General features: G+C 43.2%; 53 protein-coding genes (2 of these 53 cut by a window edge). 19 read left to right on the top strand and 34 right to left on the bottom strand.

Annotation, left to right across the window (positions count from 1 at the left end):
- The 6 genes from AB1Y31_01745 to amoC form a co-directional block, all read right to left on the bottom strand.
- A protein-coding gene (locus AB1Y31_01745; protein ID MEW4981888.1) for a cupredoxin domain-containing protein crosses the window boundary here: on the bottom strand, positions 1-302 show its start. The gene continues 325 nt to the left of window position 1, outside the view; 302 of the gene's 627 nt are visible here — the first part of the coding sequence; it begins with the start codon at positions 300-302; the stop codon falls past the left edge of the window.
- A complete protein-coding gene (locus AB1Y31_01740) occupies positions 299-2,014 on the bottom strand; it encodes a multicopper oxidase domain-containing protein (protein ID MEW4981887.1) in 1,716 nt (571 codons plus the stop codon). Before AB1Y31_01740 ends, AB1Y31_01745 begins: the two co-directional genes overlap by 4 nt.
- Before the next feature lie 12 nt (positions 2,015-2,026).
- Positions 2,027-2,623, bottom strand: coding sequence for a hypothetical protein (locus tag AB1Y31_01735; GenBank protein MEW4981886.1), 597 nt, complete (start codon positions 2,621-2,623; stop codon positions 2,027-2,029).
- 129 nt (positions 2,624-2,752) lie between these two features.
- On the bottom strand, positions 2,753-3,988 hold the full coding sequence (amoB, locus tag AB1Y31_01730; GenBank protein MEW4981885.1) for a bacterial ammonia monooxygenase, subunit AmoB: 1,236 nt from the start codon (positions 3,986-3,988) through the stop codon (positions 2,753-2,755).
- A gap of 92 nt (positions 3,989-4,080) precedes the next feature.
- Entirely contained in the window at positions 4,081-4,824 is a 744-nt protein-coding gene (gene amoA / locus AB1Y31_01725) for a bacterial ammonia monooxygenase, subunit AmoA (GenBank protein ID MEW4981884.1), read from the bottom strand.
- A 347-nt stretch (positions 4,825-5,171) separates the two neighbouring features.
- Positions 5,172-5,948 (bottom strand): bacterial ammonia monooxygenase, subunit AmoC, encoded by a 777-nt coding sequence (gene amoC / locus AB1Y31_01720; protein MEW4981883.1) that lies wholly within the window; start codon positions 5,946-5,948, stop codon positions 5,172-5,174.
- Positions 5,949-6,461: 513 nt separating this feature from the next.
- On the opposite strand from amoC, the gene AB1Y31_01715 reads away from it, so the two are divergent.
- A complete protein-coding gene (locus AB1Y31_01715; GenBank protein ID MEW4981882.1) occupies positions 6,462-7,466 on the top strand; it encodes a transporter in 1,005 nt (334 codons plus the stop codon).
- Between the two features lie 251 nt (positions 7,467-7,717).
- Here AB1Y31_01715 and arsJ read toward each other — a convergent pair whose 3' ends face one another.
- The 4 genes from arsJ to AB1Y31_01695 all read right to left on the bottom strand — a co-directional run bounded on the left by arsJ (position 7,718) and on the right by AB1Y31_01695 (position 11,521).
- Positions 7,718-8,956, bottom strand: coding sequence for an organoarsenical effux MFS transporter ArsJ (gene arsJ / locus AB1Y31_01710; GenBank protein ID MEW4981881.1), 1,239 nt, complete (start codon positions 8,954-8,956; stop codon positions 7,718-7,720).
- Between the two features lies 1 nt (position 8,957).
- A complete protein-coding gene (locus AB1Y31_01705; protein MEW4981880.1) occupies positions 8,958-9,974 on the bottom strand; it encodes an ArsJ-associated glyceraldehyde-3-phosphate dehydrogenase in 1,017 nt (338 codons plus the stop codon).
- Positions 9,975-10,109: 135 nt separating this feature from the next.
- Positions 10,110-10,454, bottom strand: a complete 345-nt coding sequence (locus tag AB1Y31_01700; protein ID MEW4981879.1) for a metalloregulator ArsR/SmtB family transcription factor — start codon at positions 10,452-10,454, stop codon at positions 10,110-10,112.
- A 164-nt stretch (positions 10,455-10,618) separates the two neighbouring features.
- Positions 10,619-11,521: a LysR family transcriptional regulator gene (locus AB1Y31_01695; protein MEW4981878.1), complete on the bottom strand. Its 903-nt coding sequence runs from the start codon at positions 11,519-11,521 to the stop codon at positions 10,619-10,621.
- Between the two features lie 111 nt (positions 11,522-11,632).
- Between AB1Y31_01695 and AB1Y31_01690 the strand changes: the two genes are divergently transcribed.
- The 4 genes from AB1Y31_01690 to AB1Y31_01675 all read left to right on the top strand — a co-directional run bounded on the left by AB1Y31_01690 (position 11,633) and on the right by AB1Y31_01675 (position 16,236).
- Positions 11,633-12,922 (top strand): outer membrane protein transport protein, encoded by a 1,290-nt coding sequence (locus AB1Y31_01690; protein MEW4981877.1) that lies wholly within the window; start codon positions 11,633-11,635, stop codon positions 12,920-12,922.
- A gap of 30 nt (positions 12,923-12,952) precedes the next feature.
- The gene (locus AB1Y31_01685; GenBank protein MEW4981876.1) at positions 12,953-14,026 is read left to right on the top strand and encodes an alkene reductase; all 1,074 of its coding nucleotides are present in this window, start codon (positions 12,953-12,955) and stop codon (positions 14,024-14,026) included.
- 104 nt (positions 14,027-14,130) lie between these two features.
- Entirely contained in the window at positions 14,131-15,456 is a 1,326-nt protein-coding gene (locus AB1Y31_01680; GenBank protein MEW4981875.1) for a porin, read from the top strand.
- A 3-nt stretch (positions 15,457-15,459) separates the two neighbouring features.
- On the top strand, positions 15,460-16,236 hold the full coding sequence (locus AB1Y31_01675) for an alpha/beta hydrolase (GenBank protein MEW4981874.1): 777 nt from the start codon (positions 15,460-15,462) through the stop codon (positions 16,234-16,236).
- Between the two features lie 333 nt (positions 16,237-16,569).
- Here the strand turns inward: AB1Y31_01675 and AB1Y31_01670 are convergent, their stop codons facing one another.
- Together AB1Y31_01670 and AB1Y31_01665 are read right to left on the bottom strand one after the other, a co-directional pair.
- On the bottom strand, positions 16,570-20,052 hold the full coding sequence (locus AB1Y31_01670) for an indolepyruvate ferredoxin oxidoreductase family protein (protein MEW4981873.1): 3,483 nt from the start codon (positions 20,050-20,052) through the stop codon (positions 16,570-16,572).
- Between the two features lie 10 nt (positions 20,053-20,062).
- The gene (locus AB1Y31_01665) at positions 20,063-20,521 is read right to left on the bottom strand and encodes a MaoC family dehydratase (GenBank protein ID MEW4981872.1); all 459 of its coding nucleotides are present in this window, start codon (positions 20,519-20,521) and stop codon (positions 20,063-20,065) included.
- A 252-nt stretch (positions 20,522-20,773) separates the two neighbouring features.
- Here AB1Y31_01665 and AB1Y31_01660 point away from each other — a divergent pair, with 252 nt between their 5' ends.
- Positions 20,774-22,102, top strand: coding sequence for an MATE family efflux transporter (locus AB1Y31_01660; GenBank protein MEW4981871.1), 1,329 nt, complete (start codon positions 20,774-20,776; stop codon positions 22,100-22,102).
- Here AB1Y31_01660 and AB1Y31_01655 read toward each other — a convergent pair.
- Positions 22,094-22,777, bottom strand: a complete 684-nt coding sequence (locus AB1Y31_01655; protein MEW4981870.1) for a glycerophosphodiester phosphodiesterase family protein — start codon at positions 22,775-22,777, stop codon at positions 22,094-22,096. The two genes, AB1Y31_01660 and AB1Y31_01655, sit on opposite strands and share 9 nt — an antisense overlap.
- A 98-nt stretch (positions 22,778-22,875) precedes the next feature.
- Here AB1Y31_01655 and AB1Y31_01650 point away from each other — a divergent pair, with 98 nt between their 5' ends.
- The 3 genes from AB1Y31_01650 (at position 22,876) to AB1Y31_01640 (ending at position 27,903) form a co-directional block, all read left to right on the top strand.
- Complete coding sequence (locus AB1Y31_01650; protein MEW4981869.1) at positions 22,876-24,015, top strand: aminotransferase class V-fold PLP-dependent enzyme; 1,140 nt, start codon at positions 22,876-22,878, stop codon at positions 24,013-24,015.
- Positions 24,016-24,166: 151 nt separating this feature from the next.
- Complete coding sequence (ispG, locus tag AB1Y31_01645) at positions 24,167-25,369, top strand: flavodoxin-dependent (E)-4-hydroxy-3-methylbut-2-enyl-diphosphate synthase (GenBank protein MEW4981868.1); 1,203 nt, start codon at positions 24,167-24,169, stop codon at positions 25,367-25,369.
- Positions 25,370-25,845: 476 nt separating this feature from the next.
- A complete protein-coding gene (locus AB1Y31_01640; GenBank protein MEW4981867.1) occupies positions 25,846-27,903 on the top strand; it encodes a 4Fe-4S binding protein in 2,058 nt (685 codons plus the stop codon).
- Between the two features lie 7 nt (positions 27,904-27,910).
- On the opposite strand, the gene AB1Y31_01635 is transcribed toward AB1Y31_01640, so the two are convergent.
- From AB1Y31_01635 to AB1Y31_01555, 17 genes are all read right to left on the bottom strand, one after another.
- Positions 27,911-28,243 carry a hypothetical protein gene (locus AB1Y31_01635; protein ID MEW4981866.1) on the bottom strand — a complete coding sequence of 111 codons (333 nt, stop codon included), beginning with the start codon at positions 28,241-28,243 and terminating at the stop codon, positions 27,911-27,913.
- A gap of 5 nt (positions 28,244-28,248) precedes the next feature.
- Entirely contained in the window at positions 28,249-29,790 is a 1,542-nt protein-coding gene (locus AB1Y31_01630; protein MEW4981865.1) for a long-chain fatty acid--CoA ligase, read from the bottom strand.
- Positions 29,780-30,481 carry a DUF523 domain-containing protein gene (locus AB1Y31_01625; GenBank protein MEW4981864.1) on the bottom strand — a complete coding sequence of 234 codons (702 nt, stop codon included), beginning with the start codon at positions 30,479-30,481 and terminating at the stop codon, positions 29,780-29,782. The genes AB1Y31_01630 and AB1Y31_01625 overlap by 11 nt, the downstream gene beginning before the upstream one ends.
- A 25-nt stretch (positions 30,482-30,506) precedes the next feature.
- A complete protein-coding gene (locus AB1Y31_01620; protein MEW4981863.1) occupies positions 30,507-30,887 on the bottom strand; it encodes a hypothetical protein in 381 nt (126 codons plus the stop codon).
- Positions 30,888-30,979: 92 nt separating this feature from the next.
- Positions 30,980-31,369, bottom strand: a complete 390-nt coding sequence (locus tag AB1Y31_01615; GenBank protein ID MEW4981862.1) for a ClpXP protease specificity-enhancing factor — start codon at positions 31,367-31,369, stop codon at positions 30,980-30,982.
- A 6-nt stretch (positions 31,370-31,375) separates the two neighbouring features.
- Positions 31,376-32,023, bottom strand: a complete 648-nt coding sequence (locus AB1Y31_01610) for a glutathione S-transferase N-terminal domain-containing protein (protein ID MEW4981861.1) — start codon at positions 32,021-32,023, stop codon at positions 31,376-31,378.
- 81 nt (positions 32,024-32,104) lie between these two features.
- The gene (locus tag AB1Y31_01605; GenBank protein ID MEW4981860.1) at positions 32,105-32,842 is read right to left on the bottom strand and encodes a cytochrome c1; all 738 of its coding nucleotides are present in this window, start codon (positions 32,840-32,842) and stop codon (positions 32,105-32,107) included.
- On the bottom strand, positions 32,839-34,065 hold the full coding sequence (locus AB1Y31_01600) for a cytochrome bc complex cytochrome b subunit (protein ID MEW4981859.1): 1,227 nt from the start codon (positions 34,063-34,065) through the stop codon (positions 32,839-32,841). The genes AB1Y31_01605 and AB1Y31_01600 overlap by 4 nt, the downstream gene beginning before the upstream one ends.
- Positions 34,065-34,658 (bottom strand): ubiquinol-cytochrome c reductase iron-sulfur subunit, encoded by a 594-nt coding sequence (gene petA, locus AB1Y31_01595; protein ID MEW4981858.1) that lies wholly within the window; start codon positions 34,656-34,658, stop codon positions 34,065-34,067. The genes AB1Y31_01600 and petA overlap by 1 nt, the downstream gene beginning before the upstream one ends.
- 149 nt (positions 34,659-34,807) lie before the next feature.
- A complete protein-coding gene (gene hisC / locus AB1Y31_01590) occupies positions 34,808-35,872 on the bottom strand; it encodes a histidinol-phosphate transaminase (protein ID MEW4981857.1) in 1,065 nt (354 codons plus the stop codon).
- Positions 35,873-35,889: 17 nt separating this feature from the next.
- Positions 35,890-37,188: a histidinol dehydrogenase gene (gene hisD, locus AB1Y31_01585; protein MEW4981856.1), complete on the bottom strand. Its 1,299-nt coding sequence runs from the start codon at positions 37,186-37,188 to the stop codon at positions 35,890-35,892.
- 3 nt (positions 37,189-37,191) lie between these two features.
- The gene (gene hisG / locus AB1Y31_01580; protein MEW4981855.1) at positions 37,192-37,821 is read right to left on the bottom strand and encodes an ATP phosphoribosyltransferase; all 630 of its coding nucleotides are present in this window, start codon (positions 37,819-37,821) and stop codon (positions 37,192-37,194) included.
- Positions 37,822-37,827: 6 nt separating this feature from the next.
- A complete protein-coding gene (murA, locus tag AB1Y31_01575; GenBank protein ID MEW4981854.1) occupies positions 37,828-39,093 on the bottom strand; it encodes a UDP-N-acetylglucosamine 1-carboxyvinyltransferase in 1,266 nt (421 codons plus the stop codon).
- Positions 39,094-39,130: 37 nt separating this feature from the next.
- Complete coding sequence (locus AB1Y31_01570) at positions 39,131-39,430, bottom strand: STAS domain-containing protein (GenBank protein MEW4981853.1); 300 nt, start codon at positions 39,428-39,430, stop codon at positions 39,131-39,133.
- Positions 39,431-39,463: 33 nt separating this feature from the next.
- Complete coding sequence (gene mlaD / locus AB1Y31_01565; protein MEW4981852.1) at positions 39,464-39,931, bottom strand: outer membrane lipid asymmetry maintenance protein MlaD; 468 nt, start codon at positions 39,929-39,931, stop codon at positions 39,464-39,466.
- Position 39,932: 1 nt separating this feature from the next.
- Entirely contained in the window at positions 39,933-40,715 is a 783-nt protein-coding gene (gene mlaE / locus AB1Y31_01560) for a lipid asymmetry maintenance ABC transporter permease subunit MlaE (protein MEW4981851.1), read from the bottom strand.
- A 19-nt stretch (positions 40,716-40,734) separates the two neighbouring features.
- Positions 40,735-41,535: an ATP-binding cassette domain-containing protein gene (locus AB1Y31_01555; protein ID MEW4981850.1), complete on the bottom strand. Its 801-nt coding sequence runs from the start codon at positions 41,533-41,535 to the stop codon at positions 40,735-40,737.
- A gap of 246 nt (positions 41,536-41,781) precedes the next feature.
- Between AB1Y31_01555 and AB1Y31_01550 the strand changes: the two genes are divergently transcribed.
- The 10 genes from AB1Y31_01550 to mgtE all read left to right on the top strand — a co-directional run bounded on the left by AB1Y31_01550 (position 41,782) and on the right by mgtE (position 50,309).
- Positions 41,782-42,759 carry a calcium/sodium antiporter gene (locus AB1Y31_01550; GenBank protein MEW4981849.1) on the top strand — a complete coding sequence of 326 codons (978 nt, stop codon included), beginning with the start codon at positions 41,782-41,784 and terminating at the stop codon, positions 42,757-42,759.
- Between the two features lie 21 nt (positions 42,760-42,780).
- Entirely contained in the window at positions 42,781-43,764 is a 984-nt protein-coding gene (locus tag AB1Y31_01545) for a KpsF/GutQ family sugar-phosphate isomerase (GenBank protein MEW4981848.1), read from the top strand.
- The gene (locus AB1Y31_01540) at positions 43,761-44,300 is read left to right on the top strand and encodes an HAD-IIIA family hydrolase (GenBank protein ID MEW4981847.1); all 540 of its coding nucleotides are present in this window, start codon (positions 43,761-43,763) and stop codon (positions 44,298-44,300) included. The genes AB1Y31_01545 and AB1Y31_01540 overlap by 4 nt, the downstream gene beginning before the upstream one ends.
- An 11-nt stretch (positions 44,301-44,311) precedes the next feature.
- Positions 44,312-44,869, top strand: a complete 558-nt coding sequence (lptC, locus tag AB1Y31_01535; GenBank protein ID MEW4981846.1) for an LPS export ABC transporter periplasmic protein LptC — start codon at positions 44,312-44,314, stop codon at positions 44,867-44,869.
- Entirely contained in the window at positions 44,856-45,359 is a 504-nt protein-coding gene (lptA, locus tag AB1Y31_01530) for a lipopolysaccharide transport periplasmic protein LptA (GenBank protein MEW4981845.1), read from the top strand. The genes lptC and lptA overlap by 14 nt, the downstream gene beginning before the upstream one ends.
- The gene (gene lptB / locus AB1Y31_01525; protein MEW4981844.1) at positions 45,359-46,084 is read left to right on the top strand and encodes an LPS export ABC transporter ATP-binding protein; all 726 of its coding nucleotides are present in this window, start codon (positions 45,359-45,361) and stop codon (positions 46,082-46,084) included. Before lptA ends, lptB begins: the two co-directional genes overlap by 1 nt.
- 100 nt (positions 46,085-46,184) lie before the next feature.
- The gene (locus AB1Y31_01520) at positions 46,185-47,633 is read left to right on the top strand and encodes an RNA polymerase factor sigma-54 (GenBank protein MEW4981843.1); all 1,449 of its coding nucleotides are present in this window, start codon (positions 46,185-46,187) and stop codon (positions 47,631-47,633) included.
- 30 nt (positions 47,634-47,663) lie between these two features.
- Entirely contained in the window at positions 47,664-47,954 is a 291-nt protein-coding gene (raiA, locus tag AB1Y31_01515) for a ribosome-associated translation inhibitor RaiA (protein ID MEW4981842.1), read from the top strand.
- 42 nt (positions 47,955-47,996) lie between these two features.
- A complete protein-coding gene (rapZ, locus tag AB1Y31_01510) occupies positions 47,997-48,854 on the top strand; it encodes an RNase adapter RapZ (GenBank protein MEW4981841.1) in 858 nt (285 codons plus the stop codon).
- Between the two features lie 96 nt (positions 48,855-48,950).
- Positions 48,951-50,309 carry a magnesium transporter gene (gene mgtE, locus AB1Y31_01505; protein ID MEW4981840.1) on the top strand — a complete coding sequence of 453 codons (1,359 nt, stop codon included), beginning with the start codon at positions 48,951-48,953 and terminating at the stop codon, positions 50,307-50,309.
- A 16-nt stretch (positions 50,310-50,325) separates the two neighbouring features.
- On the opposite strand, the gene pmbA is transcribed toward mgtE, so the two are convergent.
- The 4 genes in view from pmbA to AB1Y31_01485 are tightly spaced (each overlapping or abutting the next) and all read right to left on the bottom strand, a layout consistent with a single transcriptional unit that may run on beyond the window.
- Positions 50,326-51,681, bottom strand: a complete 1,356-nt coding sequence (pmbA, locus tag AB1Y31_01500; GenBank protein MEW4981839.1) for a metalloprotease PmbA — start codon at positions 51,679-51,681, stop codon at positions 50,326-50,328.
- Positions 51,674-53,116 (bottom strand): metalloprotease TldD, encoded by a 1,443-nt coding sequence (gene tldD / locus AB1Y31_01495; protein MEW4981838.1) that lies wholly within the window; start codon positions 53,114-53,116, stop codon positions 51,674-51,676. Before tldD ends, pmbA begins: the two co-directional genes overlap by 8 nt.
- Positions 53,116-53,952 carry a carbon-nitrogen hydrolase family protein gene (locus AB1Y31_01490; protein MEW4981837.1) on the bottom strand — a complete coding sequence of 279 codons (837 nt, stop codon included), beginning with the start codon at positions 53,950-53,952 and terminating at the stop codon, positions 53,116-53,118. The genes tldD and AB1Y31_01490 overlap by 1 nt, the downstream gene beginning before the upstream one ends.
- Positions 53,945-57,671: the 3' portion of a YhdP family protein gene (locus AB1Y31_01485; GenBank protein MEW4981836.1), read on the bottom strand. The gene runs 173 nt beyond the window's last position; only the last 3,727 of its 3,900 coding nucleotides appear in the window; its start codon lies off the right edge, out of view; the stop codon is at positions 53,945-53,947. Before AB1Y31_01485 ends, AB1Y31_01490 begins: the two co-directional genes overlap by 8 nt.

Below are 57,671 nucleotides of genomic sequence, written 5' to 3'. Positions count from 1 at the left end.
AGGCCATGAACCATAAACTGGTGACGAATGTCGTCTTCATTGATAAACGTTACGTTTATGCGTGTGCACTTAGGTAGGCTAAATTCGTGCTGACTATAACCAAAAATAGTCCCTGGAAACTCTTTAGCATACTCCCGTCCCGCCTTGATTGTAATATCTTCTTCGCCTGCAACACTTTCACACCCTTGAGGAAGCTCTTCATGGTTCTCATTCATCACCATGCCCCAATCTCCCATACGCATTGCAGCTGATGCACTCATACTGAACAACATGATTATTAACGCTATGAGAGTTAGCCTCATGATGAGCTCCCGTCTTTTAACTTAATGGAAATATCATGAAAAAAACTATACAGCGCATTAAACAGTAAAAATAAAACGCCTAATAATAAGCCTAGTACGATAAAGAGTATTACGTCTTTATACGACTCAACATTTCTGCCACCAGCATCATCAAAGAAGCCAAAAGCATCAGCTTGGGTCCACGACGGAATGTCTCCTGCATAGTAGTCTGGGCTGAAGTAAGCGCTTACATCTTCACCTTGCCCGTTTGGTAACGCGTGTTTATTTAAATACTTTCGATAGACGATTGAAGAGACATTACCACCAGGTGCAATCCCATTACTTGTAATGGCTCTTTCAGCATGATCATGAAAAAGCCAAATCCCCTCACCATAGCTGTGAAGTCCGTCGTCTTTCGTATATAAATCCAAATCTACGCGTTGAGCAGCCGACAGCGCATAAACATCGCGTGTTATCTGGTTTAACGGATTTACATCCACACCATCGTACGCAGTAATTGTCGCCTTGTGCCCGTGTGTGTGTAGCGACAAAGTATCTGGCGTACCATTTAAAACACGTAATTTTGTATGTTGATCCGGATCAACCGTAATGAGCGATTCCCTTAATGTATAAGGGAAGGAGCGACCATTGAGCATGAAGTAATCGTCCGTACCGTCTGTAATATCATATAAACGGTTCATTCTCTTCGCCAATTGACGAGGGTCATTTGATGTCTGAATCAGATTATTTAGCTCTGTATCAATGGCTTGATAATGCAAATCATACTCTTGGGCATAATCCTCTAGCACTCCGACAGACGGTTTTCTTACCTTGCCAGCCCCAACGTTGAATGTTTGCACCCAATTATTCGGCTTGTTTTCCTCAACGATAAATAAGCCCTGTAAACCCATCATAAGGTGGACTTGGACTTGAACATGGCAGTGATACATCATCGTACCGGCGTGACGAGGTTTGATTTTGTATATATGTTGCTCGCCCGGCATGGTCATTTTTTCACTCGTCTGAGGGACACCATCGTTATTTTCATAGCTATGGTCTACCCCGTGCAAATGAATCGTATGAGGGAAATAATGTGTGTTTTCTAATATTAAAGTGACATTATCACCTGCTTCCACACGAATAGGTGCTGAAGGCAAACGCAGCAGATGATTAGCCGTTAAATCCACGCGATTAACTGTAGACATTCCACGACTTTTTGGTGCGAACACCCAAGCGCCCGGTCTAATACCTGGAGCTATTTCAAAACCAGGGACAAACTCTAATTCATCTGGTGAACGCCCATTAAGCTCGGCCACCTCGATACGAATAACAATGTCATCAGGGTCACCATCACCATCAATGTCATTAGTCTTGACGACTGCATCATCAGATAACAGTGTTTTCATTAACACCGGCATAATGACATTATTTGTACCTCTGACAAATGCAGCCACTTCAAATGGATTATCTGGATTACATGCATCTGAAGCTTGTATATCAACTCCACCGATTTTGTAACTTTTACGCCATTCAGGATACTGCTCGTCGCAAACAGTTACTTGCCCAATATCTGGCTTAGGGCTTGAATTCGGAGGTGCTTGATATGTTGGCACCCCTGTATATTCAAAGAATCTCGAATACAGTAAATAAGGGTCATAAAGAAAAAGTGCAATAACACTCAGTACTATTGCGCTTATTATTAATCCAATAATTGAGAATCTTCTCATTTTCATAACTGACGATAGTTAATCTTCTTTTTTCTCATTCAAAACCACCGGCTTTCTACGTGCAAACCAAATCATAATGATTACTACCACTAAGAACACCGCAATCGGCACTCTTAATGCTGCAGGAATACCCTGTTTTGGATAGCCAACTGAAAAAGGAAATCTAGATATAAACTTCTCATTTTCACCTTCAACTACAACATAACCGACAAAATGTCCTTTCTCTATAAAATTCTGAGTTATAGTCATTGTTCCAGATGGGTAACGCTTAGCTGGTATTTCAAAGAATGGTATTTGGGCTAATTCAGCATCATCAACCACACCGTCTTTTTCATTACCCAAGGCTGCAGCGTCAGACTTAATAACCCTAAAGTTAACCGTCATATCCCGCAACTTATTATCGATAAAGTCTAAAACAATGATTGATTTACCTATTGTAGGCATATCATCACAAAACTGTTTGGAAACATTATTTTCTGGTTGGTATCCAGAGAAATTCATCACGTAGGGACCGACACGCAACTTACATTCATTACCTTCATTCATAACACCACCATGTCCCCATGCCAGTGTACTCATTAAAACTAATACTAACGCATTGATACCTCTAAACATTAATCTTCTCCTCGTTATACCTTTTAAAATTCTTATGACACATTATATGTTATTTAGTTCTGAACTAATAAGCATTAACAAAAAAAGCCCCGATACACGGGGCTTTTTCCTAACTTAAATCACTTGCCTCTAGATAAACACAGGAAGTAATGGTCCACCAATAGCAACTACTGAACGGTTTCCTTCTTCGTCAAAGAAGAATACTAGACCACCGAAACGACTATCTGGATCGTAAATCAGTTTAGCTAAACGATATGTCTCCCAAGCCGCATCTGTACACGTTACTTTAAGAAGTTTCGTTTCACCTGGCATTACCGCACCGCCTTCATACTTCAGACCATTAACAGCCACGGGGTCATGACTATCAGCAGGCTCTGCCGTTGAAACCTCAGGATTCATCCATCTAATATTAGCTGATGTAAATTCGCCAATTTTGATTGCTGAATTCGTGTTATTGGTTACTTTAAGCGTATATTCCAATGCTCGACCAGGAACACGGTATTTAGCATCAACCATTTCAGCATTAACACCGCGAGCAGCATCTGGTAACGCAGGTATAGTAATTTGCCCACTTTGTAATGGAATGGTTACTGGGTATTGCGAGTGCGCATTATAATAACTCCAAGTAACAACGCCCATCGTACCAATCAACAACACAAGGCCTAACGTACGTTGAAATGTCGTGACCATATCATCAGCGTCATCACCTAAGATTTTCACTGTTTTATAGCGTGGAATTAAGATCGGTCCTTGGAAAATCCAATATAACAACCAAGCTGCAGCAATCACGCCCCAAAATACGTGCCATTTAATGGCATTTGCCAAACCGTAAGTTTCAAGATCAATAGTTTCACCCGTTAATGTCGTTACTTCGTTTGTAAAGTCAGCCATATCACCTGTTACTTCAACCCAGCGACCTGGTCCAATTAACGGACCCGCCTCAGAAACGTTCATCAACGCATGCATATGAACCCTAGCTGCACGACGTGCTCTCAAGATGACTTTAAATTCATATGTTTCGCCAACTTCAAAACGTGTAGAGTTAGTTCCACTCACGCCATTAATATAGGACGCCTTTCTAACGAATACAGGCCCTGGAATCCCAATATTTAAGAACGCCAACTCAGGTCTTGCAATATTTGCTGGCCAATCATAGAACCAATAAAACTTGCCCGTCATTGTCATTTCTTCGTTCACTTTCAGCTTCGTTGTAGATACCTCTATGTCATACCATAACAAGGTACGCATTCTCAAATAAGCTGCCTGTGACTTTTCACCATGTGCCAGCGCAGGGGCCGCATACAAGGCGATAAAGCCTGACGCGATTGCTATTAGCACAGCAATTGTTTTTTTAATATTTAACATAATCTTCCTCAATCTTTTAATTATATTTATGTAATGAACCTAAATTTAAGCATTAACGTTAGTGTTACCACTTACATTAATTAGCTTAAATTCTACAGACGTTTCACCCATTTAGTACTAGATAGGACTTTGCCAAAACCAATCCAAGTAAAGTACGCAAACACCGAGATAAAGCCAGCAAAGAAAGCTGATACGGGCGTGACGTCTTCACCGAAAGTACGTAGCGTACCTTCTTCGATAATACGGATATATTCTGGAGTACCTGTTCTTACATAGTTATAACCAATCAAATCGGCTACTGACATCATAGTGCCGTTGTATTCAATAGGCACATGGAAAGGCGCGATCAATGCCCAGTTTGCTGGGTAAAAAATAATGCCCCATACCATTGATCCTATAATCCCTGTTACTGTCAAACTTCTACTAATAATTAGTATCGCATCCAGTATAAGCGCCATCGGAATGATTTCAGCTGGTACAACCATGTTAAGTGGGAAATATGCCCAACCAACAAAGTTAAACACCCTATTCATCCATTCACCAACTAACAAACCAGCGCAACTTAATGTCGCCCCAATAGGCAATCTAAAGTTAGTCCATAGTAAGTAATGAAGTGCTGCGGGAAAGAAAATAAGCGTAATAGGTGTAACCGTTACCCACCAACGCCTATCTTTCCAATCAATCCAAAAATCCCAATCTCCAGCTGTTAACATAAAGTGGATATGGAATGCTCCAATTATAACTAAAGTAACAATTGGAATGACTATCAAATCAAAAGCTTTATATATTCTGTGCTGCTGCTCAGCAGTGGTAATAGCAGATTGTACTGCACTCATCTCGACCTCCTAATTATTATAAAAATTATTATACCGCTCATGCCATAGCCTATATTAACCAAGCAATTTGCTGTCTTGATAGTAAACCCATGCTTCAAACAAAGCAACATATCCTAATATCAATATGTTACTCATTAATTCTTTCAAAGCGCCTACAGTCGTTATCAAGCGTATTATCTACACACCTTTCTAACCATTTACTCCTTCCTTATTGCGTTGTTTTTAAACCGGCATTTCATTAATTTTTTCTCGCAATCAGATTCATCATTCAATGATAAATAAAAGTAACAGGACAAAAAAAAGGGTGCTGAAGCACCCTTTTTTAAATTCTAATGAATAACTAAATTTTAGTCATTCATGTCTTCAGTAACCAACACTTCATCATCAAGTTTAGTCAATTGAATAAAACGCAATACGATTTGAATCAATAACCCGCCTAATGCTAGTGCCGTCCAACCTAGGACAACAAAACCCCAATGTAAAGAGGCTGAGAATAACTCTTCCATAAACCAGAAGGTATGACCCCATTCATTCAAACCAACATTTGGAAGAATCATGAAAGGCCCAACCACTGCAATAACGAAAGGAATAGAGATTCTTTCTGCAAACTGAGGCAAACGCGTACGAGCATATAAGAATGCACCCACACCCGCTAGAATGTAACAAGGCATCGTGCCGTAAAACAACACTATATGACTCGGAGTGAAGTCAGTATCACGCACAGTGACTTGATGCCATGATGCGTCTTGTTCTGCAAAGAAGCTAGCAGCCCAGTACACAATCCAAACATAGCAAAACAACCAAGCCAATAATGTGAAGTACCGTTTTAACTCTTCTTTTGGAGTGATGTTAAATACGTTTTTATCACGTGTTTTAAGCAAGTAACCCCAAAGAACCGCCGCTATTGTAAATTCAGCAATCCACTGTGCGTACAAAAGGTTCATCCAATAAATTTGGAATTCTGGCTCAAACGAATCCATGCCTTTATCCCAAGCAAATAACTGCTGGTAAATTCGCCAAGTGATCATGACTGCTAAAACTGAAAAGAAAATGATAGCAATTCTCTTTCCGCCAATTAGGCCTTTAGAGACATCACCACCCATTTCTACTGAAGGTGTACTCATAATATTTTCCTCTTTTATTATTTAATAATTAACTTTTTTGCAAAAAAGTGTTGTTTCCAACGATTCGGATAATAACACCGTTCCGTTAAGTCCAACAAGTTCTACTCATTGCACAAAACACTGAGCGTACCGATTAGTCATTTGTTCTATTATATAGTTCAATATATTCGTCTATTTTCGCCTGTAAAAATGAAATACAGCCTAATCACATGCTTATAGGCATCCTACCTATCTTCCGTATTGGCCATTAACCGTCTTGCCTCATTCTAATAATGCCGTCACTAGTCTACAACAAGCACATTCGTGCCACTGTCCAGATCAGCTGTGTCGACAATAATTCACTGAAAATATTGCGCACCTTGATTTAATGACACGATATTTTTACTCCGATTAAGCTCAGTCATTGCCAGACAAACAACCCAATACCCATACCTGCGACAATTTGTCGCAGGTATGGGTATTACGATATGTCATAAAATAACATCTCAATATAACTAGAAACCATAATACAGAATGAAACACCTACTCAGAATACTTCCTATTGCACTCATCAGCATAAGCAGCGTTGCTGTTGCGGACCACCCAACCGTAGCATTCGGGTTAGAGTCAGCAGGTCCAATCAATACAATTTCCAGCACAACTGCGCCCAAGGGGGCCTTAGCATTTGGCCTTAGGACCGAAATTATTAATAACGACCGATTCACCACAGGAGAGCTTGAGAATTTTGGCGCAATTGGTGAAGAAGGTGTGCACAGTGTTGATGAAATTAGAAGCACATCATTATCTGCCGCTTACGGATTAACTGAAGACCTAACCATTAGCGCGCGCCTTCCTTATATAGAAAGAAAAAACATTCGTGAAAGCGAGGAGGAAGAAGAAGGCGTTGGTGAAGCTCATTCACACGGTGATTCATCTGGCTTTGGTGACATTTTATTGATGGGCAATTATCGTTTTTTTAAAACTGATCAATTAGACGCCTCTATTCTATTTGGCGTGAAAGCACCAACTGGCGAAACACACGATAAAGATGATCATGGAGAACGTTTTGAAGCTGAATTTCAATCAGGAACCGGTTCTTGGGACTACTTATTGGGCGCCGCCATTAGTCAATCAAACGGCCGTGTTGGTTACCACGCCAATATTCTTTATAACAAAACAACTGAAGGCTCACAACACACAGAAGTTGGTGATGCACTGTCTTACAATGTTGCGCTAACTTACCGATTAGCAAGTCATGACCACGCCGGCCATGGACATCATCACACACACAAGTCTAATGAAATTAAGTGGGACATTTCACTTGAAGCTAATGGTGAAACACGCCGTGAAAACAAGGTGTCTGGTCACATAGAAGAGAACTCTGGTGGCACAACCGTTTACTTATCGCCAGGGATTAAAGTATCTGCTGGTGGTTTTGGCGGCTTTATTTCTATCGGTGTGCCGATCATTGAAAACCAAAAAGGCATTCAGACAGATGTAGACACTCGAATTGTCGCTGGGCTTTCGTTCGCACTATAAGGTGCGTAGAGACCACCAAAAGCACTGAACGACAAACCTCTAATACTTGTAAATTACCCATCAATGCTAGAGAAAACCACTTAACAAACGGTTTTTTCTAGCGTTAATGGCTTTTAAAATATTTATTATCAAGGCGCATTTAAAGCCAGCACCTAATCAACAATTGCCAAACATATCCCTTTGAAAAGCTTCATCACTTCTCTATAGAAGTCTTTATTTCACCGTACGGCCTACTCACCACAATGGCTATATTAGGCACTTAATGGTACCGGTACACTCGTAGACTTGTCTGGCAAAGCTTTTGCGATGATGGCTGACATAAAAATAAATAGCGCCGATACCCATAAACATATTTCAAAATTATAGTTTTGATATAACCAGCCCGACAAGACAGTCCCTAGCAATCTACCGGCTGCATTTGCCATGTAATAAAAACCAACGTCTAGTGACACAGCATCCCTGTGGGCATAACTTACTATCAAATAACTATGCAATGACGAGTTAATCGCAAACAACACACCAAACACCACTAGCCCTGCTAACAATACAGCGCCTTCTTGAACGTCAGAATACAGGGCCACTGCCATCAGCGCCGGTACGGCTGACAGAGTAACAGCCCATTTAAACAAACGGTAACCATCTTGCGATTCAGCCTTTCGATGGCCCGATAGTGTTGGGGCGAGCGATTGAACAACACCATATCCAATCACCCATAAAGCAAGTACTCCACCAACATGTGAATAATCCCAACCAAGTTGACTCGTTAAATACACCGGCAACGCCACAACAAACCAAACATCTCTAGCCGCAAATAAAAACAATCGCGCACTGGATAGGCAGTTAATGGCGGGGCGTTTTGAAAAAAGCTGCTTAAACTTGGGTTTACTCGTCACTTTGCCCATTTCACTTTGTAACGAAAAAATACTGACGACCCACACAATTAACAGCAGGCAAACCATTGACAAAATGCCATCGTGAAAACCAAATTGACTAAGAAGTACTCCACCCAGAAAAAAACCCACACCTTTAAGCGTGTTTTTTGACCCCGTCAGCAACGCCACCCACTTATAAAGTTTATTATCGGCACCGCTAGGCACTAATAATTTAATGGCACTTTTAGCACTCATCTTATTAAGGTCCTTCGCAACACCAGATACCGCTTGCGCCATCATCACCCAAAAAACACTCAACATGTCAGCCGGAACCAACAACATTGACAGAGCAATAACTTGCAAAGCTAAACCAATGTTCATCGTGGTGTTTAAGCCGACTACCGTCCCTAGCCAGCCACCTAAAAGATTCGTGATAATGCCAAACAACTCGTAAAATATGAACAGCATCGCTATTTGAAGTGGCGTATAGCCCAACCCATGAAAATGCAACACGACCAACATACGTAACGCACCATCGGTCAGTGTAAATACCCAATAATTACCGGTAATAATCAAGTATTGCTGAATACTCTTGGGAAGTTTCGACAGCATGTACATATTAATGATTAGGCTTATCCAGTTCACCCACCATGTTGACCAACTCAATCGTACGGTTAGCATACCCCCACTCGTTATCGTACCAAGCGTATATTTTCACCTGCGTGCCATTCACAACCATTGTAGACAAGGCATCAACAATGCTTGAGCGTGGATCTGTTTTATAGTCAATTGATACCAAGGGGCGTTCTTCGTAACCTAAAATCCCGCTCAATTCATTATCGGCCGCAACTTTCAGCAGTTGATTCACTTCATCAGCCGTTGTTTTTTTAGCCACCTCGAATACACAATCTGTCAGCGATGCATTTGCTAAAGGGACCCGTACTGCGTGCCCGTTCAACTTACCTTTTAACTCTGGGAATATGTGAGTAATAGCCGTTGCAGAGCCTGTTGACGTTGGAATGAGACTCATTCCACACGCTCGAGCCCGCCTTAAGTCCTTGTGAGGCGCATCTAGTATAGTTTGTGTATTGGTGACATCGTGAATGGTTGTTATCGAACCATGCACAATTTTAAGGTTCTCATGGATGACCTTAACAACCGGCGCGATGCAATTTGTAGTACAAGAAGCCGCAGTAACGATACGGTGCTGCTCCTTATCATAAAGCTCTTCATTGACCCCTAAAACAACATTTAATACGCCGTCTTCCTTCACCGGCGCGGTCACCACAACACGCTTAACTCCCTGATCAAGATAAGGCTGCAACAAGGCTTTTGTCTTCATTTTGCCAGATGCTTCAATAACGACGTCACAATCCGACCAATCCGTTTCATCGATCAGCAGGTTTTGGCTCGTCTTGATAACTTTATCGCCAATGTAAATGCAATCATCTGAATGGCTAGCCTCGTGAGCCCACCTGCCGTGTACAGAATCAAAATTTAGAAGGTGCGCTAAAGTTTCAGCGTTACCCGCAGGATCGTTTATACGAATAAACTCTATTTCATCAGAGCCAAATCCTGCTCTAAAGGACAAACGGCCCATTCGGCCAAACCCATTAACGCCTACTTTTATAGTCATACGAACTCCCTTTATCAACCGTTACTATTCAACAATAAATCACATATGGAATTATACATATATGAAATTTCATATGTTTACTAATTCAATACGATTAAAAATCGAATATCTAAGTGGAATAACTAAGTTAAGGTGTTAACAACAAATACGCTCACGCTCAGGGCGTGAACGCATCAAAGATAAATTATTAAGACCCTTTTCAATAAACGCCGCATTGGATCGTGAGGTTGTTTTTAAAATGTCTTTGGCCCACGCAGGTAATGACGGATTAATACTATAAAAAACCCATTGACCCTGACGCCTATCAGACAGCAAATCAAACCGTCTAAGTTGTGCAAGGTGCCTAGAAATTTTAGGCTGACTTTCCTGCAACGCTTCCATTAATTCACAGACACACAACTCCCCTTCTTGCTGAATGAGCATAAGACAGGTTAAACGAGTTTGATCAGACAAACATTTGAAAAATGATAAGGCTTCCATGCTTTGTATTATAGGTAAATACAACTTCAAAAGGCACTACTTAAAGGTAAAAGGGAAGTTTTCAATGCAAAGAGCATCCTAACTGTAGCTATTACAGCACCCATTATTCAACCTGAAATTAGCCGCCATGTCCTTAGTAAGGTCACTGCACCTCAACTCATTTTTCACTCACGCCAGTCGTAGCCCAAATTTATTTTTTGACTAATAAAATCCATAAAGAGCTGCAGCTTTAATTGTTTAAATTGCTTACTCTGACAGACTAAATAAATTCCCGCTGAACCAAGCTCATACATAGGCAACAGCTCTACCAAACGACCTTCACGCAAGTCGTCAGCGATAATGAAATGTGACAACACAGAAACCCCTGCTCCTTGCACTAATAAAGTTCTAACGGCGTCTGCGCTATTTGTTTTAATGCTTCCCTGAACAGACACGGCCTTCGATTGCTTCTTTTGTTTGAACACCCATTCGTTAGGGTTCGGTAACAATGAAAATGTAATCCATTGGTGTTTCTCAAGCTGCATTGGAGATATTAACGGCTCGTGTTTTTTCAAATAAGCAGGGCTAGCCGCCAGTACAAGCTTTGAATCTGCTATTTTTTGCGCCACTAAGTCGGAATCTTGTAGCCAGCCGACCCGAACACTAATATCAATCCCTTCTTCAACCATGTCTACCACTTGATCTTGAAGCATTAACTCAATATTTAGCTTTGGATATAGCCGCGTAAACTCAACAATTAGCGGCGTAATATATTTATTACCTAATAAATTTGTCGCGGCAATTTTTAATGAGCCAACCGGTTGGTTTTGCAACATACTAATTTCGTTGTGCATCACTTGAGTCTCCTCAAATATACGCTGACAACTTTGGAAGTAGGTACGGCCCACTTCGGTTAAACCAAGCCGCCTTGTTGTACGATTCAATAACTTCGCACCTAACTGTTTTTCCAATAAGGTGACATGTCTGCTAACGGCTGATTTAGCGACCTTCAGCTTTATTGCCGCTTGGGTAAAGCTCCCCAAATCAACAACATGGTAAAAAATCATCATTCGTTTGAGGTTTTGCATAATTTTATTATTCTCAATAATAGAACAGGTTATGTAAATTTTACTGCATTGTTATTTTACGTATAACTTATTATCATTTACACAATAAACCTTAACTTTAATATTCCACCAATGAAATTTTCAAAATCACTCGCATTAATTTTATTATTTGCTAGCCAATCAGCTAGCGCAATCAACGGTTATTTTGCCATCGCATACGGGGCAAAGATGACCGGCATGGCCGGTGCCAGCATCGCTTTTCCACAAGATACACTGGCTGCTGCCATTAACCCTGCAGGCATGTCCCAGGTAGAAGGCTGGGATGTAGGCGCGAGGTTTCTTCACTTACCCCGTGATGCAGAGTTTGATTGCCGTGGTATCGGCGCTTGCGACGAGATTGTCCGAGATGATAGTACACGTGATTACTGGATGATCCCAAATTTTGGATGGAATAAACGTCTAAGCGATAAAAGCACTCTCGGTGTTACTGTCTATGGCAATGGCGGCATCAATACGGCCTATAGACGTCGCCTCTTTACAGAGACCGCTGAGCGGGTTCTAGGCGCACCCAGCATTACGACAAATGGTCATTTAGGCGTCGACTTTGCCCAAGTCATTATCGCTACAACATATACCTACGAAGTCAGCCCCAAAAACTATATTGCTATCGCGCCATTATTCGGCATTCAGAAATTTAGTGCACAAGGCCTAGATTTTTTTCAGGGACTTTCATCCGATCCCGGCAGCCTTACCAATAAGGGTGATGAAGTCGCTTATGGCTTAGGTGTGAAATTTGGCTGGTTTTATAAACCAAACGACACATTCCAATTTGGCGCTTTTTATGCCCCCAAAATGCAAATGACTAAAATGAAAAAATATTCTGGGTTACTAGCTAATAATGGTGACTTTGATATTCCTTCAAATTTTGGCGTTGGTCTGGCGGTTAATTTTTCAAAACAGTTTTCAGTGGCTTTTGATGTAACGCGTATTAACTATCATGAAATCGACGCACTATCTAATCCTGTACCAACAGTTACAGAATTCACGGGTGGTTTTTCAGCTGACAGGCTGCTTGGAGCAAAAGACGGTGTTGGATTTGGCTGGAAGAGCATCACTGGCTATAAGCTAGGCGCCCGTTATATCCTTGACGACAAAATAACACTTCGCGTAGGTGCAAACTATGGTGAAGAGCAAATACCCAGAAAATCCAGTATTTTGAACCTCATCACCCCCGCCATGCCGTCTAAACACTTAACAGCCGGTTTTAGTTATAAAACCTCTGATGATTCCGAATGGACTTTAGCCGTTATGCATGCGTTTCGAAACGAGATGACCGCCAAAGATACGGCATTTTTTGGATCCGACGTTAAGTTTGGCATCAACGAAACAACGCTAGATATAGGCTATACCCGCCACTTTTAAGACACCCCTCAACAACCAAAAAACTATCCGATGACTGATTTATTTACACCGATAAAACTTGGGCCACTCACTCTACCCAACCGCATCTTTATGGCCCCCATGACGCGCAATAGAGCACCTACAACTGCCCCTAATGAGTTGATGAGAACTTACTATAGCCAACGCGCTAGTTCTGGCTTAATTATTTCAGAAGGCTCTCAGGTTTCGTCGCAAGCCATTGGTTACCCTGGAACACCAGGCATCCATACCAGCGATCAAGTGGTTGGTTGGAAAAAAATTACAGATGCCGTACACCAACAAGGCGGGCGTATCTTTTGCCAGTTATGGCATGTAGGGAGAATTTCGCACCCCGATTTACAAGAAGATAACAAATGCCCTGTCGCGCCTTCTGCCATTAAACCGGAAGGCGAGGCAATGACGCTGCAAGGCCCCAAACCTTTTATAACACCGGAAGCATTAACGGCCGAAGCCATTCAAGACATTATTGCCGATTATGCTCACGCAGCTAAATGCGCCTTGCAAGCAGGGTTTGATGGCGTTGAAATTCATGCCGCTAATGGATATTTAATAGATCAATTTTTACGCGATGGAACAAACCAACGTGAAGACAATTACGGCGGCTCATTAGCAAATCGCTCTCGGTTCTTACTCGATATTGTTAAGGTTATTAGTGAAGTATGGGATGCCGATCGTGTCGCGGTCAGGTTATCACCGTTACAGCCGTTTAATGACATGAAAGACTCTTCCCCAGAAACTCTTTTCGGCTATGTTGTTAAACAATTAAATGAGCTCGGACTTGCTTACCTTCATGTAACAGAAATGGGCTCTGAGTCACCGGGCGCCGCAGGTCCAGCGTTTGATTTGACGAACCTTCGCTCATTATTTGACGGCGTGTACGTCACTAATGCTGGCTACAATAAAGAAAGGGGAAACAATGCCATTAAACAAAACATCTGTGATGCTGTCGCCTTTGGCGTGCCACTGATTTCTAATCCCGATTTAGTCGAACGGTATAAAAAAGACGCTACGCTTAATAAAGCAGACCCCAGCAGCTTTTATGGTGGCACTGCCGACGGATATACAGACTATCCAAGCCTTGACTAAAGCACACATAAACAACTTCTATTGACGATAATCATCAACACAACACTATTATGCTATTAAAAAAACTTTCCTTCGTATGCCTTATCTTAACTAGCAGCTCAAGCATGGCCAACTCTTCACACGCGTATGCTAATGCCGTACTGGATGCGCTGCAAAATAAAGGCTTATTAAGCCAGCAAGATGTTAGCAACATTAAACAACAGGCCATGCAAGCGGAGTCTCAAGCTCAAATTAAAGAGCCTGTTAAACCAGATAGTAACTTTTTAGTCGCCACTGCTAAAAAGATTACGACTAGCAAAGGCAATAGAGTTAAAACACGATCAGACGTAAACTTTTGGGGCATATTACAGCCACGTTATACTTTCGTCCCATCTAAAAACGGCTTAGAGGGCACCAACAGCGTCACTCTACGCAGAGCACGTTTTGGTTTCCACGGCTATCTTGTTGACAAAATCGGCTACCGCTTTCAATACGAGGCAGCAAATGAAGTACCGGGTCTACCCAGTGCACAAAGGCTGCTCGACGCTTGGGTGAGCTTTAAGCATTTTGACGACACCATTGGTAGTATCACGGTCGGTCAGCAGTTTGTTCCCGGCTATACGCGCCGTCCGCATACTTCTGCCAGTGTCGAGCGTAAATTTAGTGAATATTTATCCCCAGGGGCCGTTGGTCGTGTCCGTGGCCTATCGATACGAAAAGGCAATATGGGGCTACCGGAAACCAGCTCCAAGGGCTATTTCGATAACCGCTTACACTACTCCGTTGGCTTATTTAACAGCCCCGACCTTTCTTTAAATAACGACAACAATGACCTAATGTTCGCGGCGGCCTTTTCTATTCGTCCCACTGGCGTATCGCCCAGCGACGATGAATATCAATTTAAGGATCGCCCACTCTCATACAGCTTTGGTGCGTCTTATAGTGCGTCTAAAGACAGCGCAACACTCGACACAAAATTCCAACCTGCGGGGACACGTTTGAACAATGAATGGCTAGGTGCATTTGCTGATGTTCAAGCTCACCATTGGTGGGGTTGGGCTTCGTGGGCACAATTTGAGTCCGATGCGAAAGGTGGCATGGCTACCAATGCACAAGGCGAATCAACAGGAACGCTTAATTCAACAGCCCTTACTCTGGGACTTAGTCGCGCTTATTTATTGAACTCTGAGAGCATGGGCTGGGCATGGGCACTACAGTACCAACATGTGAATAACGAACATCCTTCCAGAACGGGGTTCTTTAGGCCTTTAACTGGCAAATCAGACGATGAATTAGCTCGTGGTATGGACCAAGGAAGCGTTTATCAGGCCATGTTCACTTGGCAGTTTGATGACAACATTAGGTTGATCAATGAATTGTCATATTATAAGCCAACAGATGGCGGCTTCAGCTACCCCGCCTTTATCAGCCAATTACAAATAGGGTTCTAAATCATGCAAGAAAACTACCTTCAAGCAGCCAAGCGACGAATCCGCTCTGTTCTGATAGGAACAATAGAAACGGACAAACCCACTCTGGTCTTTCTGCATGGCGCGATAGACAGCATCGAAATGTGGCGTGATTTCCCGCAGCAGGTACATGAAAAAACCCAACTGCCTGTAATCACATACGAGCGCTGGGGGCATGGGAAGTCTGAGCCTTTATCCTGCTTTCGGAAAGGTGATACGCGTATAGAAGAAGCCGACGAACCTCTTGATGATTTATTCCAACACTATGGTTTAAATAAGGTTATTTTGGTCGGTCATAGTTATGGCGGCGTCATTTCCCTTATCGCCGCAAGCCATCACCCAGAGCAAGTTTGTGGTGTGGTATCCCTCGTGCCGCAAATGGTCATACACCCGCTTTGTGTCGCAGGCCTAGAAAATGCGAAAGAAAATTTTGAAAACGGTAACCTGCGCGAAAAACTTGCTAAATTTCATGGAGAAGGCGTCGATACCTTATTTTATGACTGGGTTCAGCGGGTCTATGATGAAAATTACCAGAAAGAAGATTGTTCCCATTATCTCAGCCAAATAACCTGCCCCGTTTTACAAATTTACGGCAAAAGTGATGAATTTGGCTACCTGCCAAACCTAAAACTTTCAAAAAAACATATTTCAAGCGATTTATCTATCATCGAGATTCCCGACGCTGGGCATTATGTTCACCTAGAGGCTAAACAAGGTGTCGTTGGAGCGATAAAGGATTTTTGCTCGAAATTCGACTCTTAAGTCAACCTTAAGGCTCGTTTGTAGTCGACTCACATCGACTGAAGTTAGAACACACCCACATAGCACCATTAACATTAGCACCCTGCCTATAGGCATGCCCGTACAGAACACAGGGCTCATCCGTCGTGTGGCAATGCAAATTTACAGTGTTGGCGTTGGCTATAAAGGTAAAACCTAAAGCATAGATGGCCTCGTTGTTGCTAGTATGAAATGAATAACAACGCATAACTGCCTTGAGTTGGCATTTACCCTTCAAGCCTAACTGGGAGTAATACGTTAAAAAAAAGGCCCTAGCTTTCACCAGGGCCTTTTGAGTACTGCTTTATTCTAAAATTAAGCCGCCGTACCTGTTGTGACTTTAATAATCTTCAACGGGTTCTTAAACTGCTCATTCAGTGTTGTCCAGCGGCGTTGAGCCACCTCAACATTTTCAGTTCTTACGTGTCCATAACCACGGATAAACTCGGGAACATGTGCCATCTCCAAGGCTACCTCTTTGTTCTCTTCATTCAAACCGCTGATAATTTGCTTCAACACAGACTCATACTGGCTCAAAATCTCCTTATCTTCTTTGCGTTCTGCTGAATAACCAAAAGGGTTTAGTGGTGTATTTCTCATGCCTTTAAACTTAGAGGCCAATTTCAGAGCAGATAACATCCAGCCACCAAATTCACGTTTCTTTAGCTGACCCGTTATAGGGTCGCGTTTAGAAATAAGTGGCGGTGCCATATGGAATTTGATTTCATAATCGCCAGAGAAGTTCTCTTCGATTTGTTTCTGCCAAGTGCCATCCGTGTACAAACGTGCTACTTCCAACTCATCTTTATAGGCCATCAGCTTATATAAGTATCGAGCGGCAGCTTCTGTAATGTCTTCGTTATCACCAGCTAGTTTTGCTTCAGCTTCACGTACCTGATTAATTAACGTGGTGAACTTTTTTGCATATGATTTACTTTGATAATCAACAAGATCACTCTCGCGACGAGCAATAAGTTCATCAGTCGTCAGTGATAGTACTTCCCACTCGGGTATTGCCGCACCCTGTTCCATCAGTAACTCAACCTGCTTAGGGTCATGCGCCATTAACCGACCAATTTTAAACACCTGTTGGTTATAAGCCACGGCAACGCCATTATCAGTAATCGCTTTTTCTAACGATTGAACCTTGACCGGTAACCAGCCTTTTTGACAGGCATAGCCAAGCAACATCATGTTTGCACCAATCGTATTCCCAGTTAGTGTTTCTGCAACGTGAGTCGAATCAAAGAAGTCACAGTTTCCTGCCCCCGTGAACCGCTCTAAAGCTTGTTTCATATCATCAACAGGAATACTGAAATCACCGTCACGCGTAAAGGCACCCGTCACAATCTCATGAGAATTAACCACGCCTTTAGTATGCCCTTCTCTTAAACGCGACATCCCTTCATCGCCGGCACTCGTAACGATATCCGCACCAATCAATAAATCGGCTTTGCCAATTGATAGTCTCGTGGAATTCAGTTCATCAACATTATTAGCGACTTTAAGGTGACAGTAAACCGCACCAAATTTTTGCGCCATACCGGTTAAGTCAAGCACTTGAGAGGCAAAGCCTTCAGATTTTGCTGCTTCACCAATCATGGATGAAATGGTCACAACCCCCGTACCGCCAATACCACAAACGAGTGAGCCAAATACGCCATCAAGTGGTTTGGGTGTCGGTTCGGGTAATTCTGCAAAAAGCTCATCTGACAAGCTAACCGCATTACCTCTCGCTAGCTCCCCACCTTCGACCGTAACAAAGCTAGGACAAAACCCTTTAACGCAACTAAAATCTAAATTACAGCCTGATTGATCAATAACACGCTTTCTACCTAACTCTGTTTCCAATGGTTGTACTGAAAGGCAATTCGATTGAATACCACAATCCCCACAACCCTCACAAACACGTGAATTAATAAACGTCCGTTTTTTAGGCGTTTCGACAATTTTACGTTTACGTCGGCGGCGTAATTCTGTTGCGCAGGTTTGTTCATAAACCAAAATGGTGACACCCTTGATGTCTGCCAATTCGTGCATAACCTTTTGCAAATCATCACGGTGATAGACATCTGTACCTGTCGCAAATTGAGACTTATTAAGTTCATCCGGCTCTCTTGAAACCACCACCACACGTGCCGCACCCTCTGCTTTCATTTGTTGAGTAATACTGGCAACGGATAGAGGGCCATCAAAAGCTTGCCCACCGGTCATCGCAACGGCATCATTAAATAGAATTTTATAAGTAATATTAATGTTCGATGCTATTGCCTGACGAATGGCATTAGACCCAGAGTGATAGAAGGTTCCATCACCTACATTGACAAAGGTATGACGATTACCTAAAAACGGCGAAGCACCGGCCCAAGTTGCACCTTCACCGCCCATTTGAGTATATGTAACGCCATTACGATCCATCAAACCAACCAAGAAATGGCAACCAATACCGATAAGTTGCTCACTGCCTTCTGGAATTTTGGTGGATGAACTGTGTGGACAGCCTGAGCAAAAATAGGGCGTACGCTCCACTGTATTACGAGGAATGCTGAGCTGTTTGCTTGTCGCATCAAGCACCTCCACCCATTTATTCATTGAATCCGTTGTTTTATAGGGCTTTAACCACTCCACCAAAACTTTTGAAATAAGCGCAGGCGTTAACTCTCCATTTGATGGGAATTGTACTTGCTGGTCACGGCCTTTTTTACCCATCACAAGCGGACGGATATCCATCGGCATATCAAATAAAATGTCTTTTACTTGAGTTTCTAAAAATGGTCGTGATTCTTCAACAATCAAAATTTCGTCAACAGACTCAGCAAACTCACGAACCAAGGTTTCTTCAAGCGGCCAAATAACGGCAATTTTAAACACCGCCAGCCCTAGTTCATCACGCATTGCCTCATCAATACGCAGGTCATCCAGTGCCTCCAGCGTATCTAAGTAACTTTTGCCTGCGGTAATAATACCTACCCGACGCTGTTTGGCGTCCAGCGTTACTTTGTTAAGTTTATTTGCTCGAGTAAACGCTTTAACGGCTGGAAGTCGTGCATTTACGATCCGCTCATCTTGATCCACCGAACGATCTGGCCAACGTGTGTGAACGCCGCTGGCAGGAATAACAAAGTCATCCGCCGGTGGCAGCACCGTTTCCGTACGCTTTGGATCAATATCAACCATATACCAAGACTCGGCAATATCGGACACCGATTTAACAGCAACCCACACTCCAGCATAGCGTGACATTTGATAAGCAATAAGGCCAAAGTCATAAATATCTTGTACCGATGAGCAATGCATAATCGGAATACATAAACCCGACAAAACATACTCACTTTGTTGTTGAATACTGGACGAACGACTCATCGGATCATCGCCCACCGCCATTACTACGCCACCGTGTTTACTCGTGCCCCATAAATTCGCGTGATGAAGTGCATCAGCTGCTTGATCTATGCCGGGTCCTTTGCCGTACCAAAGACCAAATGCGCCATCAAACTTATTACCTTCAAAGAAATCTATTTGCTGTGAACCCCAAATGGACGTCGCAGCCATTGCCTCGTTAACACCGGGATTGAAATGAATATCTCGCTCGTTTAGCGCTTGTTCTACACCTTTGGCTTCCATATCGAACATACCAAAGGGTGAACCTCGATATCCAGAAATAAAACCGCCCGTATTTAAACCTGCTTCTCGGTCACGGCGTTGTTGTTCAAAAGTTAAGCGTAAATAAGCTTGGTTACCCGATAAAAAAACAGGTCCTTCTTGGCGTATAAATTTATCTTCTTTAGAATTTGACATAGTCCCTCAATCAGTTCGTTACTGCTTTTAATTTGGCTGGAATTGGTTTAACAACAGCCTCTCCTGTAATAATCTTATTGCCTTCGTGGTCAAAACATTCCGTACTAAAGGTCACCGTATTTTTCTCTTTATCAATCGCCAACACTTCAACAACAGCGCGATACTCACTCCCAAAAAAGGCCGGTCTTAAGAACTCCACCGTTTGTTTAAGCCACAAAGTGCCTAAACCAGGAAGGTCCATACCCAAGACACCAGAAAACTGAATGACAGAAAACATGCCGTGTGCAACTCGCTGTTTAAAAATACTTTTTGCAGCGTAGTCTTCATCGTGATGTGCGGGGTTCCAGTCCCCAGACATTTTGGAAAATTGAACCGCGTCTTCATGTTCAATCTTGTAGGTTTTTTCCTTACGCATGCCGATGCTTAAATCATCAATACTCATGCAGTTGGTTGGTAATGGAATACTCATTGCTCTTACCCTCTCTAATTTTTATTATAAAAAACAATAGACCTGCAGCAATACTAATGCCAAATATCACATCCTATTATTTGCCGCTGAATAAACAATATCATGATAACCAATTAATTTTTATCACATAATGACTTAAGGCAGTCAAATTAAACACTCCTATCAAATAATAAAATACCACACCACTAATTTTCATGAGCGCTTGTTTTTTAAGCGACTATAATTACTCTAACGTCCACTGTTTTGAAACCTATGCTTCCCCCCAAGCCTTATCAAGATTTAACCACGGGCTCCATTTATCGCCACTTAATTCAACTTGCCATACCCGCTTCAATGGGCATGTTTTTTAACACGCTCTATAATCTAACCGACAATTGGTTCGCAGGTAAGGTGTCGGATGATGCCCTCGTCGGCTTATCTATTTCCAGTATCGTTTTTTACCTTTTCATTGGATTGCTAGCGGGCTTACAAAACGGCACCTCAGTGATGGTGGCAACAGAAATTGGCCTAAAGCAAACCCATCAATTAAAAAACATCATTAAAAACGCCTTCGGTGTCGGTATTATTTTTTCAATGATCATTATTGTGTTGGGCTTAGCATTTGCCAAAGACACTATTGATTGGTTGAGCACCGAAGACAAGGTAACCGAATTAGCCTGGGACTATATTCAGATTCTGATTGTTGGCAATATTGCTTTCTCCTTTAGCACTATTGCGGCGGGTGCGCTAATGGCCCTAGGCGACACCACCTCTAACCGTAATGCGCTCATCGTTGGTTTTTTTGCTAACCTAGGACTTAACCCATTATTGACCTTCGGTTTTGAGATGGGTGTTGCTGGTCTGGCTTGGGCAACCCTCATCATTAAGTTGGCGTCAGCGCTGTATTTACTCATTATTTTATGTAAAAAATTAGGCTATACGCCTTTTCCTTACATTGATAAACGCACCTCTTTAGCCATTCTGAGACAAGTATTACCGGCCAGTTTTAATTTTTCTATTATGATTATCGGTAGCCTCATGATCACAGGGTTTGTCAGCAGGTTTGGTGATTACGCGGTTGCCGGCTACTCCGTTGGTTTAAGGCTTGAACAGGTCTTGTTACTCCCAGCCCTAGGGCTCAATGCAGCTGTTTTAGCGATTTCTGGGCAGAACTTTGGCGCTAAGAACTTCCGTCGCATCGCAGAGACTTACCGTAAGGGTTTAATACTCAGCTTTTCTATTTCTCTTGTGTGCATTCCCATTATGATTTTTTTGTCGCCCCTTTTAATGGGCTTCTTTAGCCACAAAGAAACTATTATCGAGGTAGGCACCACCTATCTAAGAATCGATGCCTTGGCTTTTTTCTGTTATGTGTCTCTTTTTATTAGCGTTGCCACTCTACAGGCCATTAAACAGCCCGACTTTCCGGTCATTATGGGTTTATTTCGACAATTAATTTTACCGCTAACCGTCAACTATTTTTTGATCCTCCATCTCGGTTATGGCATCAACTGGCTATTTGGCTCTGTCGCGCTTATTGTATTTTTCAGCATGATCATTACCCTGCTATACACACGGTCAAAGCTCAAGCAATTAGTCTGAACAAGCCGCTAATACTCGATCTGGATAATTACTAAATACACCATCAACGCCCATATTTTTCATTCGCTCAATATCCTTGAGCCCATTCACCGTATAAACATAGAGCTTTAGCCCCTCAAAGTGCGCTCGCTCAATTAGACGGGGTGTCACACTCCGTTCATTTAAGTGAATTGAAAAGGCTTTAAGCCGGCCAGCCCAAACAAAAGAATCGTCAATATTTTTACTCGCCAATACGCCTATGTTCAGGCTCACATCTAACTGTGAGACTACCGCCAGCTCACCCATAAGAAATGATGACAGCAGAATCTGCTGTTTCTCGGCCTCTACCAACGTATTAACCAACTTCACACAAGCACAGGCCATCCCCGCGCCTTTCAACTCAACATTTAAACCAACTTTGCCCTTCGTGACATCAATGACTTCTTGCAAAGTGGGTATTTGCTGGCCTTGCCCCGCATCGAGCGCCCTTAGCTCAGCAAAACTATGACTGTCGAGCTTGCCCTTTCCATCGGTCGTTCTATCCAAGGTAGGGTCATGAATAACCACTAGCGTTTTGCCCACTAGATACACATCCACTTCCACACAATCAGCGCCTAGCTCGATGGCTTTACGAACCGACAACAAGGTGTTCTCAGGTGCGTAACCCATGGCTCCTCTGTGCCCAATAGTTAACATACCATTCTCCTTAGCATAGACTGTGCAATCAACAAGCTAAGTCTATAAGGAAATTTTAAAAAAGGATAGAATGCTACTTTTTTAACGGCACAACACAAATGAATAACCACTTTAGCAGTGAATTTAATTTAGATGATGATGTTATTTATCTAAACCACGCAGCGGTTGCACCATGGCCTGTACGAACGGAAAAAGCCGTTGTCGCCTTTTGTCGCGAAAACGTCACTATCGGTTCTAAAAAATATGCAAACTGGTTAAAAGTTGAAGCCCAGCTAAAGCAACAACTCGCACAATTGATCAATGCGACTTCCGTTGATGAGATCGCACTCGTTAAAAACACCTCCGAGGCTCTTTCCTTTGTCGCTTACGGGATAGACTGGGCTACTAGTGATAACATTGTGACAAGCGACGAAGAATTCCCTTCCAATATGATTCCTTGGGAGTCGCTTTCCAACCAAGACGTCGAAGTAAAAAAAACACGCCTTAAAGATGCTGCTGACCCTACCGAAGCTCTCATCAACAATATCGATAGTAACACCAAACTGTTAACAATCAGTTCGGTTCAATACGCGTCTGGCTTACGCGTTGACCTCGAACGTTTAGGCGAAGCCTGCCAACAAAAAGGCGTTCTATTTTGTATCGACGCGATTCAATCGGTCGGTGCATTTCCCGTTGATGTAGAAAAATATAAAGCTGACTTTATGATGGCTGATGGGCATAAATGGATGCTCGGCCCTGAAGGCCTAGGCTTCTTCTACTGCCGAAAACAAGCGATCAGTAAGCTTAAATTAAGCCAGTTCGGCTGGCATATGGTTGAAGACATGGGCAACTATGATGCGCCAGAGTGGACAACCGCCCAATCTGCAAGGCGTTTCGAGTGCGGCAGTCCCAATATGCTCAGTATCCATGCGCTATCAGCTAGCATTGGTTTGTTACTGGATATTGGCATGCAGAGCGTATCGGAAAATGTTGTTAAGCGCGGGCAGTACGTAATTGATCAAGTTCTAAAAACCCCCTCTTTAGAATTATTAACAAGCCCCGACCGCCATGGAAATAATATTGTTGTTTTCAAGCCTTCCAATGCTAAAACGAATGAGCTTTTTGAATACTTAACGGCACATAATGTCGTTTGCGCGAAGCGAGGTGGTGGTATTCGATTTTCACCGCACTTTTACACGCCCTATAGTATTATTGATCGTGCTTTTACAGTTATTGAGCAATTTCATAAGGTTTGTTAAAAACAACGGTATCCACTACTGATAGCAGGCGACTTATTATTAAAGATTGAGCGTTGCTATTTAACGGGACCGTCAAATGCCTTACCCATTGCTCTAAAACGTTATAATAGTCGCTACAAAAGTCATTTTTTACACATCCAAAAAATTCATCATGCAAAAGTCTTTAACGGTCAAAGTAGGTTCAATTTTAATAGGTCATCAGCACCCCATCGTCATTCAGTCAATGACCAACACGGATACCGCTGATATTGAAAGAACCGTTAAGCAAGTTTACCAATTAGCTCAGGCTGGTTCTGAACTGGTTCGAATTACGGTGAATTCTGAAGCGGCCGCGGCGGCTGTCGCCACCATTAGGCAACAACTTGATGAATTAGGTTGCGATGTTCCTTTAGTCGGTGATTTCCACTTTAATGGTCATAAATTGCTCGCTAAGCACCCATCTTGTGCACAAGCATTGGCTAAGTACCGTATTAACCCCGGTAATGTTGGTCGCGGTAGTAAACGTGACCCTCAGTTTGCTCAAATGATTGAGTTTGCCATCCAATACGACAAACCAGTGCGCATTGGGGTTAATTGGGGCAGCCTTGATCAGTCTGTGTTGGCGCGGCTAATGGACGAAAACTCGTCATCTAGCACACCTAGAGACTCTATCGCGGTGATGCACGATGCGGTTATTACATCGGCATTAGAAAGCGCTGAAACAGCCAATAAGTTAGGTTTAGCAAAAGAAAAAATAATCCTATCTTGCAAGATGAGTGGCGTTCAAGACCTTATCTCTGTTTACCAAGACCTTGCCTCACGTTGTGATTATCCACTTCACCTTGGGCTAACTGAAGCCGGTATGGGCAGCAAGGGTGTCGTGTCATCCACCGCCGCATTAGCTGTTTTACTACAACAAGGTATTGGCAACACCATTCGAATTTCCTTAACACCTGAGCCAGGCGGCGATCGCTGCAAAGAAGTCGTGGTAGCACAAGAAATTTTGCAGTCGATGGGATTACGCTCATTTACCCCCGCCGTTATCTCCTGTCCAGGATGCGGTCGAACGACAAGCGACTATTTCCAACAGCTAGCGCAAGATATTCAGACTTATTTACGCCATAAAATGCCTGAGTGGAAAACTCAATATGCCGGTGTTGAAGAGATGAAAGTAGCCGTCATGGGTTGTGTTGTTAATGGTCCTGGGGAAAGCAAAAACGCCAATATCGGCATTAGCCTACCCGGAACTGGTGAAAAACCGGTCGCTCCCGTTTATATCGATGGTCAAAAAGATGTCACCCTAAAGGGCGATAATATCGCAGAACAATTCCAACAAATTGTCGAACGCTATGTTATTAAAACTTACCAACAATAAAGCTGAAAAACAGTCTAAACAAGCGCTAGATTTAGCCTGTAACCCATTTTGTTAATTAAAAAACCGCCGTTTTAACACAGCCATTGACGAATGACCGACTAAAACCCTGCTTTAGCCGCGAGAATATTCACAGTAAACACCTAGCCAAAATCCTTTAAAAGCAGCAACACAGCCGCTATCTCAAGGAGCTTGGTCTAGCGAACATCACAACCTAAATCTCAGTTTCAAGCATTCGCTCGGTTCACTATAGCCATAATGGCTAACCCCCATTAAGTAATATGAATGAGTTTGAGAGGGCTAAAGCAGTCGCTAAAATTTTGCTTATTAGTTTGCTATCATAGCCAATTAAATATTGACACTTAGTTCTTATATTCAAAAATAATATGCTTTCTAATAATAATTATAAACAGCTACTTTTTACCTTTATCTTTTGCTTATTCACGGGAGGCCCTGTCTTAGCTGAAGAGGCGCCCGACATGGGTACAAACTCGTTTACTAAAAGTACTCTCGTTAATGGCAGGATTGAGGGCCTTATTAAAGAGATTTTCCCTAATGCCACACGCATTGATAAAAAGGACCCTAAAACGCACGTCTGGCCTATTTATGTTGCCTTTCAACAGGAGGGATATGCCTTCGAGAGTAAAGACTTTATTCAAATTCAAGGCTTTGCTGGCGACATCATTAATTTACTGATCGGCATTGATAACGAGGGGCAAATCATGGGGGTGCGCGTGCTCTTCCAACACGAACCCATTTTTATGCACGGTCTGGGGCCTCAAGCATTAGAAAAATTTCTTGATCAATACCCCGGTCACAGTGTGTCAGAACGTATCATCGTTGATAGTAGTCGCTCACGTTCGGTTTCCTCTACTGGTGAAGGCAGTTTGATCTTTGATGGCGTCACTAAGGCCACTGTCTCGGTCATTGCTGCAAACGATACTTTACTGACTGCCGCCTTAGAGGTCGCTCGAAAAGTCTTAGGTAAGTTTGTGCAAGACACAGCTTCGTTACCAAAAATGGATTTATTCGAGCCACTTAACTGGCAACAATTATTAGACAAGAAACTAGTGGGGCACTGGCTTGTTAGCCGAGAGCAGCTGGAAACAGCCTTAGGAAGAGAGCTAACCGATTACCCCAACCATGGCTTTGATGATCCTGACTTAACCGTTGTATCCGACATTTATTACGCATATTTAAACGCACCTATTATCGGCAGAAATTTACTGGGTGAGCAAGATTACGCGCGTTTATTAGAATCCACCAAACCCGGCGAACATATCATCGGGGTGATGTCTACAGGGCCGTACGATTACCTAGAAGATGATTTCAGACCGGGAAAAATACCAACGCGATTATCTTTATACCAAAATGAACTGCCGCTGTTAATTAGAGACATGGCTTTTTACCGCTATTACGATAAAAACCTAGCTGAAAGCGTGCCTGACTTGCCTAATTTTAGGTTACTAAAAATCAAAGGCAACGCAGGCTTTGATCCATCGAAAGAACTCACCATTCAACTAAATTACGATTTACGCCAAAACTACCTTCTTGGCGATAACATTAACCAGAAAAGCGCTCATCAATTGCCGGCCGAACTTTTCTACAAACCAGAGATTATTGAAGAAGAACGTATCCCAATCTGGAAGCGTTTATGGAATTCTAGGGTAATGGAAATTAGCATCACCATTGTTTCACTCATTTTGCTAACGCTAATCTTTATCAAACAACGTTCCCTGTCCAAGCACCCCAAGGTTGTTAAATACAGTCGCTGGGCATTCCTTTTATTCACCCTGTTTTTTATTGGATTTTATGCCCAAGGGCAACTATCTGTGGTGAACATTTACACCGTTTTATTATCGCTACAAGATGGTTTTAAGCTTGATCTTTTCTTACTCGACCCTGTGCTTTTCATCATTTGGACGTATACCTTTGTAACCCTGTTTATTTGGGGCCGCGGGGTATTTTGTGGTTGGCTATGTCCTTTTGGCGCACTTCAAGAGATGCTCGCCTGGGTAGGTAAGGTCTTAAAATTCCCCCAAATTAAGATCAAAGAACCGGTACATCGTGTACTACAAAAGCTGAAATACCTAATAGTTATAGGGCTATCGGCTATTTGTTTTTACGACTTGGGTTTGGCGCAAACACTGTCGGAAGTTGAACCCTTTAAAACCAGCATTACATTAGTCTTTGACCGTGAATGGTACTTTGTAGCATTTGCCGTTAGCTTGTTAGCCATCGGTATGTTTATTCATAAATTCTATTGCCGTTACGTGTGTCCACTGGGCGCTGGGCTGGCTATGTTAGGCCGGTTCCATCTCTTTGAATGGTTAGACCGTCGTGACGATTGCGGCAAACCTTGCCAAGTTTGTACGGTTCGCTGCGAAATCAAGGCTATTTCAAAGGTAGGTAAAGTTGATTACAACGAGTGCATTCAATGCCTTGAATGTCTTGTTATTTATAATGACGAACACCAGTGCGCACCGGTTATGCTGCAAAAGAAACGCGCTAGAAAGCAGTTCGTGGAATTGAAATAGCCACCGCTTATTTGACTATAAATAAAGGTATTTTAGGCACCGAAAAATTATCGTTAGCCCATTCTATCAGTGCTTCACGGCTAAAATAATAGCCCGATAGCTGTGCTGGACGTTGCATTTTGCAAGACCAGCCTTGCTGAGCGAAGATTTGACCTGTTTCGTAATGAGGGATATCTGCCAACAATCTGCCTCGCATTTCTTCCACTTTTTTCGGTACTTTAGCATTACTCGAAATAGGCTCATCCCACGGTTCAATGTTATTCATCAAAAAAGCTGCTTGCCAGATCGTAAGAATATTTTCCTCACGCCAAAAATCAACATCAACAGCTTCAATCAGCATTTAGCTCACTGAACTCCTCGTTCTACTTCGCCTTGCTTATTGAGTACACGTTTAACTATTTTGCCTGCCCCATTCTTTGGTAAGGCGTCCATAAACACTACTTTTCTTGGCACCTCGTAGCTTCCCAAGTGTTCTCGGCACCACCGCCTTATATCTGCTGAATCAGCTTCAAACCCATCTTTTAACACGATATAAGCAACAGGTATTTCACCGTGTAGTTTGTCGCTGTGTCCAATCACCGCGGCTTCTAATACCGAGTCAAAACGATAAAGCACTTCTTCAATAATTCTAGGATAAACATTCATCCCATTGACAATAACCATGTCTTTTTTACGGTCAAGAATGCTGAAGTAACCCTCTTCATCCTCATTTCCTAAGTCGCCGGTCAAAAACCAGTCATCAACAAATGATTCTGCTGTGGCTTCGGGTTGTTTCCAATAACCCTTCATAACGCTGTCGCCTCTTACGGCTATTTCGCCAATCTCACCGCGAGCCATTTCTTTGCCGCTCTCATCTAAAATTTTCATTTCAACGTTCGGCACTGGTAAACCAACCGTTCCTATTTTTCGAACACCACCGACAGGATTAACACAGGTAACAGGAGAGCACTCTGTCGGCCCATCACCTTCATAAATAGCTACACCAAATTTCTCTTCAAAACGATTCATCACATCCACGGGCATCGAGGCACCACCCGATATACAGAGCTTTATTGAGCCAAAGTGACTCTTCTTGTCGTCTTTGGTATTCAATAATACGTTGTACATACTGGGAACCCCGAGAAAAACGCTGCTGTTGGTTTTTTTAATTATCTTCAGTAATTTATCCGGCTCAAATTTTGCGATAGGAACAAAGCTACAACCGTGCGTCAGTGGCGTTAACATACCAACGGTTGCTGCAAAGGCGTGAAACATTGGTAATACTAAGGTGACTACTTCCTTGCCAGCTTGCCATTTCATCGCCTGAAATACACTGGCGGTATTGGTCACCAAATTGTGGTGTGTCAACATCGCACCCTTTGGTTTACCGGTCGTACCCGAGGTATACAAAATTGCAACTAAATCGTTTTCCACATCAATTGTTACAGCTGGAAGTAAACCATCATTTTCAAACAATTGCAGCCAATCACTCGATTCACTTTGAACTGAACTTATTTGAACACTCAAAATAGGTATCGTTAACGCCGGAATAATCTCATCCACATTAGCCCGAAAGCTATCGTGATAAACCAAGGCTTTCACCTCTGCATTATTCATTATATAAATAACTTCAGCTGGTTTTTGAAGCAGGTTGATCGGCACCACCACCGCACCCGATTTAACGATACCCATATAGGCAACGGCAAATTCAACGCTATTAATACAGTAAAGTGCAACCCTATCACCCTTTTCAATACCCTGCCTAAGTAGGCCAACAGCGAATTTATCAGAGGCAGTTTTTAGCTCTGCGAAGGTATACGATTGATCATTTTCAATCACAGACTCACAATCCGCATATTCATCAGCAGCGGCATTAAAGGCATCGATTAAAGAAGGGTTATTTGTCATTTAGGCGCTCTCTTAATATATTTAATAAGGGATCTAACTGTTCGCTGTTCATGCCAGTTAGTAAAGTGTTAAGGGTAATCATTTTCTTGTTTTTAGAATCCCCGACGTCTATGTTAGTCAGTAATTTGTCACAAATAACATGCTCGGTGAACTGATTGCAAAACAGTATATTCTGATGAATAAGGTAATAGAAGATAACGCGGATTTGGAACAATAACAACTCACGCTGATCAGCCAAAAAAGGCTCTTCAATAAGAGGTAAATAGGGAAAATGATTGATCAGTGATGTCGTAAAAAAACCATTACCGGTTTTACTAAGTAGCCGGCCGTTGGGAGATTTAATAGGTACCGTCGTTAAACCACAACTTGGCGAACGAGGCGTTAGTACAAACCCTGCCAGTGAATTTAATACTGGTACTTGGCTATCGAAAAATCTAATCAACTTATCCGTGACATCAATAGAGGAATCATCTCGCCCTATTACTTTAGTGCCATCAATATGCTGAATAAGCTCGACCGGCGGTCTTGGAACAGAAAGACCAGCACCCACCTCTGGGCAGATAGGAATTAACTGAAAGCCCTTCGAGAGTTCAGTACAACAAATTTTTGAGTACTTGTTTGCGCCATCATATCGAACAGAATCACCGATTAAGCACCGGCTAATTCCAATTCTAATAGGTAACGAATGCACCTTTTTTGCTGACTAAATACAAAGGTTAATCAGTAAATAGTACTGCCGTACCCTGGACAGCTACGCCATATGGGCAGTCTTTATGTAAGTCATTGTGTTTACCATAACTTGTCACTAGCTCAATAATCCCATTACCGCCAAGATCATCCACCGCATGTTGTAATACTGAAATTGCCGCTAGCCTAACAATCTTTTCACCCTTCTTAGTCGTGCTGCATAAGGCCGCTTCAACTACTCCAAAACGCTCCTCTATAACCGGCATATCTGCTGGTTCCCCAGAGACAAATACTGGATAAGACTTCGTTTCATCTTCCATATCAATACGTACAACATCAAAGAAAAATAACGATGAAATAATGAACAATACAAAGAAAACTATAGTGATTTTTTTATCAGATGCTGTCATTTGATTACTTTAATTTTTATTTACGTTTCTAATTCTTCCGAGTTTGATTTGACAGCAGATGAAAAGTTCATAAAATTTGTGGATAAATCAAATTACTTAACTATTCTTAGAACAGGTTTTTTTGCTGTCACTTTTGGCGCTGAATCTTGAGGATCCGGCGGCACATCATCTTCGAAGTGCTCATCAAACATCATGCCTTTACCATTTTCTTTTGCATATGTTGCCAATATTGCATTGATAGGAACATATAGGTTCTCAGGTCGACCTGAGAACCTTGCAGAAAATGATATAGCCTCGTTATCTATAACCCAATCTTGGATGGCAGAAGGGTGTGTATTTAAAATTATTCTGTCATCGGATACATAAGCCGTTGGTACAATAACACCTTCATAATTTGCATCCACCAGTAAGTATGGTGTCATACCATTTTCTAGTATCCACTCATGCAGCGAGCGAACGAGGTAGGGTTTCAGAGGAGTCATGTAGAGTTAAGAGGCCATTAACAAGTGGCTTTCCATCATATCAATCTCTTCTTTGCTCATGCTTTCTTGGAATGTTTCACGCTTAGTGACAAGTGCAACATAGTCAGTAATCGCTTTTGCTTCCTTAGGTAACTCAATACCATAGAGTGGTAAGCGCCATAATAAAGGAGCCAACACACCGTCTACCAATGTAAAGTCATCACTTAAAAAGTATTTATTTGCTTCGAACAATGGCACGGCAGCAATCAAATTTTCCCTAAGCAATTTTTTTGCTTTAGCGGCTTTCTTCTCACCTGCATTAATAATGTCGTCCAATAATGTATACCAGTCCTGATCAATACGGTGAATTAATAGGCGTGAACGCGCTCTTGAAACTGGATCAATAGGATATAAAGGCGGATGAGGAAAACGCTCATCTAGGTATTCCATAATAATTCTGGAATTGAACAATGCTAAATCTCTATCAATTAGGATCGGTAACGTTCCATATGGGTTGAGTTCTTGTAGGTCTTCTGGGAACTCTTTGCCATCTACAAACTCAACATCAGCAGAAGCACTTTTCTCACGCAAAATGAAGCGCGCCCTATGACTGTAGTGACACACTGGGTCTGCAAAAAGTGTCATGATTGATTTTCTATTAAGTGCGTTTATCATCGTTTTTTCCGTTTTATTAAATGTAAAAAAGAGCTTTGCGTTTTGCACAAAGCTCTTTAACTTTAAAGCTTATTTGTCTTACTAATGGATATCTTTCCAATACTCTTTCTTCAATAAGTAGAATACACCCATCATCACCAAGATAAATGCCAACACTTTCCAGCCAAGTCGTTGGCGTTCTAGTTTTGCTGGTTCACCCATATAAGTCATGAAATTAACAAGGTCATTCATCGCCTTATCGTATTCTCTCTCGTTCATTCGACCCGGTTTCTCAATTTCTAGTCGATCCATCACTTTTTTTACAGTACCATCTTCATTCTCTACATCTATATAGACAGCTTTTTGTAAGCCTTGAAGATCCGCTAACACATGAGGCATACCTACTTTAGGGAACAGCGCATTATCGACACCAAATGGACGCTCCTCATCTATATAGAAACTTTTGAGGTAGGTATATAACCAGTCCGGACCACGAGAACGTGCAATCAGAGATAAATCTGGCGGGTTAACACCAAACCATTTTTCTGCATCTTCAGGACGCATTGATATCGTCATCCCATCAAATATTTTATCACCAGTGAACATTAGGTTTAGCTCTACCAATTCTGGCGAAATCTCTAAGTCTTTTGCCATTCTTGAATACCTAAGTTGCTTGGCTGAATGGCAACTTAAACAATAGTTCACAAAGTATTTAGCACCCCTTTGTAAAGACGCTTTGTTATTCAGGTCTATTGTTGCTGACTGAAGTTCAATATGTCCACCAGCCGCATATAACTGCGACGAGAACAATACCAATAAAACTATACTTAGTTTTCTCATTTCTCTTCTACCCTCTCTGGAACATATTTATCTTGGCCAATATTTGAATAAAAAGGCATCAATAAGAAGAATGCAAAATAAACAAGTGAGAAGAACCTAGAGAACCATGTTCCCACGGTTGTAACTGGTTGCATCCCAAAGTAGCCTAAACCTATGAAGCTGATACAAAATGCCACAATAGCTGCTTTAAACACAGGGCCTCTATAACGTATAGATTTATTCACCCCTCTGTCTAGCCAAGGCAATAAGAATAAAACAATAATCGCACCCGCCATTGCAACAACGCCCAAGAACTTATCAGGCACCGCTCTCAATACCGCATAGAAAGGTGTGAAGTACCAAACTGGCGCAATGTGTTCTGGCGTCTTTAGTGGGTCAGCAGGAATAAAGTTTGCGTGCTCCAAGAAGTAACCACCCATTTCAGGTACATAGAAAATAATGAGTGCAAAAATGAACAAGAATACTGCGACACCCACTAAATCTTTAACTGAATAATATGGGTGGAAAGGAATACCGTCTAAAGGCACCCCTTTATCATCCTTGTGTTTTTTAATCTCAATACCTTCTGGGTTATTTGAACCCACAGCATGCAAGGCCACAATGTGCATAAAGACCAATATAACCAACACTAATGGGATAGCAATAACGTGGAAAGCAAAGAAGCGGTTTAGTGTCGCATCAGAAATAACGTAATCGCCACGTAACCATAGTGCAAGGTCTTCGCCCACGTATGGAATGGCACCGAATAAGGACACAATAACTTGCGCGCCCCAATAAGACATCTGACCCCAAGGCAGTAAGTAGCCCATGAATGCTTCAGCCATTAGCGCCACATAAATGATCATGCCAAATGTCCAAACTAATTCACGAGGTTTTTTAAACGAGCCATAAACTAAGCCACGGAACATATGCAAATAGACCACAATAAAAAACGCTGATGCGCCGGTCGAATGCATATAACGGATTAACCAACCCCATTCAACATCACGCATGATGTATTCAACAGAATCAAACGCTAACTTCGCATCGGGTTTGTAGTTAATCGTTAAGAAAATACCCGTAATAATCTGGTTTACCAATACCAACATCGCCAACGAACCGAAGTAATACATCCAGTTGAAGTTTTTCGGCGCATAGTATTCTGCAAGGTGTTCATTCCATACTTTAGTTAGCGGAAAACGATCATCCACCCAACCTAATGCATTTTTCAAAAAGCCACTCATTATGCTTGCCCTCCGTCTGAACCAATTAATATTCTGGTATCTGTTAAATACTGGTGTGGTGGTACAACCAAGTTCAATGGTGCCGGCACGCCAGCATATACACGACCAGACAGATCAAAACGAGATCCATGACACGGGCAGAAAAAACCACCTTGCCAATCAGGGCCTAAATCTTCTGGGGCTACATCAGGTCTAAAGGTAGGAGAGCAACCTAGGTGAGTACAGATACCAACCGCTAAAAAAACTTCCGGCTTGAGTGAACGAGAAACATTTTTACATGATTCTGGTTGTTCGGATTCATTAGAACCAGGGTCTCTTAATTTCTCCGTCATTTCTTCCAGTTGAGCTAATATTTCTTTTGTACGCTTTAAAATCCAAACTGGTTTTCCACGCCATTCAACACGAATTAACTGGCCTGGTTCTAGCTTCGCAATATCAGCTTCAACGGGAGCACCCGCTGCTTTCGCACGATCGCTTGGGTTCATTGACGCTAAGAATGGAACTGCCACATAAGCCGCACCAACACCCGTTACCGCAGTAGCTGCAGCCGTTAAAAAAAGGCGTCTGCGCTTATCTACTACCTGTTCGCTCATCTAAATCTCCATAAAATCATCGTAAATTGCGTATACAATTTTTGCACAGCACTTATCTGCGAAATTTTAGCATAATTTTATACTTTTGATGCCCGCAACCATGCTTTAAAGCTAGATATCTTATGAAACGAATATTTTTCTAACGAAGATTAGAGTATTGAATGGATTTTTTCGAGAAATAACTTATTTTCTGAATCTGAACCGACTGTTACGCGTAAGCATTCAGCGGGTAAGCCTTGCACCTTACCCATTTTTTTAATCAATACACCTGCTTGCTTTAACGCATCAAAAACACGCTCAGCAGAATCCGATCGCAGTGAAAATAATATAAAGTTAGCTTCGCTTGGGAAAACATTAAGCCCATCAAATGACGAAAGACTTTCAAGCAATCGCTCGCGTTGTTCACAAATAATGGCAGCTTGAGAGTCCAGCACGTCAATGTGCTTAAAAGCAAATCTTGCCGTTAACTGCGTAAACACATTGATGTTATACGGTAACCTTACCTTCTCTAGTTGACCGGTTAAGTTTTTATGCCCGACAACAAAACCAAGGCGCAAGCCTGCAAGACCAAGCTTTGATACCGTCCGCATCACTAACAATTGCTCAAAATCCCGCACCCGGTTTAAGAATGTTTTATGTGCAAAAGGCTGATACGCCTCATCAATCACCACGATGCCATTTGAAGCATCTAGAATTGCAAGCAAATCATCATCACTAAATAAGTTTGCCGTTGGATTATTAGGGTAAGCCAAGAAAATTACGGCTGGGTCATCTTTCTTTATCGCCGCCAGCATCGCTGGCATGTCTAAACTAAAGTCCTTACTTAATGGTATCCCAATAAACGGCAAGCCCAACGAGTTTGCAATGTGTTGGTACATAACAAAGCTTGGCGTGGGAGCCATTACACAAGCATTATGATTCATTGCCATCAAGATAAGCTGGATCAATTCATCCGAACCATTGCCCAACACTACGCCCAATTCAGCGGAAACGCCAAAGCACTCACGCAGACTCGTCACTAATTCCTTTGCAGATGGGTCAGGGTATCTATTCGGCTCAGCTGTTGACAGTAATTCCAACCACTCGGCCTTCATTTCGTCTGGCCATGCAAATGGGTTCTCCATTGCGTCCAACTTCACTAAACCTGTGGATTCTGGCACTTGATATGCCGTCATTTTTTGTATTTCTGGGCGAATTAAGTTCTGTAAATTCATCTGTTTTTTAGACAATGTTAGTCACCAAGTTTACGGTATTCTGCGGATCTAGCGTGGGCCGTTAACGCCTCACCACGCGCCAAAATAGACGCTGTAGCAGACAAATCAGATGCGCCCGACTGGCTGCAGTTGATAATACTGCTACGCTTTTGAAAGTCGTAAACGCCTAATGGCGATGAAAATCTCGCCGTTCCAGACGTTGGCAATACATGATTAGGGCCTGCACAATAATCACCTAAGGCTTCCGGGGTATATCGCCCCATAAAGATAGCACCTGCATGCTTGATCTGGGACACCCATGCTTCAGCATTATCCACTGACAGTTCTAAATGCTCAGGCGCTATTTTATTTGCGATTTCAATCGCTTGCTCGCTGGTAGCGGCATAAATAAATCCACCTCTACTTTCCAACGATGCTTTAATGACGTTTGACCGTTCCATTGTTGACAGCAATCTATCCATACTTTTCTTGACCGCATCAATAAACCCTGCATCCAGCGAAATAAGTATCGACTGAGCATTTTCATCGTGCTCCGCTTGTGAAAACAAGTCCATCGCTATCCAATCTGGGTTTGTCTTGCCATCACAAATAATAAGAATTTCAGATGGCCCAGCCACCATATCAATACCGACCTGACCAAAAACTTGCTTCTTAGCTGTGGCGACAAAAATATTGCCCGGCCCAACGATTTTATCAACCGCTGGCACAACTTCGGTACCATAAGCCAGCGCCGCTACCGCTTGTGCGCCGCCCACTCTAATGACTTTATCAACGCCTGCTAAGAAAGCAGCCGCTAACACCAATTGATTCAATTCACCTTTAGGGGTTGGCGTCACCATCACAATTTCAGCAACACCAGCTACTTTTGCGGGAATAACATTCATCAAAACAGATGAAGGGTATGCCGCCTTCCCGCCTGGCACGTACACACCAACGCGTTCTAAAGGAGTGACTTTCTGACCGAGGGTATTACCAAATTCATCAACAAAATCCCACGACTGCATCTTTTGGTGCTCAGCATACGCACGGATCCTATCTGCCGCCGTGGTTAGCGCCCTCGATTGCTCCTCTGGCAGTTGCTTCCATGCTGGCTCTAACTGTTCACGACTAAGCAGCAAGTCATCGGATGACTCACTCCACTGATCAAACTGCTGGGTATAAGACAATAAAGCCGAATCGCCTTGTTGTCGCACCGCCTCGATGATGCTTGAAACAGTTTGCGATATCGACGCATCCTGCGTTTCATCCCACTTCAACAGGCCATCAAGTTCTTGATCGAAATCGGCACTAGATGCATCTAGAGTCGTTATATTCATACTCTAACGCCTATTTTCAACCGCTACTTCTAGCTTTTTAACAAGCTCTTTAATCTGCTGATGCTTCATCTTCATCGAAGCCTTATTAATCACCAATCTTGAACTGATGTTCATAATAAGGTCCAACGGCTCCATACCATTTGCTTTCAGGGTGTTACCGGTGTCGACTAAATCAACGATGCAGTCTGCTAAACCCACGATGGGCGCCAACTCCATAGAACCATACAACTTAATAATCTCTACTTGTTGACCTTGCTTCGCAAAATATTGCTCTGTTAGCGACACATATTTTGATGCCACCCGAATTTTACCGGACGGTAATTCTTTCCCAGTTACAATCGCCGTCATTAAACGACACTTTGCGATATTTAAATCCAGAGGCTCATAAAGGTTATCACTACCGTGTTCGACCAAAGTGTCTTTACCCGTAATACCCACATCGGCAGCGCCATATTCAACAAATGTTGGCACATCGGTGGCTCGGATAATCACCAAATTAACGTTGCCACACACACTGGGAACAATCAATTTTCGTGTTTTAGATAAATCTTCAGATGGCTCAATGCCTGCTTCTGCCAATAGCGGTAGCGTATCTTTTAAGATTCTTCCTTTTGATATTGCAATTGTTAACATAGGTATTTAATTGGGTACTCGGCGAATTTTTCCGCCTAATAAAGCCGTTTTCTCTTCAATGCATTCATAGCCACGGTCAATATGATAAATTCGCTCGATAATTGTTTCGCCTTTTGACACCAAGCCGGCGATAACTAGGCTAGCCGACGCCCTTAAATCTGTCGCCATGACCGTTGCGCCTTCAAGAACCTCTTTACCAACACATATCGCTGTATTGCCTTCTAATCTAATATCGGCACCCAAGCGCTGTAATTCGTGAACGTGCATAAAGCGATTTTCAAAAATAGTTTCTGTGATAACGGAAGTGCCTTCGGCTAACACATTTAAAACCATAAACTGAGCCTGCATATCCGTTGGAAAACCTGGGTATGGTGCTGTTTTAAATGAAACAGCTTTAGCGCGTCGGCCAGCCATATCCAATTCAATCCAATCATCCCCTATCGATAAATTGGCACCAGCCTCTTCTAGTTTCGACAACACCATATCTAAGGTGCTTGGATCAACATCTTTGATTTTGATTTTTCCACCCGTCACTGCGGCGGCAACTAAATATGTACCCGCCTCAATTCTATCCGGCAAAATGTTATACACTAAATTTTTAGTGGCTAACGATGTTACGCCTTCAATGGTTAAGGTATCTGTTCCAATACCCGATATCTTTGCACCCAATTCATTTAAGAAATTCGCCAAATCACTCACTTCAGGTTCGCGCGCGGCATTTTCAATAATGGTTGTGCCTTCTGCAAGCGTGGCCGCCATCATTAAATTCTCGGTACCTGTTACCGTCACCATATCCAAAACAAGGCGCGCACCCTTCAACCGGTCACACGTTGCATGAATATAGCCATTTTCAACACGGATATCAGCACCCATAGCTTCCAAACCCTTCAAGTGAATATCCACAGGCCGTGAACCAATGGCGCAACCACCTGGTAAAGACACTTCAGCCTTACCAAACCGAGCCAATAATGGACCTAGAACTATAATTGAAGCACGCATTGTTTTTACTAATTCGTAAGGCGCTTTGTATGAGGATATCGTTGAAGAATCAACCTCAACTCTCACCTTTTCATCCACCGATAAGGTCACACCCATTTGCCCTAACAAGCTCATCGTGGTCGTAATATCGTGAAGATGCGGCACATTTCCAATCACAACCGGGTTCTCAGCAAGTAATGCCCCCGCTAGAATTGGTAACGCAGCATTTTTTGCTCCTGAAATGCGTATTTCTCCTGAGAGTGGCCCGCCGCCTTGAATAATCAACTTATCCATTTATTTTATACACCTAATTTTTTCATTTTTAATACCGCTAAACGATCGGTAAAACTCCGTCAAGGCCGCTGACACGTGCTATGTCGAGCATTTGCTTGGGAACCTCTCGAAAGGAAATCGTCTGGCCAGATTCCTGCGCCCTCACCATCCACTCAACCATTAACGCTAAGCCAGCACTGTCTGTTTTTTCAACACCACTGAGATCAAACACTAAGTCCGTTTGGCTAGAAAAAAAGCGCCGAGAACTGTTCAATAAATCAACAACCAAGCCAAACCCCAAGGTACCTGAAACATCTATGACACCCGCACCATTTTGCTTTAGTTCCGCCATGCTCATCGTTGAAACCTCTCTTCAATAACCATCATTACTCTACTCTTCTGCTGAATCACTACTGAAGAGGAATTGACCTATGATCTGCTCCAGCACTAAAGCTGATTGCGTCAACTCCAGCACACTTCCATTCATCAACACCTCTTCTTCACCGCCAGGCTCTAGGCCAATGTACTGCTCACCCAATAACCCAGCCGTTAAAATACTTGCATTACTATCTGAGGGCAATTGATTATATTTCGCCTCTATACTCATCGTCACCACTGCTTCAAATGACTCTGGGTCAAAATTAATAGCGGTCACCCTACCAACATTAACGCCCGCCATTGCCACAGGTGCGCGCACTTTCAAGCTACCGACATTCTCAAAACTCGCCGTTATATCATAACCACCATCACCATTGGCACTGCTTAAGTTACTCACTTCCATGGATAAAAAGAACATCGCCACAAAACCAATTGCCACGAAAAAACCCACTAAAACCTCAATCGATCTCGATATATGCATATTAGATATCTCCAAACATCAATGCAGTTAAAATAAAATCTAACAATAAAATAGCAAACGCAGAATGGACAACGGTTCTCGTTGTCGCACGACTCACACCTTCAGAGGTTGGTATAGCATCGTAGCCCTCAAAAATAGCGATCCAAGTCACCACCCAACCAAATACAACACTTTTGATCAGGCCATTAATGACGTCCTGATCGAAATCTATTTTGGCCTGCATTTGAGACCAATAGCCGCCTTCATCGATACCCAGCAATCCAACCCCAATGAAATAGCCGCCTAGAATACCCACTGCGCTAAATATGGTCGCTAAGATAGGCATAGAGATCAACCCCGCCAAGAAACGTGGCGCCATAATTCTCGCCACAGGGTCAACCGCCATCATTTCCATACCGGATAATTGCTCTGTCGCCTTCATCAGGCCAATTTCAGCCGTTAACGCTGACCCTGCACGACCCGCGAATAATAGCGCGGCTACAACCGGTCCCAGCTCTCTAATCAATGACGCCGAAACCATAACACCCAACATGCCCTCGGCGCCAAAGTCTGACAAGGTGTAAAAACCTTGCAACGCGAGCACCATACCAACGAACAGACCTGAAATAACAATCAACGCAAAACTCAACACACCCACTGAGTGTATCTGGCTGATTAACAAGCGCGGTCTAATAATAACACTCGGTATACTGAGTAAAACATTGACGAAGAACAACGAACCACGGCCCAAGCGCTCAAACATGCCCAGCGAGCTAGCACCTAACCGTTGAAAATAATCTAGCATGGTAAACCCACTTTCATATTCATGCCTCTAAACCTAATAAATCTTTTGCGTACTCTTTCGCCTCATAATGAAAGGGAACCGGACCATCAGCCATTCCCTGCATAAACTGTTGCGACCATTCTGAATCTGATAGCGCAAGCTGTTCTGGCGAACCGTGTTCAATCACCTTGCCAGCTGACACCAAATACACGTAATCTGCAATTGCACACGTCTCTTTCACATCGTGCGATACAACAATACTCGACAAGCCTAAAGCGTCATTTAACAACCGAATAAGCTGCACTAAAACACCCATTGAAATAGGGTCCTGCCCCGTAAACGGCTCATCGTACATAATCATCATCGGGTCTAACGCAATCGCCCGAGCTAACGCAACCCGTCTCGCCATACCACCCGACAGTTCTGATGGCATTAAATCTCGTGCCCCACGCAAACCAACCGCATGCAGCTTCATAAGCACTAGGTGACGAATCATCGACTCCGGCAGCTGAGTGTGTTCGCGCAGCGGAAACGCGACATTATCAAACACGGAAATATCCGTTAGCAGCGCACCACTTTGGAATAGCATACCCATCTTTTTGCGCAACTGATAAAGTTCTTTATGCCTTAATTGATGAATATTTTGCCCATCCACTTCAACCGTGCCAGCCGTGGGCCTCAACTGCCCACCAATCAGCTTTAGCAACGTGGTTTTACCTGTTCCACTCGGGCCCATAATAGCTGTTACTTTTCCGCGCTGAATATCCATATTCACGCCGTCAAAAATAACTTTTGATCCGCGAGAAAAATGGACATCTCTAATTTTTATTAATGGGGCTATTTCCGTCAATTCCGTTTACCTAGTTTCTTGCCACTTTTATTTAATGCTCTAATACTTACTATATAAAATAGATCAAGCATTGTCCTTACCTTAGTATTGCACGTCAATCTGAACTTCCAATATTTACGAGAAATTACATAAAAAATAATTTAAGTCCCTTGATTCACCGCTAAGGCTATTTGCAGGCAATCATTCTATGCGACAATAAATCTTTGCTTTAACCAAACCTAATCCAGCTTATTCTTTATGCTTTTATTTTCAGCTGCCCTTTTTGCAGGCTTTTTGTTTTTAATATTTTCTGCCGATTCCTTTGTCAAAGGCACATCGGCTATCGCTCGCAACTTGGGTATCTCACCCTTAATTATCGGCCTGACCATTGTCGGCTTAGGCACCTCTGCCCCGGAAATGTTAGTCGCTGGAATGGCTTCAATTCAAGGTAACACTGGATTAGCAACAGGAAATGCAATTGGCTCAAATATCGCTAATATCGGTTTAGTGTTAGGGGCGACTGCGCTTGTAACTCCTATCCTAATACAATCATCCTTACTTAAACGTGAACTGCCCATTTTGTTGGCCATTTCAATCGCGAGTTATTTATTAGTCATTGATGGCGATTTATCGCAATTAGATGGCCTTATTTTAATCGCTGGCTTATTTGCTTTTCTATATTGGTTGCTACGTAGCGCACAACAAAGCAAACAGCAAAAGGCCGATGCATTGGCCACTGAATTCGACGACGAAATCCCAACTGATATCAGTAATAAGGCAGCCAGTCTCTACGCAATAATCGGGCTCATTGGGCTGATCGCAAGTTCAAAGCTGCTTGTCTGGGCCGCTGTTAACATTGCAATCATCTTTGGTGTTAGCGACCTAGTAATTGGCTTAACCATCATCGCCATTGGTACTAGCCTGCCTGAACTGGCTGCCTCCATCATGAGTGTTATCAAGAAAGAACCCGACCTTGCCGTTGGTAACATTATCGGCTCAAATGCTTTTAATTTATTGGCTGTTTTTTGTTTACCGGGGCTTATTCACCCTGGCGCAGTAGACGCACAACTCATTTCACGTGACTTCCCAGTTATGCTTGGTATTACGTTATGTCTGTTCTTTTTCTCCTATAGTTTCAAAGGCAAACCAGAGATCAGCCGTTTTAAAGGCGGGATTTTTATGATATTTTTTATCGCCTACCTCAGCAAGGTATACTTAGACACCATTGGAATTTAGCTAAACAAAGACTGCCCACGCATGCCCAATAAAAATAGTCATCGAGAACAACTAAAACGACTCGGTTTAGCCGTTATAAAAACTGAAGCCGAGGCCATTTCAAACCTCACCCAACACATTAACGAACATTTTATCGATGCTTGTGAGCTAATGCTCCAGTGCGAAGGAAAAATAGTTGTTATCGGCATGGGGAAATCTGGGCACGTTGGTAATAAAATTGCTGCCACACTTGCAAGCACCGGTACACCCGCCTTCTTCGTCCACCCAGGCGAAGCCAGCCATGGCGACTTAGGCATGATTACCAAAAGTGACGTTGCCTTAGCGCTATCAAACTCTGGCGAAACGGGCGAAGTACTAACCATTTTACCTATCTTAAAGCGCCTTGGAATCCCACTAATTTCTATCACTGGCAACCCGAGCTCAACCCTAGCCACCATGTCTGACGCACCCATTAATTCCAGCGTAGACAAAGAAGCTTGTCCATTAGGACTGGCACCCACGTCAAGCACTACCGCTGCCTTGGTAATGGGGGACGCATTAGCGATCGCACTGCTTGAAGCTCGTGGTTTCACCGAAGCCGATTTTGCATTATCACACCCTGGTGGTAGTCTTGGCAGGCGCTTACTGCTTCACGTTAACGATGTCATGCATAAAGGCAGTGATATTCCTGTCATTGAAGAAACAGCGCTCGTTAGCACCGCCTTACTCGAAATGACTGAAAAAAAATTAGGCATGACCGCCATCACCAATAAACAGGGCACCTTAACCGGTATTTTTACTGACGGTGATTTACGACGTATGCTCGAAGGTAATATCGATGTACATAACACCGAAGTTCAACGAGTAATGACTCAAGGTGGCGCCACTATTAGCCCAGAAAAACTAGCTGTTGAGGCCTTACAATTAATGCAAGACAAGAAAATTAACGCTTTACTCGTGACCGACAACAATAAATTAGTTGGTGCGTTGAATATGCACGATATGCTGAAGGCTGGATTATCGTGATTGAGCTAAATGACGACTTTCAACAACGCGCACAAGACATCGAATGTGTTATTTTTGACGTAGACGGCGTACTCACCGATGGGAAATTATTTTTCGACCTAAGCGGTCAAGAATACAAATCATTCCACGCGCAAGACGGCCAGGGGTTAAAACTACTACAACAAAATGGCATTGAAGTTGCCGTTATTTCCGGTCGCTCATCACCCATTGTTGAGCGGCGCATGAAAAGTCTTGGCGTTAAACACGTTTATCAGGGACAAGAGAACAAAATAGCCGCTTTTAATGATTTACTCGACAAATTAAGCCTTCGTCCCGATCAAGTGGCACACGTTGGCGACGACCTGCCCGACTTGGCACTAATGACCCGAGCTCGCCTCGCTATTGCTGTTCAAGATGCCAACCCGTCTATCTTGCCGTATTGCCAAGGCCAAACAACTCGCCCAGGCGGACAAGGAGCTGCGCGTGAAGTGTGTGACGCCATTTTGACTGCTCAAAAAAAACTGGCTATCGCCATTCAGATTTTCACCGACGCTTAAGCTTTAAGCTGATGAAATATCTAAAAATAACCGCCTTAGCCATTCTCGCCGCCAGTACTTGGTGGCTAGCATTTACAGAAGAGCCAGAGGTTGAGCAACAGACAATAAAACCCGGCCACAAAATTGATTACTTTTTAAAAAACTTTGAAGTACTGAGCATGACCTTAGGTGGCAAGCCAAAACAACGGATACAGGCGGAGTATATGCAGCATTTCGTCGATGATGACAGCACCGAAATGACCCAGCCCATTATGACCATGTATTCGCCAGACAAACCTGACTTACATATTAACTCAGAAACCGGATACATCTCTTCTGATGGCGAACTCATTCTGCTTAACGGGGCCGTCAAAATCAAACGAGACGCACTGAAAAATATTGCACCGCTTGAAATCGACACTCATAACCTCCGCATTCAATTACCAAACGACTTTGCTGAAACAGACGAATTCGTTAAGATTAAATCTGGTGAAAACACCATACAAGGAATTGGTTTGCGTGCGCATTTTCGCGAACCTATCAACATCAAAATACTAGAGAAAGCACGAGGCCTGCATGAAATTAATTAATTGGAAAACTGTTTTTTTTGCCTTCATCTTAATCTCACTCTCAACGCCATTATGGGCATTGAGCTCTGACAAACAAAAGCCGGTAGAAGTTGAGGCCGACAGCTTTAACTTAGATGATGCGAAAAAAATCACCATCTATTCAGGCAACGTTATTATTACGCAAGGCAGCATGGAAATCATGGCCGAAAAAGTCACCATTTATGGTGCTCGCGGCACGACAGATAAAGTGATTGCTATTGGTAACCCAGTCAAATTCAAACAACAACCAGACGGCAGCCAAGGCCTTATTCGAGGAGAGGCTAATCGCTTCGACTACCTAGTTACTAGGGACACCTTGATTCTAATCGACAAAGCAACCTTATGGCAGGACGGCAGCACATTTACCAGCGACCGAATTGAGTACGACAGCAAGCGATCCGTGATTAAAGCTGGCGATAAAAAGAGTGGCTCGAAACGCGTCAAGATCACATTAGAGCCGGCCAAGAAATAATGAGCATCCTACGTACAGACAATATCTGCAAACAATTCAACGGCCGAAAGGTTGTTGATAACGTCAGCATCAACGTAAAAAGCGGCGAAGTTGTTGGCTTATTAGGACCCAATGGTGCCGGTAAAACCACCAGCTTTTATATCACCGTCGGTTTAATAAAACCTGATAGTGGCAAAATTTTTCTCGACGAACAAGACATCACACTAAGCCCTATGCACGTCAGAGCAAAGCAAGGCCTCGGCTATTTACCGCAAGAGGCCTCTGTTTTTAGAAAGTTAAGCGTGGAAGATAATATTCGCGCTGTGTTACAAACCCGTCAGGAGCTATCTCCAGGACAACAAGAGCTTGCCCTTGACGAATTACTCGGTGAGTTTTCAATTAATCACTTACGGTCACAAAGCGCTTTAGCACTGTCAGGCGGTGAAAGGCGGCGTCTTGAAATAGCGCGCTCCCTCGCGACTGAACCACGTTTTGTGCTACTAGACGAACCTTTCGCTGGTGTTGACCCCATCTCTGTTATTGATATTCAGAAAATCATTCACCACCTAACCGAACGCGATATTGGTGTGCTCATTACCGATCACAATGTTAGAGAAACATTGGGAACCTGCGACCGAGCATACATCTTAAACAACGGCTCTGTGATCACTGAAGGTTCCGCCGAAGAAATCCTAGGGCACCGTGAAGTACGCGATGTTTATTTAGGGCACGACTTTCGCATGTAATTCTAATTAAAATCACTCTCCTTTGTAAAATATGGGCTAAACTTGAGATTATGAGATGTAAGCAAGTTTTAATTCCTTCAATAATCGGGCAGTACAAATAATGAGGCAGTCTTTACAGCTTCGAATTGGTCAGCACTTGACCATGACGCCACAACTCCAACAAGCCATTCGCCTGTTACAACTGTCCACCCTCGAACTGCAACAAGAAATTCAAATCGTATTGGATGGCAATATGATGTTGGAGGTTCCAGATGAAGAATCTCAAACCAACCAAGAAGAGACGGATAAAAAAACGACGCCTGCTGACGAGAAAACCAGTGAAGGCTCGCAAGACCAGCTGCCTGATGAGTTAGCTGTCGACACTTCATGGGATGATATTTACGATTTAGCGCCATCACCAGGACTTAATCAACCATCCGATACCACACCGCCAGACCCAGGTAGCATAAACTCTGCCAAACAGACGCTACACGACCACCTTACCTGGCAAATGGAATTAACCAATTTTTCAGACACCGACCGCGTTATCGCGACCGCCATTATCGATAGTATTGATGACAATGGTTACTTAAATTCAACCACCGAACTCCTCCATCAACACCTTTCAGAGCATTTAGATGACCTAGACCTTGATGAAGTCATTGCTGTTTTACACAAGGTACAATCGTTCGACCCGCTAGGCGTTGGTGCCGTTGATTTACAAGACTGCCTTCTAATCCAACTCAGGCAACTGCCTGACGATACGAAGCTTTTGCCTTTGGCCATGGAGTTGGTTAGTGACTACATGCCTGCACTTGGCTCTCAAGATAGTACTAAATTAAAGCGCCAGCTAGGAGTAGATGAAGAAACTCTCGGGCAAATCATTTCTCTTATCCAGCAGCTAAACCCTCGACCTGGCTCTGGCGTCGAAGAAACAAGCACTGAATACGTCACACCTGATGTTTACGTTGCCAAATTAAAAGGTAAATGGCAGGTCTCCATCAATGGTGAAATAGCCACTAATATTCGTATTAACCCTTACTACCAAACGCTCATCAAGAAAGGCGACAAGAGCACTGATACCCAAACAATGAAGAACCACTTACAAGAAGCTCGCTGGTTCTTAAAAAGTTTGCAAAGTCGCAACGAGACCTTAATGTTAGTCTCACAGGAAATTGTTAACCGACAGCAAGAGTTTCTTGAGCATGGCGCAATTGCTATGAAACCCATGGTGCTTCGTGATATTGCCGACACTGTTGAAATGCATGAATCAACAATATCTCGCGTCACTACCAATAAATATATGCATACGCCAAATGGTATTTTTGAGCTTAAACACTTCTTTTCCAGTCATGTTTCAACTGATAGTGGGGGTGAATGTTCAGCCACTGCCATCAGAGCCTTTATCAAAGAACTCGTGAATAATGAAAACCCTAAAAAGCCTCTCAGCGATAACAAAATTGCCGCTATACTAGGGGATAAAGGCATTAACGTAGCGAGACGAACGATCGCTAAATACCGCGAATCCATCTCGATACCCCCTTCTAGTCAGAGGAAACGAATCCTTTGACATTTTTCGTCACCACAACAGGAGAGTAATATGCAATTAGATCTATCTGGACACCATGTTGATATCACTGATGCTATTCGGGAATATACTAATTCAAAATTTGGCAAGATCAAGCGCCACTTTGATAAGGTCATCGACGTCCATGTTGTTCTATCCGTTGAGAAACTGGAACAAAAAGCAGAAGCAACTATCCAATTAAATGGGACAAAAATCTTTGCCGAGGATACTCAAGAAAATATGTACGCAGCCATCGACACATTGGTTGACAAGTTAGACAGGCAAGTCCTAAAACATAAAGAAAAAACGAAAGCTCATCGTTAAGCATTCGAGGCCGGCGTTATCGCCGGCCTTTTTACTGCAATCATGAAACTCATCATAGTAAGCGGCTTATCCGGGTCGGGAAAAAGTGTCACCTTAGACACCTTAGAAGACGCCGGCTTTTATTGCACAGACAACTTACCGGTTGCTTTATTACCGGACTTCTCAACACTACTCACTGATTCAGAAAAAACATTATTTAGCAAAGCGGCTGTCGGCATTGATGCACGCAATGACCAATCTTCATTAAGTCAATTTGGCGCATTCATTGAACAGCTAAAACACAATAACATCGACTACGACGTTATTTTCCTCAGGGCCAGTAAAGAAAGTTTATTAAAGCGCTTCAGTGAAACTCGACGCAAGCATCCTTTGTCTGATGAGAACACATCGTTAGACGAAGCCCTTGATCTTGAACTTGAGCGACTTAGCTTAATTGCCAGCCATGCCAGCATACAGATCGACACCACTCACACTAACGTACACCAGTTACGCAGCATTATACGTGAGCGCGTGAGCCTTGATAAAGACACCGGCCTGTCACTTCAGATCATGTCATTTGGCTATAAACACGGCGCACCGAACGATGTCGACTTTGTGTTTGATGCCCGCTGCCTTCCAAACCCGTATTGGGAGCCAAGCTTACGTAAATTTACTGGTAGAGATGCAGCCGTTATTGAATTTCTTGATGAAAAAAAGCTTGTTCAGGACTATTTAGAGGACACTGCACAGTTCTTAACCCGTTGGATTCCAGAATTTATCAACACAAACCGGAACTATTTATCCATCGCCATCGGCTGCACAGGCGGTCAACATCGATCCGTTTATCTCACAGAAAAATTAGCACATCACCTAACAACACAAGGCCTCAACATTATTACCCGCCACCGCGAAATCGCTTAACTAGCCAAACACCTCCCAGCCTATAAATAACAAAGCAGTCGGCAATGGATTAAGCTAGAATGGTTTGCGTTTACAGCACCTGATTTTATTATCGATATGTCAGTCTCTCCACAACACGAGAACACCCATGAGCACCTACGTTTACTCGCGGGTAACCTTGATAGTGGTGCGCTTTCGCAAATCGAAGCACAGGTTAACGAACTCCATCCTGCTGAAATAGCCAACCTTCTTGAGTCGTTACCGCTCCAAAATAGGCGTATCGTTTGGGAGCTAATAAACCCAGCATTAGCGGGGGATATTTTAGTTGAGGTTAACGATGAAGTGCGTTTGGGTCTCATTGAACAAACCGACGAAGAAGACCTTATTACCGCGGCCGTTTCCTTAGAAACGGATGACCTGGCCGATATCTTTGAAGACCTTCCAAAAGCCGTTTTACATGAAGTCGTACGCTCCATGTCAAACCAAGACAGGCGGCGCTTGCAGTCCGTTATGTCGTATGATGAAGACAGTGCTGGCGGTTTAATGAACCCCGATATGGTCACCATTCGTCCTAATGTCGAGCTTGATGTGGTTTTAAGGTACCTCCGACAGCGAGGCGAGCTTCCAGCTAATACCGACAAATTGTTTGTTGTGGATAGAGATGATCGATACCTCGGCGTGCTTAATATCTCTGACTTACTCACAAAGAGTAAAAAAGAATCCGTAAGCGATACCATGCTCACCGATCAAAAGGCCTTACCGCCCACCTTGTCCGACAATGACGTCGCCTTGTTTTTTGAAGATTACAACCTTGTCTCTGCGCCCGTTGTTGATGAAAATAATCGACTGCTGGGTCGTATCACCGTTGATGACGTGGTCGACGTTATCCGCGACGAAGCTGACCGTTCTCTTTTAAGCCTCGCCGGTCTGGATGAAGATGACGATATGTTTGCACCGGTCATTAGAAGCGCCAAACGTCGCGCAGTATGGCTCGGCATCAACTTATTTACCGCTTTTTTAGCCGCTTGGGTGATTGGCCTTTTTGCTGCGACCATCGAACAAATTGTGGCTCTCGCTGTGCTAATGCCGATTGTCGCAAGCATGGGTGGTATTGCCGGCAGTCAAACGCTAATGCTAGTGATTCGCGGCATCGCATTAAACCAAATTGGTAAAACAAATTCGCGTTGGCTACTTTGGAAAGAATTATCCGTAGGTACCTTAAACGGCATTCTATGGGCCTGCGTGGTCGCGGTCATCACGGGTCTTTGGTTTCAAAGTCAATCACTTGGCCTTTTGATTGGTGCCGCTCTGATTATTAACCTCATCTTCGCCGCACTTGCTGGCGCTACTATCCCACTCACCTTAAAGCGAATGAATATTGACCCCGCTATCGCCGGTGGCGTGATCTTAACGACGGTGACTGACGTGATTGGTTTCTTTTCTTTTTTAGGCCTAGCAACCGTCTTCTTAACGTAAGCTAAAAAGCCTAAAATTAAGTCCCCGCTAACGTCATTTCACTGACCAAAATTGAGCCAGTGCGAGTATTCCCTCTTAAATCCACATCACTTCCCACCGCCACGATCGATTTAAACATATCGTTTAAATTGCCTGCAATTGTCACCTCTTCAACCGGATATTGGATCTCGCCATTTTCAACCCAATAACCCGCAGCACCTCTTGAGTAGTCACCCGTCATCGTATTAACGCCTTGACCAATCAGCTCTGTCACCAACAAGCCTGTATACATCTGTTTTAACATGCCGGTAAAATCTAACTCACCAGACTCAACGGTCAAGTTATGCACGCCACCCGCGTTAGCAGTACTTTTTAAACCCAGTTTTCGCGCTGAATAGCTACTCAGTACATAGCCCTCTACAACGCCCGCTTTTACAATATTTCTTAATGACGTTGCCACACCTTCTGAGTCATACGCCGTACTCCCCAGCGCTTGCGGCAACAACGGTTGCTCGTAAATATTTATAAATGATGGAAACACTTGCTGCCCCAGACTGTCCAGTAAAAAAGATGATTTTCGATACAGGTTCCCACCTCTGATCGCTGAAATAAAATGACCGATAAAGCCGCTACTAACTTCTGCGGCAAACATCACTGGGCACTTTCTAGTGCTGATTGATTTTGCCCCCAAACGCTTAACTGTACGCTTTGACGCCATCTCACCCACCTTCACAGCACCTTCCATATCACTCGCTTTGCGAGCAACGGTATACCAATAATCGCGTTGCATGGTGCCCTTTGATTCACCAATAACAGAACAACTCATGCTGTGACGACTGGCGGGGTAACCGTGGTTAAACCCAAGGCTATTTGCTAATACACGCGTACCCTCAAATGTTTGTATGCTGGCACCTTCCGAGTTGGTTATTTTTTTATCATAAAAACGCGCTGCGTTTTCACAAGTAATCGCCATTTCAATAGCTTGCTCGGAACTAATCTGCCAGGGGTAATGCAACGATAAGTCAGGGAAATCAGTCGCTAACAATTTTTCCTCCGGCAAACCTGAAAAAGGATCCTCTTCCGCGTATTGAGCAATCGCGCAAGCGGCGGACACCATTTCTTTTATGGACGATGAATCGAGTTTTGTTGAGCTCGCCGAACCCTTCTTTTTGCCCTTGTAAACGGTAATGCCAACACCTTGATCTCGGTGATGCTCAATCGTTTCCACCTCACCTAGCCTCGCATTGACAGAGAGGCCTTGACCGACGCTAACAGCTGTTTCTACTTGATCTGCGCCTTGTTTTTTAGCTTCTATTAATATATCCGATGCAATATTTTTCAATCGATCAGTTTCTTGCTCACCAATAGATGATGTTCTTATCGACTTAGGCATTTGTGCCTCCTACAGTCAGCCCATCAATTTTTAATGTTGGCTGGCCAACGCCTACCGGAACACTTTGTCCTTCTTTACCACACGTCCCTACGCCCTGGTCTAGTGCCAAGTCATTACCCACCATGCTCACTTTAGTTAACACATCGGGGCCATTGCCGATCAAGGTAGCGCCTTTAACCGGTACGGTAATTTTTCCATTTTCGATCAAATAGGCTTCACTGGCAGAAAACACGAACTTACCGGAGGTGATATCTACCTGACCACCCGCAAAATTCACCGCGTATAAACCATTTTTTACTGACGCTAAAATATCACCCGGGTCGCTTTTACCGGCCAACATATAAGTGTTTGTCATTCTCGGCATTGGTAAGTGGGCGTATGATTCACGACGACCATTTCCCGTCGCGGCGTGCCCCATCAATCGTGCATTCATTTTGTCGTGCATATAGCCTTTTAAAACACCGTTTTCGATCAAGGTTGTGCATTCGGTTTTGGTTCCTTCGTCATCAACAGATAACGAGCCACGTCTATTTTCTAACGTGCCATCATCAACAACCGTACACAATGATGAGGCTACTTTTTCACCAATTTGCCCACTAAAGGCCGAACTGCCTTTGCGGTTAAAGTCACCCTCTAAACCATGCCCTATCGCTTCATGTAATAAAATCCCTGGCCAGCCTGGGCCCAGAACAACGGTCATAGTACCGGCAGGCGCGTCTACCGCTTCTAAATTTACTAATGCGAGTCGCAGCGCTTCACGGCCATAGTCCATTGCCCGATCATTTTCTAGAAAATATTCATAACCGCGACGAGCACCGCCACCAGAGCCACCTTGTTCCCGGCGTCCATTTTCTTCTACGATCACTGAAACATTCATTCTCACCAATGGTCGAATATCACTACTTAGACCGCCGTCTTCTGTTGCAACCAGCACCACTTCATAAACACCGACAAGACTAACCACGACCTGTTCAATACGCGAGTCAAGTTGACGGGTTTGTTGGTCAACACTCTTTAGTAAGGCTATTTTTTCTTCTGTGCTTAGGGTGTCTAGTGGGTCTAAAGGCGCGTATAGAGCAGGCAATGTATTAAACGATTTGGGCTTTATAATGCCTGTTTGACCTAGGCTCGCAATCGACTTCACACTCTTTGCTGCATCCAAGAGGTTCGGTAATGCCAATTCCTCACTGTAGGCAAACCCGGTCTTCTCACCACTTACCGCCCGTAGCCCCACGCCTTGTTCAATATTGTAATTACCATCCTTTACAATGCCATCTTCAAGCACCCACGACTCACTGCGAGAGGACTGAAAATAGATGTCTGCCTGATCAATATGATTCGATAGTAACTGACCCATCACTTGATCTATATCGTTTATAGATAAACCGACTGGCTTAAGAATTAAGCTTTCCGCTTGCTGAATTAAATCGTTCATTAATCTCTCTTTATTGAAAAACGCCGATGCTGGATGGCGGGTAGACTTGTTCTTACTTTGTTGAGTTCAGACCTTTTGATGGTTGCAAGGGCTATACCCGCGTGTGTATCGAGCTCTGAAAGCACATCACCCCAAGGGTCCACAATCATACTATGTCCGTAGGTTGCACGACCATTTATATGCACACCACCTTGGTTCGCCGCGATCAGGTAACAGCTGTTCTCAACAGCCCTTGCTCGGCATAACAATGACCAGTGCGCGCGGCCGGTCAATTCGGTGAACGCTGACGGCGCCACCATAAATTCAGCACCTTGTTGTAATAACTCTCGATACAGTTCGGGGAACCGCAAGTCATAACAAATCGATAAACCCATCACGCCAAAAGGCGTATCAACCACTATAGGCTTATCACCTGCTAAAAAGGTATCAGATTCTCTATAACGGCCTTTACCATCCGCTATATCCACATCAAACAGGTGCATCTTGTAGTAAACAGCTACCTGCTCACCACTCGCATTATACACTAGGCATGTGGCATACACTTTGTCGCTGAGGGGGGACTTTATCGGTAAAGAACCTGCCACTACCCAACAACCGTAGCGTGCAGACAACTCAGCCAAGAAGGTCTGTATCGCACCCACGCCCAAGTTCTCTGCTATCGATAAAAGCTGTTCTGAATAGCGCGCCATTAACGCAAAGTTTTCCGGCAAGACGACCATCTCAGCACCATTAGCAGCGGCCTGACTGACCTGTTGTTCTACTGCCCTTAAGTTCTCATCCACTCGATCAGATGAAACCATCTGAATAGCAGCAACAACCCACTCATCTTTAATCATTGCCTGTATCAACAGCTAAGACTGGTTTTGAAAAGGGTAGTTGACCTACCGCCGCGTTAAACACAGGGGATAGCACATTATCCATCATGCCGAATATTTTACCCCCCGGCTGACTAATTTGTTTTATTTTAGGGTCCTTCCAAGGTCCTGTTACGCGGTACTGATAGCCCACCAGTTTATTGACTGTTTTACCCGCTATTTTTTGTGCAATAAACACCGCTGCACCCACTAAAGGACCGCCCGCAATAGCACCCGCTAATGGCAAACTTTCCGTTGTTTTAGGTGTCACTGTGATAATTTGATCTAATTCTTCATTAGCCAAGCTAACCTTACCCTGAAAATCTAACCGTGCGGACGGGCTTTCTAAATAAAAACGGTTGGTTTGCGCTTCACCATCTAAGATAACAACCCGTCCTTTTATCTTGTCAAAGCTCAAACCTTTTTGTACCAAATCACTAAAATCAAGTTGCAAACGTCTTTGTAGAGTACTTAAACTAAGCAGCCCGAAGATTCGCCCAATACCCGGCTCCACATCTAACAAACGCCCCTGACCTGACGTTGCCTCTGCATAGCCATTTAAATGTTCTTTTGAAAAAGCTTGCGGTTCGCCCGGCCAATTCAAATCGAAATAAATATCCACAGGGGCATCTTTAAGCTTGCTTGTAAGCTCCGTATCTTTTAACAGTAAGCCCAAGGATTGACTGTTTAGCCGGCCCTTTAAAGCAGTTGCGCTCTGCTTCCCGCTTACTTCCCACGCGCCATCAGCTTGGAAATCATCACGATCTGATTTTAAAGATAATGACTCAATAATCATTCCATTCTCTTTTTGACGTAACCGTAACTCTAATTGACCGAGTTCTGACTCACCGATGAAAAACTGCTTACTTGTAATGTCGATGTTTGGCACATCGCTAGGGCTCACGGGCGATTCCTTATTGCTCAATGTTTGCTCTTCATTAGACGGTATGGTCAATGTTTCCAATTCAAGGCTAATCTTATTCCCAGCAGTCAAATTATCGGGCACGTGATATCGACCTACAACTAAGGGACTGCCCACTTCTCCTGACCAAGCTGAGTCTTTATGCCGCCCCATCACACGCAACTCATCAAATGCTGCATCCAGCCAATTTAATTTTTTAATATGAAGCTTAAACTGATTAAAGATAGTTGGACTCACCGAGCTTTTTTGTTCGGCACTTATCACGTTTATCCAAGATTTCACGTCCAATTTATCCAGTGTTCCAGACAGGCTAACACCCGGCGTTGCAGGCAAACTTGCCTCTGTTTTACCGAAGTGAATATCCGCTTTTTCAAACGAAAGCTTCTGAGAAGAGCTCTCAGAAAATTGAATTTTAGCTTTTATCTCATTGCCATACGACACCTTAATAGGCAACGATTTTTCGCCTAGCGAAATCTCAACTTTAGAAGGTATTATCGTATTTTTTTGCTTGCCGGCCGGCTCCGGCAAATCGACGGCTATTCCCTTGAGGTTGCTATTAACAGTAATCGTCGATGAGCCACCGCCTGTCAAACCACTGTGTGGAAGACTAACTTTTATATTAGCTAAACTGTTGCCACTAATATACTGCCATAGGTCAGACGGATATTTTTTGGCTACACTCGCCACATGCATCTGGCCCTTAGCTAAAATAACCGTGCTGTTTTTTTTATCTGTAATGTCGACCTCTAGCTTTTGCTCCAATAACTGGGCTTTAATAGATTGCCCACTTAAGCCCTCTGCCCCATAGTTAAATTCACCTTGAATATGACTAATAACAAGATCCACGTCTGGGAGTGATAGTGCACCTCCTAATATCCGCGCCGTTGCACTAACTTTAGTATTAAGTTTCTTTTCCAAAGGAACCTGAATATTGAGGTCTATTATGGCTGGGCCTGAAACGGCACTATGATCCAATAGCGTACCGACATGTTCTTTTATTGGTGACTGTTTAAAAAAGGTATATAAGCCGCTAATATCACCATCAATTTTGCCCGAAATATTTAAATACTTATTTCTTTTAAAGTCTGCAATATCGACCAGCACATAATCAGTTTTGTTACCCGAAATAATGCCTTGGCTACCAATAATACTCATGCCTTCATTTTTAAATTCAATATTAGCCGCCGCACCCATGACATCTGGCCACTGATCTGCGTAGTGTAATTGAACACCTTTTGTACTGAATAAAACCTGAAAAAGCCCCGCTTTTTGACGATATGGAAAATCAGATAATTGGCCTTTTAAGAGCAATCCACCGCCTTTTGTTTGACCCTCTACGAAGGCAGCACCAAGCCAATCAACTAGGCCTTTATTCATGATACCCACTGGTAAATAAAGAGACGTGAAGCGAGCATCGGCCTGACCAAAAATCGACTGCAAATCGATGGTTGGCGACTGCCCCCCTTCCGGGAACCGCATATTTATACGCAGCTGTGTACTAATATGTGGTGAGTTCAAACTGATATAGTCAGAGTTTATTACCCAAGCATCGTTATTATGCGTCCATGTCAGCTGACCCGCCATTTTATCAACGAGGATAGGCTCGCGAAATAAGTTCTTAAAGTGCGCAGAGCCCTTATTGGTATCAATACTTAACCACCCTTCATCTTGAGTAGAACAGCCCTCTCCAGTAAAATTATTAATGGCCGGAACTGTTTTATGAACATCACTCGAAAACCCTTGTAACGCCCCGCAAGCTGCCCATAGCATTGAATCGGCATTACTATTGATAGAAACGTTTAGTTCTTTTAACAAGCCTCTTACATTAAGCTCATCAAGTAATGTGGCAGGCTCACTTCCTAAAATTGTTGAATGCTGTAAGAGGTCTGAGATGGCTGCCAAGTCGATTCCTTGAGCCGATGCTTTAATCGATAAGTCGCCATCTTTTCCTGCACTATATTTCGCGCTAAATTGACTCTTTTCTTGCGTGTTAGCTTTTGTTTCATAGGCAAAGTCTTGCGCCTTTATCTTCCAGCCATTTAATGTTTTCTGCCAGTCAAAGTTACCCGTGACGTTTGTTACATCAAGCTCCTTCCCATCTTGTTTAAGGTGTGCTTTTCGTACTAACACATTACCTTTTACTTGCGATAACCGCGCCGCTTCCCAAGTACTCCATAACTCAATATCACCCTCACCTTGATTAATAGACAGCCCATCTATTTTTAATCGCGACAAGTGTTTCGCAACATCGATACCTTTTCCTTTAAAGTAGCCTTTAGCTTGCCAATCGTTAGTCGACAAAACATCGCCCATCAAATTAATTGCTAAAACAAACTCGCCCCCTGTTTCTTCTGGCAGCTTAGCCGTCACTTTTAACGCATGTTCTTGGCCATTATTTTGAAAGATGATATGTGCGCTGTTTAAGCTAACATCAGGCAAATCTAACATATCATCTTGCCAAGTAATCTGACTATTGACGACCTCAAATTTCTCCCCCTCTAGTAGCCAGGAAAAATCACCAGAGGTGTTTTCATCTTTTTTATCACTCGATAAACCATCGATCGACACATGCCCATCAGCAAACCGCTTTATCTTAATGCTGGTATTAACGATGATTATTTGGCTTGGCACAATGTGCCCCGTTATAAACCCAAGCGGATTAAACGAGACGCGGATTTCTCCAATACTGAGTGTTTTTGCTGGCTTATTCAGTTCGTCTAATGTGATACCCGTTAAACTCAGCTGTGGTTTAAAACCGTCCATTTTGGCGGACATGTCT

Origin of the sequence: Cycloclasticus sp., from assembly GCA_040743155.1 — a bacterium.
GTDB lineage: Bacteria > Pseudomonadota > Gammaproteobacteria > Methylococcales > Cycloclasticaceae > Cycloclasticus.
Note: the sequence above shows the minus strand (reverse complement) of the source record. Positions and strands in the feature narration are given on the sequence as shown.

Excerpts from the sequence above, each read along its gene's own strand:
- AB1Y31_01740 (MEW4981887.1), bottom strand. The coding sequence starts at position 2,014 with ATGAAAATGAGAAGATTCTCAATTATTGGATTAATAATAAGCGCAATA.
- AB1Y31_01735 (MEW4981886.1), bottom strand. The coding sequence starts at position 2,623 with ATGTTTAGAGGTATCAATGCGTTAGTATTAGTTTTAATGAGTACACTG.
- amoB (MEW4981885.1), bottom strand. The coding sequence starts at position 3,988 with ATGTTAAATATTAAAAAAACAATTGCTGTGCTAATAGCAATCGCGTCA.
- amoA (MEW4981884.1), bottom strand. The coding sequence starts at position 4,824 with ATGAGTGCAGTACAATCTGCTATTACCACTGCTGAGCAGCAGCACAGA.
- amoC (MEW4981883.1), bottom strand. The coding sequence starts at position 5,948 with ATGAGTACACCTTCAGTAGAAATGGGTGGTGATGTCTCTAAAGGCCTA.
- AB1Y31_01715 (MEW4981882.1), top strand. The coding sequence starts at position 6,462 with ATGAAACACCTACTCAGAATACTTCCTATTGCACTCATCAGCATAAGC.
- arsJ (MEW4981881.1), bottom strand. The coding sequence starts at position 8,956 with ATGTACATGCTGTCGAAACTTCCCAAGAGTATTCAGCAATACTTGATT.
- AB1Y31_01705 (MEW4981880.1), bottom strand. The coding sequence starts at position 9,974 with ATGACTATAAAAGTAGGCGTTAATGGGTTTGGCCGAATGGGCCGTTTG.
- AB1Y31_01700 (MEW4981879.1), bottom strand. The coding sequence starts at position 10,454 with ATGGAAGCCTTATCATTTTTCAAATGTTTGTCTGATCAAACTCGTTTA.
- AB1Y31_01695 (MEW4981878.1), bottom strand. The coding sequence starts at position 11,521 with ATGCAAAACCTCAAACGAATGATGATTTTTTACCATGTTGTTGATTTG.
- AB1Y31_01690 (MEW4981877.1), top strand. The coding sequence starts at position 11,633 with ATGAAATTTTCAAAATCACTCGCATTAATTTTATTATTTGCTAGCCAA.
- AB1Y31_01685 (MEW4981876.1), top strand. The coding sequence starts at position 12,953 with ATGACTGATTTATTTACACCGATAAAACTTGGGCCACTCACTCTACCC.
- AB1Y31_01680 (MEW4981875.1), top strand. The coding sequence starts at position 14,131 with ATGGCCAACTCTTCACACGCGTATGCTAATGCCGTACTGGATGCGCTG.
- AB1Y31_01675 (MEW4981874.1), top strand. The coding sequence starts at position 15,460 with ATGCAAGAAAACTACCTTCAAGCAGCCAAGCGACGAATCCGCTCTGTT.
- AB1Y31_01670 (MEW4981873.1), bottom strand. The coding sequence starts at position 20,052 with ATGTCAAATTCTAAAGAAGATAAATTTATACGCCAAGAAGGACCTGTT.
- AB1Y31_01665 (MEW4981872.1), bottom strand. The coding sequence starts at position 20,521 with ATGAGTATTCCATTACCAACCAACTGCATGAGTATTGATGATTTAAGC.
- AB1Y31_01660 (MEW4981871.1), top strand. The coding sequence starts at position 20,774 with ATGCTTCCCCCCAAGCCTTATCAAGATTTAACCACGGGCTCCATTTAT.
- AB1Y31_01655 (MEW4981870.1), bottom strand. The coding sequence starts at position 22,777 with ATGTTAACTATTGGGCACAGAGGAGCCATGGGTTACGCACCTGAGAAC.
- AB1Y31_01650 (MEW4981869.1), top strand. The coding sequence starts at position 22,876 with ATGAATAACCACTTTAGCAGTGAATTTAATTTAGATGATGATGTTATT.
- ispG (MEW4981868.1), top strand. The coding sequence starts at position 24,167 with ATGCAAAAGTCTTTAACGGTCAAAGTAGGTTCAATTTTAATAGGTCAT.
- AB1Y31_01640 (MEW4981867.1), top strand. The coding sequence starts at position 25,846 with ATGGGTACAAACTCGTTTACTAAAAGTACTCTCGTTAATGGCAGGATT.
- AB1Y31_01635 (MEW4981866.1), bottom strand. The coding sequence starts at position 28,243 with ATGCTGATTGAAGCTGTTGATGTTGATTTTTGGCGTGAGGAAAATATT.
- AB1Y31_01630 (MEW4981865.1), bottom strand. The coding sequence starts at position 29,790 with ATGACAAATAACCCTTCTTTAATCGATGCCTTTAATGCCGCTGCTGAT.
- AB1Y31_01620 (MEW4981863.1), bottom strand. The coding sequence starts at position 30,887 with ATGACAGCATCTGATAAAAAAATCACTATAGTTTTCTTTGTATTGTTC.
- AB1Y31_01615 (MEW4981862.1), bottom strand. The coding sequence starts at position 31,369 with ATGACTCCTCTGAAACCCTACCTCGTTCGCTCGCTGCATGAGTGGATA.
- AB1Y31_01610 (MEW4981861.1), bottom strand. The coding sequence starts at position 32,023 with ATGATAAACGCACTTAATAGAAAATCAATCATGACACTTTTTGCAGAC.
- AB1Y31_01605 (MEW4981860.1), bottom strand. The coding sequence starts at position 32,842 with ATGAGAAAACTAAGTATAGTTTTATTGGTATTGTTCTCGTCGCAGTTA.
- AB1Y31_01600 (MEW4981859.1), bottom strand. The coding sequence starts at position 34,065 with ATGAGTGGCTTTTTGAAAAATGCATTAGGTTGGGTGGATGATCGTTTT.
- petA (MEW4981858.1), bottom strand. The coding sequence starts at position 34,658 with ATGAGCGAACAGGTAGTAGATAAGCGCAGACGCCTTTTTTTAACGGCT.
- hisC (MEW4981857.1), bottom strand. The coding sequence starts at position 35,872 with ATGAATTTACAGAACTTAATTCGCCCAGAAATACAAAAAATGACGGCA.
- hisD (MEW4981856.1), bottom strand. The coding sequence starts at position 37,188 with ATGAATATAACGACTCTAGATGCATCTAGTGCCGATTTCGATCAAGAA.
- hisG (MEW4981855.1), bottom strand. The coding sequence starts at position 37,821 with ATGTTAACAATTGCAATATCAAAAGGAAGAATCTTAAAAGATACGCTA.
- murA (MEW4981854.1), bottom strand. The coding sequence starts at position 39,093 with ATGGATAAGTTGATTATTCAAGGCGGCGGGCCACTCTCAGGAGAAATA.
- AB1Y31_01570 (MEW4981853.1), bottom strand. The coding sequence starts at position 39,430 with ATGAGCATGGCGGAACTAAAGCAAAATGGTGCGGGTGTCATAGATGTT.
- mlaD (MEW4981852.1), bottom strand. The coding sequence starts at position 39,931 with ATGCATATATCGAGATCGATTGAGGTTTTAGTGGGTTTTTTCGTGGCA.
- mlaE (MEW4981851.1), bottom strand. The coding sequence starts at position 40,715 with ATGCTAGATTATTTTCAACGGTTAGGTGCTAGCTCGCTGGGCATGTTT.
- AB1Y31_01550 (MEW4981849.1), top strand. The coding sequence starts at position 41,782 with ATGCTTTTATTTTCAGCTGCCCTTTTTGCAGGCTTTTTGTTTTTAATA.
- AB1Y31_01545 (MEW4981848.1), top strand. The coding sequence starts at position 42,781 with ATGCCCAATAAAAATAGTCATCGAGAACAACTAAAACGACTCGGTTTA.
- lptC (MEW4981846.1), top strand. The coding sequence starts at position 44,312 with ATGAAATATCTAAAAATAACCGCCTTAGCCATTCTCGCCGCCAGTACT.
- lptA (MEW4981845.1), top strand. The coding sequence starts at position 44,856 with ATGAAATTAATTAATTGGAAAACTGTTTTTTTTGCCTTCATCTTAATC.
- lptB (MEW4981844.1), top strand. The coding sequence starts at position 45,359 with ATGAGCATCCTACGTACAGACAATATCTGCAAACAATTCAACGGCCGA.
- AB1Y31_01520 (MEW4981843.1), top strand. The coding sequence starts at position 46,185 with ATGAGGCAGTCTTTACAGCTTCGAATTGGTCAGCACTTGACCATGACG.
- raiA (MEW4981842.1), top strand. The coding sequence starts at position 47,664 with ATGCAATTAGATCTATCTGGACACCATGTTGATATCACTGATGCTATT.
- rapZ (MEW4981841.1), top strand. The coding sequence starts at position 47,997 with ATGAAACTCATCATAGTAAGCGGCTTATCCGGGTCGGGAAAAAGTGTC.
- mgtE (MEW4981840.1), top strand. The coding sequence starts at position 48,951 with ATGTCAGTCTCTCCACAACACGAGAACACCCATGAGCACCTACGTTTA.
- pmbA (MEW4981839.1), bottom strand. The coding sequence starts at position 51,681 with ATGCCTAAGTCGATAAGAACATCATCTATTGGTGAGCAAGAAACTGAT.
- tldD (MEW4981838.1), bottom strand. The coding sequence starts at position 53,116 with ATGAACGATTTAATTCAGCAAGCGGAAAGCTTAATTCTTAAGCCAGTC.
- AB1Y31_01490 (MEW4981837.1), bottom strand. The coding sequence starts at position 53,952 with ATGATTAAAGATGAGTGGGTTGTTGCTGCTATTCAGATGGTTTCATCT.